Annotated in this window: 41 protein-coding genes and 1 pseudogene (1 of these 42 running past the window's edge); 34 read left to right on the forward strand and 8 right to left on the reverse strand. The window is 66.3% G+C overall.

Features of this window, described 5'->3' with window-relative positions; translation table 11 throughout:
- A protein-coding gene (locus CEY09_RS27790; RefSeq protein ID WP_088591073.1) for a LysR family transcriptional regulator crosses the window boundary here: on the reverse strand, positions 1 to 694 show its 5' portion. The gene continues 197 nt to the left of window position 1, outside the view; only the first 694 of its 891 coding nucleotides appear in the window; the start codon lies at positions 692 to 694; its stop codon lies beyond the left edge, outside the window.
- 118 nt (positions 695 to 812) lie between these two features.
- On the opposite strand from CEY09_RS27790, the gene CEY09_RS27795 reads away from it, so the two are divergent.
- Together CEY09_RS27795 and CEY09_RS27800 are read left to right on the forward strand one after the other, a co-directional pair.
- On the forward strand, positions 813 to 1,358 hold the full coding sequence (locus CEY09_RS27795; protein WP_006227179.1) for a GNAT family N-acetyltransferase: 546 nt from the start codon (positions 813 to 815) through the stop codon (positions 1,356 to 1,358).
- Positions 1,355 to 2,536 carry an MFS transporter gene (locus CEY09_RS27800; protein ID WP_088591074.1) on the forward strand — a complete coding sequence of 394 codons (1,182 nt, stop codon included), beginning with the start codon at positions 1,355 to 1,357 and terminating at the stop codon, positions 2,534 to 2,536. Before CEY09_RS27795 ends, CEY09_RS27800 begins: the two co-directional genes overlap by 4 nt.
- Here the strand turns inward: CEY09_RS27800 and CEY09_RS27805 are convergent.
- Complete coding sequence (locus CEY09_RS27805) at positions 2,514 to 4,106, reverse strand: EAL domain-containing protein (RefSeq protein ID WP_088591075.1); 1,593 nt, start codon at positions 4,104 to 4,106, stop codon at positions 2,514 to 2,516. The genes CEY09_RS27800 and CEY09_RS27805 overlap by 23 nt on opposite strands.
- A 250-nt stretch (positions 4,107 to 4,356) precedes the next feature.
- Entirely contained in the window at positions 4,357 to 5,067 is a 711-nt protein-coding gene (queC, locus tag CEY09_RS27810) for a 7-cyano-7-deazaguanine synthase QueC (RefSeq protein ID WP_088591076.1), read from the reverse strand.
- Between the two features lie 167 nt (positions 5,068 to 5,234).
- On the opposite strand from queC, the gene ppc reads away from it, so the two are divergent.
- From ppc to CEY09_RS27845, 7 genes are all read left to right on the forward strand, one after another.
- Entirely contained in the window at positions 5,235 to 8,084 is a 2,850-nt protein-coding gene (gene ppc, locus CEY09_RS27815) for a phosphoenolpyruvate carboxylase (RefSeq protein WP_088591077.1), read from the forward strand.
- Between the two features lie 99 nt (positions 8,085 to 8,183).
- Positions 8,184 to 8,705, forward strand: coding sequence for a sigma-70 family RNA polymerase sigma factor (locus CEY09_RS27820; protein WP_088591078.1), 522 nt, complete (start codon positions 8,184 to 8,186; stop codon positions 8,703 to 8,705).
- 6 nt (positions 8,706 to 8,711) lie between these two features.
- Positions 8,712 to 9,698: a FecR domain-containing protein gene (locus tag CEY09_RS27825; RefSeq protein WP_088591079.1), complete on the forward strand. Its 987-nt coding sequence runs from the start codon at positions 8,712 to 8,714 to the stop codon at positions 9,696 to 9,698.
- Between the two features lie 211 nt (positions 9,699 to 9,909).
- On the forward strand, positions 9,910 to 12,312 hold the full coding sequence (locus tag CEY09_RS27830; RefSeq protein WP_088591080.1) for a TonB-dependent siderophore receptor: 2,403 nt from the start codon (positions 9,910 to 9,912) through the stop codon (positions 12,310 to 12,312).
- 285 nt (positions 12,313 to 12,597) lie between these two features.
- Complete coding sequence (locus CEY09_RS27835; protein ID WP_088591081.1) at positions 12,598 to 13,533, forward strand: 3-hydroxyacyl-CoA dehydrogenase family protein; 936 nt, start codon at positions 12,598 to 12,600, stop codon at positions 13,531 to 13,533.
- A 174-nt stretch (positions 13,534 to 13,707) separates the two neighbouring features.
- Complete coding sequence (locus tag CEY09_RS27840) at positions 13,708 to 15,048, forward strand: short-chain fatty acid transporter (protein ID WP_088591082.1); 1,341 nt, start codon at positions 13,708 to 13,710, stop codon at positions 15,046 to 15,048.
- A 146-nt stretch (positions 15,049 to 15,194) separates the two neighbouring features.
- Positions 15,195 to 15,923 carry an SDR family NAD(P)-dependent oxidoreductase gene (locus CEY09_RS27845; protein WP_088591083.1) on the forward strand — a complete coding sequence of 243 codons (729 nt, stop codon included), beginning with the start codon at positions 15,195 to 15,197 and terminating at the stop codon, positions 15,921 to 15,923.
- Between the two features lie 53 nt (positions 15,924 to 15,976).
- Here the strand turns inward: CEY09_RS27845 and CEY09_RS27850 are convergent, their stop codons facing one another.
- Positions 15,977 to 16,759 (reverse strand): IclR family transcriptional regulator, encoded by a 783-nt coding sequence (locus tag CEY09_RS27850; protein WP_088591084.1) that lies wholly within the window; start codon positions 16,757 to 16,759, stop codon positions 15,977 to 15,979.
- A gap of 193 nt (positions 16,760 to 16,952) precedes the next feature.
- On the opposite strand from CEY09_RS27850, the gene CEY09_RS27855 reads away from it, so the two are divergent.
- From CEY09_RS27855 to CEY09_RS27880, 6 genes are read left to right on the forward strand one after another with little or no spacing between them, the layout of a single operon-like run.
- Positions 16,953 to 17,630 (forward strand): 3-oxoacid CoA-transferase subunit A, encoded by a 678-nt coding sequence (locus tag CEY09_RS27855; protein WP_006227167.1) that lies wholly within the window; start codon positions 16,953 to 16,955, stop codon positions 17,628 to 17,630.
- Positions 17,627 to 18,271 (forward strand): 3-oxoacid CoA-transferase subunit B, encoded by a 645-nt coding sequence (locus tag CEY09_RS27860; RefSeq protein ID WP_006227166.1) that lies wholly within the window; start codon positions 17,627 to 17,629, stop codon positions 18,269 to 18,271. The genes CEY09_RS27855 and CEY09_RS27860 overlap by 4 nt, the downstream gene beginning before the upstream one ends.
- 60 nt (positions 18,272 to 18,331) lie before the next feature.
- Entirely contained in the window at positions 18,332 to 18,607 is a 276-nt protein-coding gene (gene catC / locus CEY09_RS27865; protein ID WP_006227165.1) for a muconolactone Delta-isomerase, read from the forward strand.
- Between the two features lie 16 nt (positions 18,608 to 18,623).
- Positions 18,624 to 18,920, forward strand: coding sequence for a YciI family protein (locus CEY09_RS27870; protein ID WP_006227164.1), 297 nt, complete (start codon positions 18,624 to 18,626; stop codon positions 18,918 to 18,920).
- Positions 18,921 to 18,973: 53 nt separating this feature from the next.
- The gene (gene pcaD / locus CEY09_RS27875; protein WP_088591085.1) at positions 18,974 to 19,753 is read left to right on the forward strand and encodes a 3-oxoadipate enol-lactonase; all 780 of its coding nucleotides are present in this window, start codon (positions 18,974 to 18,976) and stop codon (positions 19,751 to 19,753) included.
- A 4-nt stretch (positions 19,754 to 19,757) separates the two neighbouring features.
- Positions 19,758 to 20,798: a cyclase family protein gene (locus CEY09_RS27880; RefSeq protein WP_088591086.1), complete on the forward strand. Its 1,041-nt coding sequence runs from the start codon at positions 19,758 to 19,760 to the stop codon at positions 20,796 to 20,798.
- Between the two features lie 300 nt (positions 20,799 to 21,098).
- Here CEY09_RS27880 and CEY09_RS27885 read toward each other — a convergent pair whose 3' ends face one another.
- Positions 21,099 to 21,431: a PsiF family protein gene (locus tag CEY09_RS27885; RefSeq protein ID WP_006227161.1), complete on the reverse strand. Its 333-nt coding sequence runs from the start codon at positions 21,429 to 21,431 to the stop codon at positions 21,099 to 21,101.
- Between the two features lie 396 nt (positions 21,432 to 21,827).
- Here CEY09_RS27885 and CEY09_RS27890 point away from each other — a divergent pair, with 396 nt between their 5' ends.
- Together CEY09_RS27890 and CEY09_RS27895 are read left to right on the forward strand one after the other, a co-directional pair.
- Positions 21,828 to 22,166, forward strand: coding sequence for an FxLYD domain-containing protein (locus CEY09_RS27890; protein WP_006227160.1), 339 nt, complete (start codon positions 21,828 to 21,830; stop codon positions 22,164 to 22,166).
- A gap of 374 nt (positions 22,167 to 22,540) precedes the next feature.
- Complete coding sequence (locus CEY09_RS27895) at positions 22,541 to 23,191, forward strand: carbonic anhydrase (protein WP_088591087.1); 651 nt, start codon at positions 22,541 to 22,543, stop codon at positions 23,189 to 23,191.
- 24 nt (positions 23,192 to 23,215) lie between these two features.
- On the opposite strand, the gene CEY09_RS27900 is transcribed toward CEY09_RS27895, so the two are convergent.
- Positions 23,216 to 23,893, reverse strand: a complete 678-nt coding sequence (locus CEY09_RS27900; protein WP_006227158.1) for a GntR family transcriptional regulator — start codon at positions 23,891 to 23,893, stop codon at positions 23,216 to 23,218.
- A gap of 203 nt (positions 23,894 to 24,096) precedes the next feature.
- Between CEY09_RS27900 and CEY09_RS27905 the strand changes: the two genes are divergently transcribed.
- The 11 genes from CEY09_RS27905 (at position 24,097) to CEY09_RS27955 (ending at position 34,311) form a co-directional block, all read left to right on the forward strand.
- Positions 24,097 to 24,891 (forward strand): SDR family NAD(P)-dependent oxidoreductase, encoded by a 795-nt coding sequence (locus CEY09_RS27905; protein ID WP_006227157.1) that lies wholly within the window; start codon positions 24,097 to 24,099, stop codon positions 24,889 to 24,891.
- Between the two features lie 80 nt (positions 24,892 to 24,971).
- The gene (locus CEY09_RS27910; protein ID WP_088591088.1) at positions 24,972 to 26,186 is read left to right on the forward strand and encodes an ABC transporter substrate-binding protein; all 1,215 of its coding nucleotides are present in this window, start codon (positions 24,972 to 24,974) and stop codon (positions 26,184 to 26,186) included.
- A gap of 67 nt (positions 26,187 to 26,253) precedes the next feature.
- On the forward strand, positions 26,254 to 27,156 hold the full coding sequence (locus CEY09_RS27915; RefSeq protein WP_088591089.1) for a branched-chain amino acid ABC transporter permease: 903 nt from the start codon (positions 26,254 to 26,256) through the stop codon (positions 27,154 to 27,156).
- Entirely contained in the window at positions 27,153 to 28,157 is a 1,005-nt protein-coding gene (locus tag CEY09_RS27920; protein ID WP_006227154.1) for a branched-chain amino acid ABC transporter permease, read from the forward strand. The genes CEY09_RS27915 and CEY09_RS27920 overlap by 4 nt, the downstream gene beginning before the upstream one ends.
- Positions 28,154 to 28,918 carry an ABC transporter ATP-binding protein gene (locus tag CEY09_RS27925; protein ID WP_088591090.1) on the forward strand — a complete coding sequence of 255 codons (765 nt, stop codon included), beginning with the start codon at positions 28,154 to 28,156 and terminating at the stop codon, positions 28,916 to 28,918. The genes CEY09_RS27920 and CEY09_RS27925 overlap by 4 nt, the downstream gene beginning before the upstream one ends.
- Positions 28,911 to 29,630, forward strand: a complete 720-nt coding sequence (locus CEY09_RS27930; RefSeq protein WP_088591091.1) for an ABC transporter ATP-binding protein — start codon at positions 28,911 to 28,913, stop codon at positions 29,628 to 29,630. Before CEY09_RS27925 ends, CEY09_RS27930 begins: the two co-directional genes overlap by 8 nt.
- A 20-nt stretch (positions 29,631 to 29,650) precedes the next feature.
- The gene (locus CEY09_RS27935; RefSeq protein WP_088591102.1) at positions 29,651 to 30,403 is read left to right on the forward strand and encodes an SDR family NAD(P)-dependent oxidoreductase; all 753 of its coding nucleotides are present in this window, start codon (positions 29,651 to 29,653) and stop codon (positions 30,401 to 30,403) included.
- A 9-nt stretch (positions 30,404 to 30,412) separates the two neighbouring features.
- A complete protein-coding gene (locus CEY09_RS27940) occupies positions 30,413 to 31,141 on the forward strand; it encodes an SDR family NAD(P)-dependent oxidoreductase (RefSeq protein ID WP_088591092.1) in 729 nt (242 codons plus the stop codon).
- Between the two features lie 5 nt (positions 31,142 to 31,146).
- A complete protein-coding gene (locus CEY09_RS27945; RefSeq protein ID WP_088591093.1) occupies positions 31,147 to 32,853 on the forward strand; it encodes an FAD-dependent oxidoreductase in 1,707 nt (568 codons plus the stop codon).
- Positions 32,854 to 32,877: 24 nt separating this feature from the next.
- Positions 32,878 to 33,477: a glutathione S-transferase gene (locus CEY09_RS27950; RefSeq protein ID WP_088591094.1), complete on the forward strand. Its 600-nt coding sequence runs from the start codon at positions 32,878 to 32,880 to the stop codon at positions 33,475 to 33,477.
- Positions 33,478 to 33,720: 243 nt separating this feature from the next.
- A complete protein-coding gene (locus CEY09_RS27955; RefSeq protein ID WP_088591095.1) occupies positions 33,721 to 34,311 on the forward strand; it encodes a hypothetical protein in 591 nt (196 codons plus the stop codon).
- Between the two features lie 121 nt (positions 34,312 to 34,432).
- Here CEY09_RS27955 and CEY09_RS27960 read toward each other — a convergent pair whose 3' ends face one another.
- Positions 34,433 to 35,770: a DUF3100 domain-containing protein gene (locus CEY09_RS27960; RefSeq protein WP_088591096.1), complete on the reverse strand. Its 1,338-nt coding sequence runs from the start codon at positions 35,768 to 35,770 to the stop codon at positions 34,433 to 34,435.
- A 256-nt stretch (positions 35,771 to 36,026) separates the two neighbouring features.
- Between CEY09_RS27960 and CEY09_RS27965 the strand changes: the two genes are divergently transcribed.
- The 4 genes from CEY09_RS27965 (at position 36,027) to CEY09_RS27980 (ending at position 40,181) form a co-directional block, all read left to right on the forward strand.
- Positions 36,027 to 36,962, forward strand: coding sequence for a LysR family transcriptional regulator (locus CEY09_RS27965; protein WP_006227145.1), 936 nt, complete (start codon positions 36,027 to 36,029; stop codon positions 36,960 to 36,962).
- Between the two features lie 74 nt (positions 36,963 to 37,036).
- The gene (locus CEY09_RS27970) at positions 37,037 to 37,228 is read left to right on the forward strand and encodes a DUF2970 domain-containing protein (protein ID WP_006227144.1); all 192 of its coding nucleotides are present in this window, start codon (positions 37,037 to 37,039) and stop codon (positions 37,226 to 37,228) included.
- 672 nt (positions 37,229 to 37,900) lie between these two features.
- Complete coding sequence (locus tag CEY09_RS27975) at positions 37,901 to 39,643, forward strand: nitrite/sulfite reductase (protein ID WP_088591097.1); 1,743 nt, start codon at positions 37,901 to 37,903, stop codon at positions 39,641 to 39,643.
- Entirely contained in the window at positions 39,636 to 40,181 is a 546-nt protein-coding gene (locus CEY09_RS27980; protein WP_006227142.1) for a DUF934 domain-containing protein, read from the forward strand. Before CEY09_RS27975 ends, CEY09_RS27980 begins: the two co-directional genes overlap by 8 nt.
- Here the strand turns inward: CEY09_RS27980 and CEY09_RS27985 are convergent.
- A complete protein-coding gene (locus CEY09_RS27985; protein WP_088591098.1) occupies positions 40,129 to 40,935 on the reverse strand; it encodes an IclR family transcriptional regulator in 807 nt (268 codons plus the stop codon). The two genes, CEY09_RS27980 and CEY09_RS27985, sit on opposite strands and share 53 nt — an antisense overlap.
- Positions 40,936 to 41,037: 102 nt before the next feature.
- On the opposite strand from CEY09_RS27985, the gene CEY09_RS27990 reads away from it, so the two are divergent.
- Positions 41,038 to 42,027 carry a Bug family tripartite tricarboxylate transporter substrate binding protein gene (locus CEY09_RS27990; protein WP_088591099.1) on the forward strand — a complete coding sequence of 330 codons (990 nt, stop codon included), beginning with the start codon at positions 41,038 to 41,040 and terminating at the stop codon, positions 42,025 to 42,027.
- A gap of 17 nt (positions 42,028 to 42,044) precedes the next feature.
- Positions 42,045 to 43,280: pseudogene (locus CEY09_RS27995) on the forward strand (class I adenylate-forming enzyme family protein); the annotation flags it as partial.
- Between the last annotated feature and the right edge of the window lie 116 nt (positions 43,281 to 43,396).

The raw sequence follows: 43,396 nt of genomic DNA on the forward strand, positions 1-43,396 counted from the left end.
CCTTCATGGCTTCCGTGCTGCCCAGTTCCATGACGGGTTTGGCCGCCAATCCTGCCGCTTCGAACCAGTCGTCCACCAGCCGGCGCGTGCGGGCGCCGGGTTCGAACAGCACCAGCGGCAGCCCCGCCAGCGACTGGGGCGTCACCACATCGGGAATCGCGCCTGCGTCGCGGGCAGGGAAGATCGCCACGAACTCGTCTTCCATCACCGGGTTGACCTGGAACATGCGTCCCGGCGCAGGCAGGGTGACGAGTGCCATGTCCAGCGTGTTGTTCTCCAGACCGCGCAGCATGTCCGACGTGTTGCCGGTGCTGGCCACGATATCCAGCGCGGGAAAGCGGCGGCGCAGGTCCGCCAGCACGGACGGCAGCAGATAGGTGCACGCGGTGGCGCCGGTGCCCAGCCGGATGCGCCCGGAGACTTGGGACGCATGCGCGGACATGGCCTGCTCGGCCTGCGCCAGCGCGGCATCGATAACGCGGATATGGGTCAGCAGTTCCAGCCCCGCGGCGGTCGGGCCGGCGCGGCGGCCGATGCGCTCGACCAGCTTTACGCCGAAGCGCCGCTCCAGTTGGCGGATCTGCAGGCTGACGGCGGGCTGGGTCACGCCGCCGCGCTCGGCGGCAGCGGAAAAACTGCCTAGTTCAACTACCTGGGCAAAGGTGCGCAGATGGTCCAGGTTCAGGCCACGCATCGGATCAATCCAAAGTTTTACTTATGAAAACCATAATAATCCAAAGCTTTATTAATGCATGACGTTGCGCGACACTGGCGGCTGGTTTTTCCCCGTCACCGAACCACCCCGTCCTTTCATGTCGCCCACCCTGCCCACCGTCCTGATCCGCGACAGCGCGGACGCGGATCTGCCTGCCATCAAGACCCTATACGCCCACCACGTCGAACACGGCACCGCCTCGTTCGAACTGGAACCGCCCTCCATCGCCGAGATGCGCCAACGCCGCGGCAGCGTGCTGGAAAAGGAAATGCCCTACCTGGTGGCCGAGATCAACGGTGAAGTGGTGGGCTACGCCTACGTCACGCCTTACCGCCCGCGCCCGGCGTATCGCCATACGGTCGAGGATTCCGTGTATGTGAAAGCCGGCCGCGCCGGCCTGGGCATCGGCGGCAAGCTGCTTGCCGCGCTGATCGAACGCTGCACCGCCGCCGGCTGGCGCCAGATGCTGGCAGTGGTGGGCGACAGCCGCAACGCCGCGTCCCTGGCCCTGCACGCCAGCCAGGGCTTCCATCCGGTGGGCACCCTGCGCTCCGTCGGACATAAGCATGGCGAATGGCGCGACACCGTGCTGATGCAGCGCGCCTTGGGCGAAGGCGACGCCACGCCGCCGCAGCGCCCGTGATCCCGCCGCGCGCCATCGTCTGCCTGGGCCTGACCCAGCTGGTCGGCTGGGGCGTGACGTTCTACCTGATCGGCGCCCTGGGCCCGGCCATGGCGGCCGACCTGGGCTGGAACGCCGCCACGGTCTACGGCGGCTTCTCCGCCGCCATCGTGACGATGGCGCTGGTGTCGCCACTGGCTGGCATGGCGGTGGACCGCTGGGGCGGCCACCGCGTCATGCCGGTAGGCGCGGTCGTCGCCGCAGCCGGCTGCGCCTTGCTGGCCGCCGCCCACGCCATCGCCGTGTATTTCCTGGCGTGGGTGCTGCTGGGCATCGGCATGCGCCTCTGCCTGTACGACGCCGCCTTCGCATCGCTGGCCCGCGCCGCCGGGCCCACCGCGCGCCGCCCCATGTCGCAGATCACCCTGTTCGGCGGCCTGGCCTCGACTGTGATGTGGCCCGTCGGCCATGCGCTGTCCGCCTGGCTGGGATGGCGCGGCGCCGTCCTGGTCTATGCCGCGCTGGCCCTGGCGACGCTGCCGCTGTATCTGGCGATGCCGCGTAAACGGTACGCCGCCCCCGCCACGGCCGCCAACAAGCATGCCGCCGGCCTGACACGCACCGCCGGCGAACGCCGCCTGGCCGGCACGCTGTATGCGGTCATTGCGATGCTGACCAACTTCCTGGCCGCCGGCAACGCCGCCCATCTGATCTCGTTGCTGTCCGGCCTGGGCCTGGCCGCCGCCACTGCCGTGAGCGTGGCGGCCTTGTGGGGCGTGGGCCAATTCGCCGCCCGCGTGGCCGACGTGGCCCTGGGGTCAAGGCTGCACCCGCTGACGCTTACGCTTGCGGTCAGCGGCCTGTTCCCGCTTTGCTTTCTGCTGGCCTTGCTGTCCCGGGGCAACCTCTACGCCACCGCCGCTTACGCCCTGCTCTATGGCGCTTGCAACGGCCTGATGACGATCACCCGCGGCACGCTGCCGCTGGCCCTGTTCGATTTCCGCAGCTACGGCGCGCTGGTCGGCGCCCTGCTGATCCCCAGCTTCCTGCTGACGGCCACGGCGCCCGTGGCCTATGCCTTCGTGATCGAACAGTTCAGCGCGCGGGCCGCGATGGGGATGTCTGCTGGATTGGCCGCGGCCATTCTGGCGGCGGCATTCGCGCTCCGGTGGCGCTTTATCGCCCGGGTTCGGGCATGACTGCGGCGTGGTGCGCCCGCTGCCCGGCCAATGCGCGGGCGAACTCATCGCTGGAAGCGGGTTTGAAGAACAGCAAGCCCTGCATCAGTTCACACCCGGCATCCAACGCGGCCTGACGGTGCGCATCGGTTTCGATGCCGTCAGTCACGGTCGTGATGCCCAGGTCTTTCGCCAATTGGCAGATGGAGCGCAACACCTTATGGGAATCCGGATGGCGCGCAGCATTCCAGACGATGGATCTCTCCAGCTTCAGGCCGGACAGCGGCAGCGTCGATAGCCATTCCAGGTTGTTGTAGCCCTTGCCGAAATCGTCCAGCCAGACCTGCACCCCAAGGCTTGTGAATTCTTCCAGAACGGCACGCATGTCGGCCGAGCCCACCTGGGAAGTCGTCTCTTCAGTGATTTCCAGGCGCAGATCCCGCGGTGAAAGACCGTACGAAAACACCCCAAGCAAAATAGCGTCCACGACGTCCCGGCGGGCGAAGCTCTGGGGAGAGACATTGATGTTGACGACCGTGCCAGGGCTTGCCCCGATCTGCCGCCAGTGGGCCAGGTCGGCAGAAATGGTCCGCAGCCCCCAGCCCACCAGTTCATGCGCGCCCTCCGACTTGCAGGCGTCGCGCAACAGGCCTTCGATGTCCCCGCCCATCCCGCTGGCATCCTTCCACGCGAGCGTCGCCTCCGCGCCGGCGATCTCCTGCGTGTGCGCCAAGACGATAGGCTGATAGAGAAAGTGCAGCCGCTCGTCCTGGATTGCCGTCAGCAGTGGGTATTCAGGATCTTCAGGCTTGCGCATAGGAGGCCGGATGATCGCGGGCGGGGTCGGCGGCAGCCTCGCGCCGTCAACCCGCAACTCGCCCGAAAACGAGTACCCCTTGCCCCGCATGCTGCGTATGGGAATGGATGCGCCCGCGACATTTCCCTTGCGCTTGAGCCGGCTGACGATCAGGTCCAGCGACCTGCCATTGCCCGCGACGTCCTCGCTATCGATCGCGAAGTCGCCTCGCCCCACCATTTTTTCGGGGTGCCCAAGCATGGTTTTCATGATCGCCCTTTCCATTGGCGTCAGGCTGACACCAACGCCTGCCGGGGAGGTCAGCGTCCATTCATTGTCCGCAAGCCGCCAGATCTTTTCTTCGGGCGCAGGACTGGCCACGGCCTGCCCGAGGGGGGGCTCCATCCGGCGCGCCGCATGGCCGACCGGCGCATAGGCAAGCGTGAGCTTGCGCTGCGCGGACTGGATGGCGGCCGCCACTTCGCTGTAGCTGATGTTCGTGCCGTAGCAACTATCCGCGCCGGCCAGCAGCGCATTGATCCGCACCGTTGGGCTTTCGATGTCGCGTATCGCGATGATCGTCGAGCTGAGGAAATTTGCCCGCAACTGGCCGATGGTGATGTCCAGGTCCCGCGGCAGGCACAAGTGCACCAGGATCTCGCCGGATAGGCGATTGGCAGAGGCATCCAGCAGCGAGACGGAGTTCAGAATAAAACCGATTTGCTCGAGGGAATTGGAAATGCCCCGTTTTGCAAATTCGTTGTCAAAAACGAGAATAATCCGCGACCGATTCATATTGATTAAGCCCTGATTAATAATGCCGTTCCATCGAACGGTATCGAAATGTGTGGATGCATTTCCATACCTGGAACAGAGTAGCAAAAAAAGGGGGCTCAATACGAAAAGGGCGACTTTAAGTCAATTTTTATTGAATATTATTCATATTAATATGAATAACTCTCAACATATCAAAATAAACCTCGCCACGCTGCGAAATATAGCGATACGCGTCATCGCGACAACCCGCGGCGAAGTCAGGACGGCATCAGGCCCGGGCGGCGGTCCATTTTTCCCAGCCTGCGCGACGCAGCTTGCAGGCCGGGCATGTGCCGCAACCGTAGCCCCAGCCGTGGCGCGCGCCGCGTTCGCCCAGGTAGCAGGTGTGGCTTTCCTCGACGATGGTTTCAACCAGCGCGTCGCCGCCCAGCGTCTGGGCAAGCGCCCAGGTCTCCGATTTGTCGATCCACATGAGCGGGGTCTCGATGGTGACGCGGCTGCCCAGGCCCAGGCCCAGCGCCACCTGCTGCGCCTTGATCGTGTCATCGCGGCAGTCGGGATAGCCCGAGAAGTCGGTTTCGCACATGCCGCCGACCAGCACGTCCAGTTGGCGGCGGTAGCCCAGCGCAGCGGCCAGCGTCAGGAAAAGCAGATTGCGGCCGGGCACGAACGTGTTGGGCAGGCCATTAGCCTGCATCTCGATGGCGCGGTCGCTCGTCATGGCGGTATCGCCCACCTGGCCCAGCACCTTCAGGTCCAGCAGGTGATCTTCGCCCAGCCGCGCCGCCCATTGCGGGAAGCGCGCGCGGATGTCGCGCAGCACGTTCAAGCGGGCATCCAGTTCAATGCGGTGCCGCTGGCCGTAATCGAACGCCACCGTTTCCACATGGGCATAGCGGTCCAGCGCCCAGGCCAGGCAAGTCGTGGAGTCCTGGCCGCCCGAAAAGAGGACAAGTGCGCGGCGTTGATGGTTTTGCATAAAGGGGGCTTGTGGAAAGACGAAGGGAATAGGCGAACTTTAACGCAGCCCCCAGGCCCCTCGCGTAAGCAAGCCTGCGTAAAATCGGTGGCGTTTCCCATCCGGTAGTTCTCAGCACCCCGTTTGCCTCCCCTTCCCCTTTCAGCCGCCCGACGGATCCCCGCCCGATGAATGCCATCCGCCCGCAGTCCGATTCAGCAGAACCCTTGCGTCACGATATCCGGCTGTTAGGCCGCCTGTTAGGAACGGTCATTGAAGAATGCGAAGGCAAGCGCGTCTTCGACACCATAGAAACGCTGCGCCGCACGGCCGTGAAATTCCGCCGGGAAGGCATCGACGCCGACAGCAAGCTGCTCGAGCAGCGCGTCAAGCGCCTGCAGGGCAACGACCCCAACTCGGTAGCGCGCGCCTTCAGCTACTTCCTGCACTTGGCCAACATCGCCGAAGACCGCGACCAGAACCGCCGCCAGCGGGCCCGCGCCTTGGCCGACGACTCCGCCGCGCGCGGCAGCCTGCGCGACGCCGTGCAGACGCTTGCCAAGCATGGCGTGGGCGCCGCCCGCATCCGCCGCCTGCTGGCCGAGGCCAGCGTGATGCCGGTGCTGACCGCGCATCCCACCGAAGTGCAGCGCAAGAGCACCCTGGACGTCCACCGCGAAATCGCCTCGGCGCTGACATTGCGCGACGGCCAGCTGACCCCAGAGGAACTGGCGCAATTGGACGCGGCCCTGCTTGGACGCGTCGCCACCTTGTGGCAGACCCGCATGCTGCGCTACACGCGCCTGACGGTGTCCGACGAAATCGAGAACGCGCTGTCGTACTACCGCAGCACCTTCCTGCAGGTCATCCCGCGCCTGTACGCGGACCTGTCCAAGCTGCTGAACCGCGAACCCGCCAAACCCTTCGCCGCGCCGCCGCCCCCGCTGGAACCGTTCCTGCGCATGGGCAGCTGGATCGGCGGCGACCGCGACGGCAACCCGAACGTAGATGCCGGCACCCTGGAGCGCGCGCTGCTGCGCCAGGCCACGGTGCTGTTCGAACACTATCTGCAAGAGGTCCATGCGCTGGGCGCGGAACTGTCCATCACTACCTTGCTGATCTCGGCCAACCCGGAACTGCTGGCACTCGCCGACAGCAGCGGCGACGACTCCCCGCACCGCAGCGACGAGCCCTACCGCCGCGCGCTGGTCGGCGTCTACGCCCGCCTGGCTGCCACGGCGCAAGGGCTCACGGGGCAGGACCTGGCCCGCCGCAGCACCGTGGCAGCCCCCCCGTATGGTGCGCCGGAAGAACTATCCGCCGACCTGGCCGTGATCGCCGCATCGCTGGCCGCCCACCATGGCGCGCCCATCGGCCGCCTGCGGCTAGCCGGGCTGCAACAGGCCGTGGAGGTCTTCGGCTTCCACCTGGCCACCGTCGACCTGCGCCAGAGCTCCGACGTGCATGAGCGCGCGCTGGCGGAACTGTTCGCGCGCGCCGGCACGCAGCACAACGGCCAGGCGCTGGACTATCTGGCGCTGAGCGAAGACGAGCGCGTGGCGCTGCTGCGCGCCGAACTGGCGCAGGCGCGCCCGCTCGCGTCGCCGTGGATCGCCTACAGCGAAGACACCACGCGCGAACTGGCGGTGCTGCGCGCCGCCGCCGCCGGCCGCGCCCGTTACGGCAAGCAGGCCGTACGCCAGACCATCGTGTCGCACACCGAGACCCTGAGCGACTTGCTGGAAGTGATGGTGCTGCAAAAAGAAGCCGGCCTGATCGCGCCGGCCGGCCAGGACATCGCGGCCGAAGACGGCCTGATGGTCGTGCCGCTGTTCGAGACCATCCCCGACTTGCAGCGCGGCGCCGAGATCATGGCCGCCTGGCTGGACCTGCCGGAAATCCGCCAGCGCGTGAAGCTGGCGCAAAACGGCGCGCAGGAAGTCATGCTGGGTTATTCGGACAGCAACAAGGACGGCGGCTTCCTTACGTCCAACTGGTCGCTCTACCAGGCCGAACGCGCACTCGTCGAGGTGTTCTCGGCCCGCAACGTGCGCCTGCGCCTGTTCCACGGCCGCGGCGGCTCGGTAGGACGCGGCGGCGGCTCCAGCTTCGACGCGATCCTGGCCCAGCCCCCCGGCACCGTCGCCGGCCAGATCCGCCTGACCGAACAGGGCGAAGTCATCCAAAGCAAGTACAAGGACGCGGAGGTTGGGCGCTGGCACCTGGAACTGCTGGTCGCGGCCACGCTGGAATCCAGTCTGGCGCCGCGCGCCGAAGCCACCAGCGCCGAAGACGCGCACATGGCGCACCACGGCCCGGCCATGTCGTTCATGTCGGACATGGCGCAGCGCACCTACCGCGGCCTGGTCTACGACACGCCGCGCTTTGCGGAATACTTCTTTGCCGCCACCCCCATCAGCGAGATCGCCGGCCTGAACATCGGCTCGCGCCCCGCCTCGCGCAAAAAGGGCCAGCGCATCGAAGACCTGCGCGCCATCCCGTGGGGCTTCTCCTGGGCGCAATGCCGCCTGATGCTGACGGGCTGGTACGGCATGGGCTCGGCCATCGAGGCCTACCTGGAAGCCGGCGCCCCCGACGCCCCGCGCTCGCGCCGCGGCCGCCTGGCCCAGCTGCGCGAAATGGCCCGCGACTGGCCCGCCTTCCGCACGCTGCTGTCCAACATGGAAATGGTGTTGGCCAAGTCCGACCTGGCCATCGCCGCCCGCTACGCCCAACTGGTCCCGCAGCGCGCCTTGCGCGAGCGTATCTTCGGTGCCATCAGCGCCGAACACGCCCGCACGCTGGCCATGCTGAAGCTCTTGACCCAGCGCGAACTGCTGGCCGACAACCCCACCCTGCAGGACTCGCTGCGCGAACGCTTCGCCTACATCGACCCGCTGAACTACCTGCAGATCGACCTGATCCGCCGGCATCGCGCGGCGCAGAAGCACCCCGACGCCGACATCGACGAACGCGTGCAACGCGCGATTCACCTGACCATCAACGGGATTGCAGCGGGACTGCGCAATTCTGGCTGACGCCGGCGTTGCCGACAGACCGGCAAGCGCTATAAAATGAGTATTATTCTCATTTTATAGCGCATACGCCTTCCCGGCGCCGCGCGCCCGGGGGCTTCCATGTCCATTACCGATTCCGCCGGTCCGCCAGCGGGCATCGAAAGCCTGTACACCGAGCACCACGGCTGGCTGCGTACCTGGCTGCGGCGCAGGCTGGGCAACGCCTTCGACGCGGCCGATCTGGCGCACGACACCTATCTGCGCATCCTGAATAGCGGCCGTGTCCCCGAGCCCCATCAGTCCCGCCAGCATCTGGCGCAGATCGCCAAGTGCCTGGTCATCGACCTGTACCGCCGTCGCCAGATTGAAGCGGCCTATCTGGACGCCATCGCCCACCTGCCGCCTGCGCACGCGCCTTCCGAAGAGACCCGTGCGCTGACCGTCCAGGCCCTGATCCAGATCGACCTGATCCTGAACGGCATGCCGGCCAAGGTGCGCGAAGCCTTGCTACTGTGCAAGCTGGACGGGTTGAGCTACACGGAGATCGCGGCCCGGCTGGGCGTGTCGGTATCGTCCGTGAAGAAGTACATCGCGACGGCGCTGCTGGCCTGCTATCAGGCGCAGTTGGCGGCCGGCGGCTGAACGGCCATGACGGGTACGACAAGCCTTGCACAGCCGGACCGGCCCATTGATCCCGCCATCATGCGCCAGGCCGCCGCGTGGATCGCCCAGATGTGGTCCGACGATGTCAGCGAGCAGGACCGGACCGCGTGCGCCCATTGGCGCGCCCGGCATCCCGACCATGAGCAAGCGTGGCAGCGATTGATCGCGTTCGAACACAAGCTGGGCAGCGTGCCGCGCGATGCCGCACGCCAGGCGTTGCGCGCCCCCGCTGGCGCCGGACGACGGCGCGCCCTGCGCGCATTGGGCCTGGGCGCGGTGGCCATCGGCGCCGGCTACGCGATGCGCGGCACCGATACGTGGCAAGCCGCCACGTCCGACTATCGCAGCGGCACCGGCGAAATCCTGGCGCTGACACTGCCGGACGGTTCGCACATCACCTTGTCCACAGGCTCGGCGGTCGATCTGCGGTTTACGCACGACGAGCGACTGGTGGTTCTACGCGTCGGAGAAATCCTCATTGCCACGGCCCCGGACGCAGCCGCCGTGTCCCGGCCCTTCCGGGTGCGCACCCGGCACGGCACCGTCCAGGCGCTGGGGACCCGCTTTACCGTTCGTGACGACGACACGGCTTCTCGCGTCGCCGTATTCGAAGGCGCGGTGGAAATACGGCCGGCCCGCGCACCGGATGAGGCGGTGCGCGTGGAAGCCGGCCGGGGATCAAGCTTCTCGCAATATGGTGTTGAACCGCTTGAGCCGGTGTCCGAGGCTGCGGCAGCCTGGAGCCGTGGCGTGCTGGTGGCTGACGACATGCGCCTGGACGCCTTTGTTGCAGAACTTGCCCGCTACCGGTCCGGCCTGCTGCGTTGCGACCCGGCCGTCGCGGATTTGCGCGTCAGCGGCGTCTTTTCGCTGCGCGACACCGATCGGGCCTTGGATAACCTGACGCGCGGCCTGCCGGTGACGGTGGTCTACCGCAGCCGCTATTGGGTGACGGTGCGGGCGGCAGACTGAACGCGCCCCATGCCGAAGCTGCCCGCACCTGTCGCGTTACAACTTTTTTTGGCTGGCGATTGTCCTTTGGGCCGCCTCGTTCGGGATACAGGGTGAACCCCCTCAACCTTGAACCCAAGCAGCAAGGCCCAAGACCATGTCCCGTCATCACCCGTCCCATCGCCGCGGCCGCTCGTTGGCCGCGCCGGCATCCCATTCCGCGTCCTCCCGCATGGCGTTGGGCCGCCGCACCGCCGCGGCCCGATTGGCCTGGCTGATCAGCACCGCACTAACGGCCGTCGCCGCCGCGCCAGCGGCCCAGGCGCAAGCCGTGGAGGCCAAGCGCAGCTACGTCATCGCCGGCGGCTCGCTGAGCCAGGCGCTCAACGCCTACGCCAACGCGGCGGGGGTGGAACTGACCATGGACGCGAGCTTGCTGCACGGCAAGCGTAGCAGCGGGCTGTCGGGCAACTACACCGTGCGCGAGGGATTCGCCGAACTGCTGCGCGGCCACGGCCTGCGGGCATCGCCGGAACCCAATGGCAGTTTTACGCTGAAAGCGGCGCCCGCCTCGCGAGAGGACGCCGCGCTGCTCGATCCCGTGACCGTCACGGGACAGGCAGAGACGGCCACGGGGCCTTTCCACGGCTACGCGGCCACGCTCAGCGCGACGGGCACCAAGACCGATACGCCCATCATCGAAACCCCGCAGTCGATCACCGTGGTGGGCGCGGAAGAAATCGAAACGCTCAAATCGCAGAGCCTGCAGGACGCGTTGGGGTACGTCGCGGGCGTAAGCCGCGCCGAGGGCCTGGACAGGACCACGGATAGCCTGTTCCTACGAGGATTTCGCTCGAACCAGGGCAGCTATTACCGCGACGGCTCCTTGTACACCGTCAACATCTACGACGGCAGGCAAGAGCCCTACGGTCTGGAACGGATCGAGTTCTTGAAAGGCGCCTCGTCGGTCCTCTTCGGCGCAATGCCCCCGGGCGGTATCGTCAACACCGTCAGCAAGCGTCCCACCCTCGAACCGTTGCGGGAACTGAATGTGGAGGCGGGGAGCTTCCGCCGCAAACAGGTGGCCGCCGATTTCGGCGGCGCGCTGGACCAAGACGGCACATGGTCGTACCGGCTGACCGCGCTCAAGCGCGACAGCGACACCTTCATCGACCATGTACCCGATGACCGGACCTACGTCGCGCCGGCCGTCAAATGGCAGCCGAGCGAGGCGACCTCGCTGACGCTCCTGGCCGAGTATCAGAAAGACCGCACCGCCTACGTCTACGGCCTGCCAGCACAGGGCACGGTACTGCCCAACATCAACGGCGACATCCCGCGCGATCGCTTCACGGGCGAGCCCGGCCTGGACGAGTTCAAGATGGAACGCTTTTCCGTCGGATACTTGTTCGAGCACGCCTTCAGCAGCCAATTGAAACTGCGCCACAACCTGCGCTACGTCAACGCGAAGAGCGACTACAACTCCACCGACATCTGGCAGTTGATGCCCGATCAGCGCAGGACTGCGGACCGCGGCTTCTCACCCCGCCAGGACAAATCGTCGGCGCTGTCCGTCGATACGTCGCTGCAATACCAGACCCGCACCGGTGTTGTCGACCACACGCTGCTGGCCGGGCTGGACTACTCGATGCCACGGCACGAGAGCAGGCGCTATTTCCAGACGCTGGACAGCCTTGACCTCTTCGACCCGACATACGGCAGTCCGCTGGGGCCTGCGACGCCCAACTACGGCTCGTCAACGAAGGGCGACAACAAGCGACTGGGCATATATTTCCAGGACCAGATGAAGATCGTCGACAAATGGGTTGTACTGCTGGGCGGGCGGCAAGACTGGGTGACCGGCAACGAACACAACCTGTTCACGCAAGAGCAGTACGCGGACAACGAGAAAAGCCAGGCGTTCAGCGGGCGCGCCGGGCTGGTCTACCTGGCCGACAACGGCCTGGCCCCCTTCGTGAGCTTTAGCCAGTCGTTCGAACCGACCCTCGGCCAGGACCGCCAGGGCAATCGTTTCGAACCCACCCGCGGCGAACAGTACGAGGCGGGCCTGCGGTATCAACCCGCCGGTTCGGGCATGCTGCTGTCGGCGTCGATGTACCAGCTGATCCGAAAAAACGTGACCGTGACCGACCCTTTGGACACGTCCTACCAGATCCAGGCCGGCAAGGCGCGCTCGCGGGGCCTGGAACTGGAGGCGCGCACCCGCATCGGCCGTCATGCCAACCTGATCGCGGCCTATGCCTACACCGATGCACGCACGCTCAAGGCCAGCCCTTTGCAACCCGGCGAAGAGGGCAAGCGCCTGAACTCGGTCCCCTTCAACCAATTCTCGCTCTGGGGGGACTATGGCTTCGGCGACTTCGGCCTGCCCGGACTGAGGGTGGGCGCCGGCGTCCGCTACGTAGGCAGCACCCGCGGCATGGCGCACGGCACAGCCGTCGAAGTGCCCTCTTTCACCCTGATTGACGCGATGGTCAGCTACACCACGGGGCCATGGAAATTCGCATTGAACGCCACCAATCTGACCGATAAGACTTACATCGGCAGTTGCACCTACGGCTGCTTCTACGGCGAACCACGCCGGGTGATCGGCACCGCGACTTACCGCTGGTAAAGCCGGCGCGGCAGGGGAAGACGCTCTTCCCGGCAAGCCCCTGCCCACCCTCAGGCGTCCACCAGGTGAACGCCAAAAAATCCCCATTTGTCCATCCTCGGTGACTTTTAGTACTATTCCCACCAGAAATTCTATATACGCACAAATGTTCGTATATAGAACAAAACGATTTTTCTGGCCTCGCCGCACAGAAAGGCACCCTAGGAAGAGACAGAGCTCACCCTGATTCGCCCGCGTGCCTGACTGAACCGCAGCAGCCTGCAAGACAGCACCGAGCGAACCATCATGGATACTCCCCTCAAGAATCTCGCCGTCATCGGCGCAGGCGCCATGGGCAGCGGCATCGCCGCGCTATTCGCCTCGAAGGGACTCGACATCGTCCTGATCGATCCGATGGAAGGCGCCCTTGCCCGCGCCTTGAAGACCATCGAACGCCAATTGAACGTCTACGCCCCGGACAACGTTCAAGCCGCAATCGGCCGGATCCGCTTCGACCCCAGCCTGGACGCCGCCGCCAGCTGCGACCTCGTCATCGAAGCCGTACCGGAAAACCTGGAGCTCAAGCGCGGCATCTTCGCCAAGCTTGACGCCCTGTGCCCGGCCCACACGCTGTTCGCCACCAACACCTCGGGCCTGTCCATCAACGCCATCGCCAGCGCCGTCGCGCGCCGCGACCGCTTCGTGGGCACCCACTTCTTCACCCCTGCCGACGTCATCCCGCTGGTCGAAGTCGTGCGCAACGATGACACCTCGGAGGCCACCGTCGCCCAGGTCATGGCCACGCTGCGTTTCGCCGGCAAGCGGCCCGTGCTGGTGCGCCAGGACATCCCCGGCTTTATCGCCAACCGCATCCAGCACGCGCTGGCGCGCGAAGCGATCTCGCTTTTGGAAAAGGGCGTGGCCAGCGCCGAAGACATCGACGAAGTGGTCAAGTGGAGCCTGGGGCTGCGCCTGGCCTTGTCCGGCCCGCTGGAGCAGCGCGACATGAACGGCATCGACGTGCACTACGCGATCGCCAGCTATCTCTACAAAGACCTGGAAAACCGGACTGAGCCGTCCGACCTGCTCAAGAGCAAGGTCGAAAGCGGACAGATCGGCGCCAAAAGCGGCCAGGGCTTCTACTCCTGGAGCCCCGAACGCCGCGAACGCGTGCTGCGCGAGAAAAGCGCCACGCTGGGCGAACTGGCCGCGTGGCTCAACAGCAAGGCCGGCGACGCCTGACGGCGCCCCTACGAATTCACAACGGATAAGGCGCGGGGGCAACCGCCAACCGCGCCGACGGGCCACGAGCCCACCACACAAAGAAAACCAGACGTCGCTCCCGCCCGCACCGCCACCCGGTGACGGGCGAGGCAAGACACTAGAGAACCCGCCTACGGAGTTGTTGGAGGCACCATGAATAAACTCGCTTCATTCTTTACCGAGCTGATGCGCAAGTATCTGCCCGATCCTTTCGTTTTTGCGATCGCACTGACCCTGTTGACCGTGCTGCTCGCCATGGGCATCGAAGGCCAGAGCATCGGCGACGTCACCCGCGCCTGGGGCAAGGGCTTCTGGAGCCTCTTGGCCTTCACGACCCAGATGGCCGTGATCCTGGCCATGGGCTACGTGCTGGCCACCGCGCCGCTGACCGACCGCCTGCTCAACCGCATCGTCAGCCACGTGCACCGTCCGCACACCGCCATCATCGTCGCGACGCTGGTCGGCGGCGTGGGCAGCTACCTGAACTGGGGCTTCGGTCTGGTCATCGGCGGCATCGTCGCCAAGAAGCTGGCGCTGAAGGTCAAGGGCGTTCACTACCCGCTGATCATCGCGGCGGCCTATAGCGGCTTCACGATGTACGGCCTGGGCCTGTCCGCCAGCATCCCCGTGCTGGTCGCCACTCCCGGCCATCCGACCGCCAAGCAGATGGGCACCATCCCGCTGTCGGAAACCATCTTCTCGGTGCCCATGCTGATCACCAGCCTGGTCATCATCATCACGCTGCCGCTGCTCAACGCCTGGCTGCACCCGAAGAAGGGCGAGAAGATCGTTGAAGTGGACCCGGCGATCGACCGCGACGCCAACGCCTCCACCGCCACCGAAGACATGCTGGAAAAGGGCACCATCGCCTCGAAGCTGAACAACAGCCGCATCCTCTCCATGCTGATCGGCGCGCTGGGCATCGCCTACGTGACGTTCCACTTCATGGACGGCGGTTCGCTGGACCTGAACCTGATCAACTTCATCATCCTGTTCCTGGGCATCATCCTGCTGGGCACGCCGGCCGCCTACGTGGCCAAGCTGACCGAAGGCATCAAGACGATCTCCGGGATCATCCTGCAATATCCGTTTTACGCCGGCATCATGGCCATCATGGCCGCCTCCGGCCTGGTGACGTCGATCTCGCAGGTGTTCGTTGACTTCGCCACGCCGGCAACCCTGCCGTTCTGGGGCCTGATCAGCTCGTTCTTCATCAACTTCTTCGCTCCGTCCGCCGGTGGCCACTGGGTCATCCAGGGTCCGTTCATGATCGACGCGGCCAAGGAAATCGGCAGCGCGCTGAACCAGACGACCATGGCCGTCATGCTGGGCAACGCCTGGAACGACCTGGTGCAGCCCTTCTGGATCCTGCCGGCGCTGGCCTTGTCGAAACTCAAGCTGCGCGACGTGATGGGCTATACCGTCATCATGATGCTGTGGGTCGGCGTGATCCACATCACCGCCGTGCTGGCCTGGGGCTACGCCACGCACTGATAGGCTGATAGCCCCCCCTACGCGCTCACGCGCGCCCCCAGGGGCGACACCTACGGACCGGCGGAGCCGGATCTGGCGGTGTCCCTGACGGGGGAACCGGCTTTAGTTTTTGGAGCAGTGCTTTTCTAAACCGAACGGGAAATGAAATGAGCAAACCGACTGCGTATCTCGTCACTGGCGGCAGCGCCGGGATTGGCGCCGCCATCATCCGCATGCTGCTGGATGCGGGCCACAAGGTGGTCAACATCGACTACCGCCTGCCCGAGAATCCGCCGGCCGGGTTGGTCTCGTATCAGGCCGACCTGACTGACGAAGCGCGCACCAAGGAAGTCGCCGGCGAAGTCACCGCCGCCTACAACATCGTGGGCCTGGTGAACAACGCGGGCGCGACGCGCCCCGGCACGGCCGACACGGCCACCTTGGCGGATCTGGACTATGTGGTGAACCTGCATCTGCGCACCGCGCTGATCCTGGTGCAGGCCGCGCTGCCCGCCATGCGCGAAGCCGGCTTCGGCCGCATCGTGAACATGTCGTCGCGCGCCGCATTGGGCAAGCCGGACCGCGTGGTCTATTCGGCCACCAAGGCCGGCCTGGTGGGCCTGACCCGCACGCTCGCAATGGAACTGGGCGGCGACGGCATCACCGTCAACGCCATCGGCCCCGGCCCCATCGCGACCGACCTCTTCACCAAGAGCAACCCGGCCGGCGCCCCGCAGACCGAACGCATCATCAACAGCATCGTCGTCAAGCGCCTGGGCACGCCGGAAGACGTGGCGCGCGCCGCCATGTTCTTCCTGTCGCCCGACAATGGTTTCGTGACCGGCCAGATGCTGTACGTGTGCGGCGGCACGACGCTGGGCGTCGCCCCGATCTGAGCCCGGCCGCCATGCCCGCCCAGCCCCGCCTCCTGCCGTGCCGCCCGGTTCGCCTAGCGGCGCAGCAGCGCGTGGTTGATCTGGTCGGCGGCGTGGCGCAAGGGCGGCAGGAAAGCCTCCAGCATGGCCTCGCGCGAGAAGCGGTTGGAATGCCCGCTGACGTTCATCGCGGCGATCACCCGGCCGCTGCGGTCGATGATGGGCACCGCCACCGACTGCAGTCCCGGCTCCAGTTCCTGGGCCACGCAGGCGTAGCCGTCAGCGCGCACGCCGGCCAGCACGCGCTTGAGTTCGGCGATGTCGGTCACGGTATCGGCGGTGTAGGCCCGGATCTGGCTCATGGCCAGCACCCGGTCCAACTCCGCTTCCGGCAAACCAGCCAACAGCACGCGGCCCATCGACGTCACCCAGGCCGGCAGGCGGCTGCCTACGGCCAGGTTGATGGTCATGACCTTGTGCGTGGACAGGCGCAGAATGTAGACGATGTCCGCGCCTTCCAGCACCGACACGGAGCAGGACTCGCGCGTGAGCTCGGCCACTTCTTCCATGTAGGGCAGCGCCAGGTTCCACAGCGGCGTGCCCGACAGGTACGCGTAGCCCAGCTCCAGGATGCGCGGCGTCAGCGCGAATTTGCGGTCGAAGGCGGTGACGTAGCCCAGGTGTTCCAGGGTCAGCAGGATGCGGCGCGCGCCGGCACGGGTAAGCCCCGTGACGGTTGCCACTTCGGACAAGGTCATCTGCGAACGGTTCGGGCCGAAGGCCCGGATCACCGACAGGCCACGCGCGAACGATTGCACGTAGCTGTCGCTGGGTTGCTGGGTGTCAAGCTCCGCCATCCGTCCGGTCTCACGAGAAAAAAGCTCGCCGCTGGCGAGCCGTCCGTTGCCGTAAAAGGCAACGCAAAACGATGGAGATTGCACCGCGCTGGCTCGCCTTGACGCTATGCAGTCCCCATGAAACGATGTTCTTCAGAAGAACGAAAGTTCTAATGAAGAACAAATTATGACACGCCACCTATGAGCGAACATCATGATCTCTAAGCTTGTTGCAAGCGCGGCGGCCGCCCTGGCGGACGTACCCGACGGCGCCACCGTCATGATCGGCGGCTTCGGCACTGCCGGCCAGCCCATGGAATTGATCGACGCCCTGCTCGAACAGGGCGCGAAAGACCTGGTCATCATCAACAACAACGCCGGCAACGGCACCACGGGCCTTGCCGCCTTGCTGGGCGCGAACCGCGTGCGCAAGATCATCTGCTCGTTTCCCCGCCAGGTGGACTCGCAGATCTTCGACGGCCTGTACCGCAGCGGCAAGATCGAACTGGAACTGGTGCCCCAAGGCAACCTGGCCGAGCGCATCCGCGCCGCCGGCGCCGGCATCGGCGCGTTCTTCTCGCCCACCGGCTACGGCACCCCGCTGGCCGACGGCAAGGAAGTCCGCGAAATCAACGGCCGCCACTACGTGCTGGAATACCCCCTGCACGCCGACTACGCGCTGATCAAGGCCGAACGCGGCGACCGCTGGGGCAACCTGGTCTACCGCAAGACCGCCCGCAACTTCGGCCCCATCATGGCCAGCGCCGCGCGCGTGGCCGTGGCGCAAGTGCGTGAGGTGGTCGAGCTGGGCACGCTGGACCCCGAAACCGTCGTCACCCCCGGCATCTTCGTGCAGCGCGTCGTGCAGATCGACGCCAAGGAGCAGCAATGAGCACCAAACTGACCCGCGACCAGATCGCCGCCCGCGTCGCGCAGGACATCCCTGAAGGCGCCTACGTCAACCTGGGCATCGGCCTGCCCACGCTCGTCGCCAACCACTTGCCGGCCGACCGCGAAGTCATCCTGCATACGGAAAACGGCATGCTGGGCATGGGCCCCGCTCCCGCCAAGGGCGAGGAAGACTACGACCTGATCAACGCCGGCAAGCAGCCCGTCACCGAACTGCCCGGCTGCTCGTTCTTCCATCACGCCGATTCGTTCGCCATGATGCGCGGCGGCCACCTGGACATCTGCGTGCTGGGCGCCTTCCAGGTGTCGCAGCACGGCGACCTGGCCAACTGGCACACGGGTGCGCCGGACGCCATCCCCGCCGTGGGCGGCGCGATGGACCTGGCCATCGGCGCCAAGGACGTCTTCGTGATGATGGAACTGCAGACCCGCGAAGGCCAGAGCAAGCTGGTCGAAGCCTGCACCTACCCGCTGACCGGCGTGCGCTGCGTGTCGCGCGTGTACACGGACGTGGCGGTGTTCGACATCCGCGCAGACGGCGTGACCGTCATCGACATGTTCGGCGACGTCACCGCCGACGAACTGCTGGCCCTGACCGGCCTGCCGCTGAAGTTTTCCGCCTGATTTTTTTGCCGATACGCCGCCCGTGGCTGATGCCGGGGCGGCCTCTCTGGAGAGTCCATCATGTTGTTCATGGTTCAAATGCAAGTCAATCTGCCCGTCGACATGCCGGCCGAACGCGCCGACAAGCTCAAGGCCGACGAAAAGGCCCTGGCGCAGCAACTGCAGCGCGACGGCAAGTGGAAGGAGTTGTGGCGCGTGGTCGGCCGCTATGCCAACGTCAGCATCTTCGACGTGGAAAGCAACGACGAACTGCACACGCTGCTGGCCTCCCTGCCGCTGTTCCCGTACATGGACATCAACGTCACGGCGCTGGCGCGCCACCCGTCGGCCATCTGAAACGACAGGAGTTCCCATGCCCTACATCATCGAAACGTTCGATAAGCCCAACCACCAGGAAGTGCGCCAACAGCATCGCGCGGCGCACCTGGAATACCTGGACGCCAACAAGCAGTTGCTGCTGGCGTGCGGCGCCAAGCTGCAGGACGACGGCAAGGATGCCGGCGGCGGCCTGTACATCGTTGACCTGGACACGCGCGAAGCCGCGCAGCAGTTCATCGATGCCGACCCGTTTTCGCAAGCCAAGCTCTTCGACCGCGTGACCATCACGCGCTGGCGCAAAGCCTACGTCGACGGCACCTGCTACCTGTAATCCCGAAGCGGCCGCCCTTTGCGCGGCCGCGGCTTCATCCGAGGTAATCCCACATGGCTTACGCCGAACTCAGCCAGGCACGGCTGTTCTACGTCATCGATGGCCCGGCCGACGCGCCGATGCTGGTGCTCTCCAATTCGCTGGGCACCTGCTCCGACATGTGGGCCCGCCAGATCCCCGAACTGACCAAGCACTTCCGCGTGCTGCGCTACGACACCCGCGGCCACGGCAAGTCCTCGATCCCCGACGGCGAATACACCTTCGAACAACTGGCAGGCGACGTCGCCGAACTGCTGGCGCACCTGGGCATCAAACGCGCCCACTTCTGCGGTCTGTCGATGGGCGGCCCCACCGGCATCGCGCTGGCGCTGGCGCACCCGCAGCTCGTCTCCAAGCTGATCCTGTGCAACACCGCAGCGCGCATCGGCTCGGCCGAAGGCTGGAGCACGCGCATCGGCGCAGTCGCCGAGCAGACCCTGGAGAAAATGGCCCCCACGCTCGTCGAGCGCTGGCTGACCGACGACTACCGCGCCGCCGAACCGGGCCTGACGCAAGTACTGATCGACATGCTGCGCCGCACGCCGGACGCCGGCTATTCGGCCAACTGCGCCGCCCTGCGCGACGCCGACTACCGCCCGCAGGTCTCAGCCGTCGCCGCGCCCACGCTCGTCATCAGCAGCACGCACGACCTGGCCGCCACGCCCGCCCAAGGCAAAGAGCTGGCCGCCGCCATCACGGGTGCCCGCTATGTCGAACTGAACACCTCCCACATCTCGAACTGGGAGCAACCGGAAGCCTTCACCCGCGCGGTCGTCGACTTCCTGACGGAGTAACCGCATGCAGCGCTGGAAACACCGGCCCGAAGGCTCCAACTGGGGCGACTTCGGACCCGAAGACCAACTTGGCCGCCTGAACCTCATCACCGAAGAACAGGTCTTGAAGGGCGCGCGCGAAATCCGCGCCGGCAAGACGTTCTGCCTGTCGTTGCCGCTGGACCTGCCCGGCGGCAACGTGCTCAACCCGCGCCGCCACCCGCCGCAACTCAGCCCCACCCGGCTGGCGGACACGCCCTACCTGAACTTCCCGCTGAAGAACGTCAACCCGGATGCGGTGGACGTGCTGAGCGACGACCAGGTGCTGCTGTCCATGCAGTACTCCACCCAATGGGACGCGCTGGCGCACGTGGGCGCGCTGTTTGACGCCGACGGCGACGGCAAGCCCGAACTGCGCTACTACAACGGCTTTCAGGCCGGCGTGGACGTCGTCGGCCCGGCCGACGGCGACCACACGGGTTGCGGCTGCAACAGCGGCGGCCCGTCGGCCGCGCTGAAGCTGGGCGTGGAGAATCTGGCGCAGAAAGGCATGCAAGGGCGCGGCGTGCTGGTGGACCTGTTCCGCCACTACGGCCCCGGCCGCACGCTGATCGGCCACGCCGAACTGATGCACGTACTGGAAACGGACGGCATCACGGTCGAACGCGGCGACATGCTGGTGCTGCGCACCGGCTACGCCGAGGCCGTCGTCGCCATGAACGGCACGCCGGACCCCGAGGTGCTGCACACCTACGGCGCCGCGCTGGACGGCACCGACGCCGCGCTCCTGCAATGGATCACGGATAGCGGCATCGCCGCCATCTGCGCCGACAACTACGCGGTCGAGGCCTACCCCGCCCGCGAGAAAACCGGCCCGCGCGCCATGCTGCCGCTGCACCACCATTGCCTCTTCAAGCTGGGCCTGCCGCTGGCAGAGCTGTGGTACCTGAAAGACCTGGCCGACTTCCTGCATGCGAACGGACGCCATCACTTCATGCTGACCGCCCCGCCGCTGCGCCTGCCGCACGCGATCGGTTCCCCGGTCACGCCGATCGCTACCGTCTAGGATGCGCAAAGCCCCCGAAAGGGGGCTTTTTTTTGAAGCCGTCGAAAAGGGACGGGGGCTGGGAAACCGTCGAAAAGGGACGGGGGCTAGGAAACCGTCGGTCCGTAGGATGGGTGGAGCGCGAGAGACCTTACGCAAGGACTCGATCATCCAGCGCGCGCAACCCATCAGGCAGCGGTCGCGTTGTGGCTGCAATTGCCAAGAAATCACCGCTGCTTGATGGGTTGCGCGCGCTGCATATTGGCGTTCTTGCCCCGCGTTTCTCGCGCTTCACCCATCCTACGATCCCATCAAGACTGGTCAGCCCTTCAGGCACGTGCTCATGAAAGTCTTGCGCGCGTCGCCGGTCAGCTTCTGGTCGCCCGCCTTCGCATTGCAGTCCTTCATCTTCTGCTGCTGCGGCGTCAGTTGCTTGGCGGGCGCGGGGGCCTCGCCTTTCAGGCAGCTGCTCATGTAGGTCTTGCGATCGTCGCCCGTCTTACCGGTTGCCGACTTGTTGCAGTCGGCCATGCGCTGCTGTTGCGGCGTGGGCGTCTTGGCGGGCGCGGGAGCGGCGGGGGTCTGCGCATACGCGCCGAAAAAACATGCGGACAACACGAGGGCCGAGGCCAACTGGCTAGTACGGGAAAGCATGAGTTTCTCCCTTGAGCGTTATGCGCCCGGTTGGCGCAAGGACGCGCTTGACGCTGGGCGGCACGATCTGCCGGCCACTTGCCGGCCCGGTCATCATCGAACAAAGCGACAGGCTTCGCAAGCGCGGAAAGGTTAAGAAAAGCCAGGAAACCGCGCCCGATTCGTTCAGCTTTTCGACAGCAGAAACTCCCAAGCTAGAGACATTCCGATGCATTTGTGCCATCCCCCATCGAATCTGGGAACATGCCGCGCAACCTGTTACCCATTCATCCTTTTGACCCGTTGTGCCCGGCTGCGGAAAGGTGTGAGATACAGCTGTCCGCGCGATACGCGGGCGGCGAAGACGGCGGCGCGGACAAGCAGGCGCCCCGACGCCAGCGTCCCAGGAGACCATCCATGAAACTCGCCGTTGCCTCTCTCGTCTTGCTTGCCGGCCTGTCCGGCGCCGCCGGCGCGCAAAGCCTGGCCTACGGCGTCACTCTGGGCAACGTGCAGGCGGTGCGCGATATCAACATGAACGTATCCACCATCACGGGGTCGCTGGCCAATCAATCGGGCCGGCCCATCTCCAGCGCGGTCCTGACCTTTGTGCTGTATGACGCGCAAGGGCGCGAAGTGGGCCGGGTTAACGACGACGTCATCGGTCCGATGGCGCCGGGACAGATCCGGCTGGTGAAGGCGATCACGCCGCTGCAGTTCACCCGCGTCACGGTGCTGGACATCCGGGCACAATAGTTAGCCCCCACGCTTCGCGCGCTACGCGCGCTCTCTGCCCCCCGAGGGGGCTTCCCCGCCTTGGGGCGGCCCGGCGGCGGGGGGGGTTAGCCCCCACGCTTCGCGCGCTATGCGCGCTCTCTGCCCCCCGAGGGGGCTTCCCCGCCTTGGGGCGGCCCGGCGGCGGGGGGGGTTAGCCCCCACGCTACGCGCGCTCTCTGCCTTCACGGGAAGCAAAAAACCCTTCTGTGGCCAGGGTTTAGACAGGGGGTTGTAGGGTCAAATATGGGAAAATTCCGCTTGTCGACTCGATAACAGGGGCTTCCACACGAAGCCCCTTATTGCGTCTGTCGGCGTGCCAGCAGGCCTGGCCTTGTTACTAGGAAGTGAAGATCATGTTCCCAAAAAGACTCACCGAAGGCTATCAATCGTTCCTGGAGGGCCGTTTCCATTCGGAAAGCAGCCGCTATCAGAAACTGGCCGAACTGGGCCAAAGCCCGGAAATCCTGCTTATCGGCTGCTGCGATTCCCGCGTGTCCCCCGAAGTGATCTTCGATGCCGGCCCGGGCGAGATGTTCGTGGTGCGCAACGTCGCCAACCTGGTGCCGCCCTGTGAGCCCGACTCTGAATCGTCCTATCACGGCACCAGCGCCGCGATCGAATTCGCGGTCAACGGGTTGAACGTCAAGCACATCGTCGTGCTGGGCCACGCGTCCTGCGGCGGCATCCGCTCGTTCTTCGACGACGCCAAGCCCCTGTCCAAGGGCGACTTCATCGGCAAGTGGATGTCGCAGATCGAACCCGTGGCCGAACGCCTGGGCCCCGGCTCCGGCGACCGCCAAGCCAAGCTCAAGCGCCTGGAACTGGCCGTGGTCGAGCACAGCCTGAACAACCTGATGACGTTCCCGTCCATCCGCCGCCGCGTGGAAAAGGGCGACCTGGAACTGCACGGCACCTACTTCGGCGTGGCCACCGGCGTGCTGTTCCTGCGCGACCCGAAAACCGGCGAATTCGAGCCCTGCCTGGAAACCGGCATCAACGGCTAACCGCCGCCGCGGCCGGCGCTACGCTTACACCCGGTAAGCCTGCGCCAGCCGCTCGTAGTTGTTCTTCAGGATGATCCCCGCGTAGTAGACGTGTTCGCGCATCAGGTCTTCAGCGCGCGCGCCGTCACGCGCGATGATCGCGTTGACGATCCGGTGGTGATCATCGTGCGAGCGCAGGATGATGCCGTGGTCTTCCCACAGGATGATGCGGTCCGACGCATAGGGGATGGCCTGCGCCTGCGTGGCGAAGCGCTTGACCCACGGGTTGCCCGCCGCCTCGAGGATGCCATTGTGCAAGGTGATGTTCACCTTCTGGTAGGGCAAATGGTCCTCGGCCAGCAGCACCCCTTTCGCCAGGATCCGGTCGCCCTCGTCCAGGCAGTTCTTCAATACCGCCACCGCGTCGTTGCTCAGCCCGCGCAAGGCCGCCTGCCGACAGGCCAGCCCTTCCAGCGCGGCGCGCACTTCGTACGCCGCCACGATCTCGCCGATGTCATAGGCGCGCACGGTGTAGCCGCGCTTGGGCAGATGCTCCAGCAGACCTTCATTGCCCAGCGTCGCCAGCGCGGCGCGCACCGGCGTGCGCGACACCCCCAGTTTCTCGGCCAGCGGGATTTCTTCCAGACGGGCGCCGGGGCTGAATTGGCCGTGCAGCACCCAGTCCCGCAGCGTATCGGTAACGTGTTGAGATAGCGTGTCCATGACCTCATTGTATACATGAAGGATACATGCGGCGACTTCCTCACCAGCACCCTACGCGCTTTCCCTAGTGTCTATGCCCTACATCAAACGATGCTCAGGGTAAGCACCTATACCTGCGCCCACTCCATGTATACATAATCGCAAAAAATTGAAATCAGCGGCCCCGCCTTCCCAGGCAGACGGCACGCCAATCAGGAGACAGCATGTCCAATGTATCCACGCCCCCCGCGCTTGGCGCGGCCTCCCGTCTTGCGCTCGTGACCGGCGGCGGCGGGGGCATCGGCGCCACGATCTGCCAGGAGCTGGCGCGCGCGGGATTCCGTGTCGTGGTGTCGGACGTGGACGCCGTGCGCGCCCGCCGCGTGGCCGATGAACTGGGTGCGCCGCACGCCGCCCACGCTTTCGACGTCAGCGATGAAGCCGCGGTCGAAGGCGCATTCGACGCCATTGAAGCGCAGCACGGCCCGATCGCCGTGCTGGTCAGCGCCGCCGGGCTGCTGCTGTTCCAACCCGACGGCGAGCGCCCGCTCATCAAGGACACCACGCTGGACATCTGGGAGCGCAGCTTTGCCGTCAACGCGCGCGGCGTCTTCCTCTGCGGCCGCGCCTACCTGCGCCGGCGCGAAACCGCGCCGCTGGCGCACGGCCGCATCGTCACCTTCACGTCGGTGGCCGCGCAGTTGGGCGGCTACCGTTCCAGTGCCTCATACATTGCCGCCAAATCCGCCGTGCTGGGCCTGACCAAAGCGATGGCGCGCGAATCCGCGCACCTGGGCGTCACCGTCAACGGCATCGCGCCCGGCCTGATCGACACCGACATGCTGCGCAGCACGGTCACCAGCAGCGGCGCGCTGGCCGCAGCCGCGCAGGCGATCCCGCTGGGCCGCATCGGCACCGTGGACGACGTGGCTGCCGCCGTGCGCTTCCTGGCATCCGAAGAGGCCGGCTACATCACCGGCAGCGTGATCGACGTGAACGGCGGCTACCGCATGCAGTAAGGGGTGCCGGCAGCCTGCCGGCCTATGCAGCAAAGCGCCGCACACACAGGCGCGCATTCCAAAAAGACGGGAGACAAATCATGAATCAACGTAGTCGCTTCGCGGCCGCCGCGGCGCTGTGCGCGTGGGCCTTATCGACCGGCGCGCAAGCGCAGCAAGAGCCGGGCATCACGGACAAGACCATCAAGATCGGCCTGTTCGCGCCGCTGTCCGGCAGCGGCATGGCCTATGGCTTTGACGTGTTGAACGCCGCCAAGATGTGGTACGCCAAGGTCAACAAGGAAGGCGGCGTGCACGGCCGCCAGATCGAACTCGTCATCGAAGACGACCGCTGCAACGCCAATGACCTGGTCGCCGCGGTAAAAAAGCTCAATGAGCAGGACAAGGTATTCCTCTTGAACGGCGGTTCGTGCTCGGCCGCGGTCGTGGCGTCGCGCGAATACGTCGAACGCGAGAAGGTGCCGCTCGTCATGCTGAACGCCTCGGGCGACGGCGCGCTGTACCCGCCGTCCAAGTACATCTACGGCGCCTTCTCGATCTCGCAACACGCTGTGGGCGGTTCCATGGTGCAGTTCGCGTCCGAGCACCTGAAAGCCAGGAAGATCGGCTACATAAACCACGACGACGCCTACGGCGGCTGGAACCTCGAGGCGGCGCAAGCCCAGGCCAAGCAGTTGGGCGACCTGGGCCTGCAAGTGCAGTCGGTGAATCCCAACATCACCGACGTCACCGCGCCCATGCTGAAGATCCGTGCAGGCAACCCCGACGTGCTGCTCTTGACCACCTACGCCCGCCCCGCCGCGCTCATCATCAAGAAGGCGCAGGAACTGGGCTGGAACAAGCCCATCGTGCTGGCCGTGAACGGCACCGCCGACCTGAAGCAGCTGGTGGAGAATGTAGGCAACAAGGACGCCTTCAAGAACGTCTACATCCAGGACGTGCTGTCCGACTTGCCCGGCGGCCCCAAGCTGACCTGGGTGTACGACATGTACAAGCAGTCCTACCCCGACCTGGCCGCCAAGCCCGGCCATCCGCAAACCTACATGCCCTACGGCCTGCCGCCCGCCATGGCGGTGGTGAACGCACTGAAGGCCGCCGGCCCGCAACCCACGCGCGAAAAGGTCTTGCAGGCGCTGGAGACGATGAAGTTCGACTCGGGCGTCATGGCCGGCCCCATCGAGTTTGGCCCGAACGACCGCGCCGCGCAGGAATCCGCCATCTACATCAAGTTCGACGGCACCGGCATGACGCTCATCCCCGGCGCCTTCAAGAGCGTCTGGCAATACCAGAAGTAGGCCTGCGGCCTGTCACAGACCGAGCCCGCGCCGTGGCGCAGCACCGCGCGGGCCGCCGGAGAACATCATGAGCTTTGCCGATTTCTGGTTGTTCCTGCAGCAGGGGGTGCTGTCGGGACTGGTGACGGGCAGCGTGTACGCGCTGCTGGCCGTCGCCGTCGTCATCATCTTCAAGACAACAGACGTACCCAATTTCGCCCAGGGCGAGATTTTCATGGTGGGCGGCTACATCGCCCTGTTCCTGACACTGGTGATGGGCTGGCCCTACCTGGTGGTCATCCCCGTCACGCTGGCCGCAGTAGCCCTCGTGTCGGGCCTGTTCCAGCGTGTCGTGATGGAACGCGTCATCGCCTCCAAAGGCGTGGGCGTGCAGATGGTCATCGCCACGCTGGGGCTAGCCTATGCGCTGAAGGGCCTGGTGCGGCAAACGGGCCTGGGCGACACGCCGCGCTCGCTCCCGCCGCTGGCCCCGACCGACGCCATCATCATCGGCGACGCGGTGCTGACGCAACTGGACATCGTGATCTTCGCGGTGGCGGTGGGCGTCATGCTGCTGCTGTTCGCGATGTTCACGTACACCCGCGTCGGCCGCGCCATGCGTGCCGTCGGCATGAACCCCAAGGCCGCGCGGCTGACGGGCGTGAACCTGACCCGCATCCGCATGATGGTGTGGGCGCTGTCCGGCCTGATCTCGGCCGTGGCCGCGCTGCTGATCACCCCCAAGATCCTCATCACGCCGGACATCGGCCACATCGCCATCCTGGCCTACGCCGCCGCCATCGTGGGCGGCATCACCAGCCTGCCCGGCGCGGTGGTGGGCGGTTTCGTGATCGGCATGGCCGAGAACCTGGTGGGGCTGTTCATTTCGACCAATGCCATCGTGGTTGCCCCGTTCGTGGCCATCATGGTCGTGCTGCTGCTGCGTCCGCAAGGCCTCTTGGGCGGCAAACTGCAGGTGAAGAAAGTATGAGCAACAAGATCGATCGCACCTTGCTGGCGCTGATGGCCGTGACGCTGGCGGCCCTGCCCTTCCTGGCCAGCGGCTATGTCATCTATGTCGTCAACCTGCTGATGGTCTTCGTCGTGCTGGCGCTAGGCCTGCATCTGGTCATCGGCGAAACCGGGCAGTTCGCGCTGTCGCATGCCGCGTTCTATGGCGTGGGCATCTACACCGCGGGTCTCATCAACAACCTGTGGCATCCGCCGTTCTTCATCTCGATCATCGCGGGCGGGTTGCTGGCGGCCGCGCTCGGCTACCTGATCGGCGCGCTGGCGCTGCGCATGCGCGACATCTATCTGGCGTTGTCGACCTTCGCGTTCGGCGAGGCCATGCAGTGGGTGTTTCTAAACTGGCAGTCGGTCACCAACGGGTCGAACGGCTTCCGGATATCGCCGGCCACGCTGTTCGGCTACGAACTGGTTTCCGACCTGAAGGCCTATCCCTTTGTCGTGCTGATCGCCGCACTCTTGCTGTGGGCCACCATCGCATTGTCACGCTCGCAACTGGGATCGGCGTTTCGCGCGGTACGGGAAAGCGACGTGGCGGCCCAGGCGATGGGCGTGAACGTCAACGCCATCAAGCGCACCGCCTTCACGCTATCGGCCGCCTATGCAGGGATCGCCGGGGGCATGTACACCACATTCGCGTCGTTCATCCACCCGGAAAGCCTGGGTTTCCAGACCACCATCCTGATCCTCACGATGGTGGTGGTGGGCGGCATCGGCTCGGTACGCGGCGCCATCGCGGGCGCGCTGGCATTCGGATTGATCTCTGAACTGCTGCGCCAGGCGCTGTCGTTCCAGGAAATCATCTACGGCGTCATCCTGATGGGCTTCATGATGTTTGCCCCCAAGGGCCTGTTCGCCGGCCGCGACGCGCGCCGCCGTGCGCCGCCTCCGGCCGCCCCGCTACCCGCGGCCTCACGTTCCGACGCAGGCGCCGCCAAAGCCACGCAAAGGAGCGCGGCATGAGCCACCCACCCTATCTGGACGTCCAGGGCCTGACCGTGAAGTTCGGCGGCCTGACCGCCATCAACGGTCTGTCCATGCAAGTGGAGCGCGGCCGCATCCACGCGCTGATCGGCCCCAACGGCGCCGGCAAATCCACCACCTTCAATTGCATCTCGCGCTACTACCGCCCCAGCAGCGGCAGCATCCAATTCAATGGCACGGACATTACGAAGAAGAAGCCGCATGAAATGGCGGCGCTGGGTGTGGCCCGCACGTTCCAGAACCTGGAGCTGTTCGGCGCGCTGAGCGTGCGTGAGAACGCGCTGCTGGGTACCTATGCGCACGGCGCGGACCGCGCCGGAAAGCTGCTGCGCCCGGCGGCGGCCGAAGCGCGCGAGCGCGTCGAGCATCTGCTGGAACGTGTCGGTCTGGCCGATTTCCTGGACACACCGGCGTGCAGCCTGGACTTCGGCCGCCAGAAGATGCTGGAACTGGCGCGCGCGCTGGCGATTTCGCCCAAGCTGCTGCTGCTGGACGAGCCGGCGGCAGGCCTGCGCAACCGCGAGATCGAAACGCTGGACCGTCTGCTGACCGAGCTGTGCGAACGCGATGGCATCACCGTGCTGCTGGTGGAGCACGTCATGCAACTGGTGATGTCGATTTCGGACCGCATCACCGTCATGTCCTTCGGCGAGAAGATCGCCGAAGGCACGCCCGCGGAGGTGCGCAGCAACCCCCGGGTGATTGAAGCCTATCTGGGCAAAGGAGCCGCAGGTGGCTGACATCCTTCTTGAAGTCGATGCGGTCTCGGCCGCCTACGGCAATATTCGCGCATTGCAGGACGTATCGCTGAAAGTGCCGCAAGGCGCCATCGTCGCGCTGCTGGGCGCCAACGGCGCGGGCAAGTCCACCACGCTCAACGTGGTCTCGCGCCTGGTCGCACCCACGGCGGGCAGCGTGCGTTTCGCAGGCGAGGCCATCCACCGGCTACCGGCGGACGCCGTGGTGGGCCGGGGCATCGTGCAAGTGCCGGAGGGCCGCGAAATATTCCGCGACATGAGCGTGCGCGAAAACCTGGAAATGGGCGCCTACCTGCGCCGCGACCGTGCGGCGGTGAAGCAGGACCTGGACATGGTGTGCGACACCTTCCCGCGCCTGCGCGAGCGTTTCGAACAAAAGGCCGCCACGCTATCCGGCGGCGAACAGCAGATGCTGGCGACGGGCCGCGCAATGATGGCGCGGCCACGCATGATCCTGCTGGACGAGCCGTCGATGGGGCTGTCGCCGCTGGTGGTCGAACAGATCTTCGACATCGTGCTGCGGCTGAACCGCGAACAAGGCATCACCATCCTGCTGGTGGAACAGAACGTGAAGCTGGCGCTATCGGTCTCCAGCTACGCCTACATCCTTGAGAACGGCGAAATCGCGCTGGAGGGCGAATCCGCCATGCTTGCCAGCGACGAAGGCGTGCAGCGCGCCTATCTGGGCGCATGACGCGCCGCGAAGGACAGACCATGACATCCATCAAACACAAGCGGGTCCTCGTCACCGGCGCCGGGCGCGGCCTGGGCGCCACCATCGCGCACGGCTTCGCCGGCCAAGGCGCGACGGTCATCGTGGCCGACATCGACGCCGCGCTGGCCGCCGGCACGGCGCAGGCCATCCGCGACGCGGGCGGCCACGCGGTCGACGCCCGCCTGGACGTGACGGACGCTGGCGCCGTGCGCGCTTTCGCGGCGCACTGCGCGGCGCGCCACGGCAACCTGGATATTCTGATCAACAACGCGGGCATCTCGGCGCGCGCGCCGTTCGACGACCCGCAGACGCCCGCCATCTGGGACCGCGTCATGCAGGTCAATCTGCAAGGCACGTTCAACGTCACGCACGCCTTTGTCGAACAGCTCAAAGCCACGCGCGGCGCCATCGTCAACCTGTGCTCCATCGTGGCGTACGGCTGCGGCATTTCAACGGCTGGCTACGTCGTGTCCAAGGGCGGCGTGCGCTCGTTCACGGAAGTGCTGGCGCGCGATCTCGGCCCGCATGGCGTGCGCGTGAATGCGGTGGCGCCGGGCTTGATGGAGACCGACATGACGGCGGGCCAGCGCGCACAAGCCAACGGCACCGACTGGTACATGGGACGCGCCCCGCTGGCGCGCGCCGGCCGCGCGGACGAAATCGTCGGGCCCGTCCTGTTCCTGGCCTCGGACATGGCCAGCTATGTGAACGGCGTGGTGCTGCCCGTGGACGGCGGCTACCTGGCCGTATAAGGAGACACCATGAATCTGGGTACGGCACTAGTCACCGGCGGGGCAAGCGGAATGGGCCTGGCCATCGTCGAGCGCCTGGCGCGCGATGGCTTCAGCGTCGTGATGGCGGACCGCAACGGCGCGCTGGCGGAACAGGAATCCCAGGCGCTGCGCGCACGCGGGCTGCCGGTGGCGCACTGCGTCGTCGATCTGACGGATGAGGCGGCCACGCGGGCAATGGTGTCCTCGCTGCCGCCGCTGGCCGCGCTGGTCAACAACGCCGGCCTGTTCGACGAACGCAAGTTCTTCGACGTCGGCTCGGACGACTACCGCCGCGCGTTCGACGTCAACCTGCTGGCGGTAGCCACACTGACGCAAGAAGCCGCACGCACCATGGCGGCGGGCGCCAAGATCGTCAACATCGCGTCGCGCGCCTATCTGGGCGCGAAGAACCATCCGCACTACGTGGCCTCGAAGGCGGCGCTGGTGGGTTATACGCGCGCCGCCGCCATGGAGCTGGCGTCGCGCGGAATTCTGGTCAACGCCATCGCCCCCGGCCTGATCGACACGCCGCTCTTGCGCAACCTGACGCCTGATCGCCTTGCCGCGCAACTGGCCTTGCAGCCCACCGGCCGCGCGGGCCAGCCGCAAGACATCGCCAATGCCGTGTCCTTCCTGGCCGCGCCGCACATGGATTTCATCACCGGCCAGGTCCTCTTCGTGGACGGCGGCAAATCGCTGGGCGGGTCGGGAGCATAAGCAGTATGGACAGCATCAAGTGGGACAAGGAAGTGGATGCGTTGGTGGTCGGTTCCGGCGCGGGCGGCATGGCGGCGGCGCTGACGGCGCATGAGGAAGGGCTGGACGTGCTGCTGGTCGAGAAGACCGGCCGCATCGGCGGCTCGACGGCGATTTCCGGCGGCGCGCTGTGGATACCGCTGAATGCGCAGACGGACAGCGCCGGGCACCCCGACAGCTTCGACAAGGTCTGGACGTATCTGGAACAGACCGTTGGCGCCGCGGCGTCAGACGAGATGAAGCGCGCCTATCTGGAGGCCGGTCCGCGCATGATGGATTACCTCGTGTCGCGCGGCATCCTGGACGTGGCCGCGCGCACCGCATCGCCCGACTATTACCCTGACCGGCCGGGCGCGGCGATGGGTGGCCGATCGCTGGACCCGGTGGAGTTCGACGGCAGAAAGCTTGGCCGCCACTTCCGCACGCTGCGCGATCCGTTGAAGGAATTCACGGTGCTGGGCGGCATGATGGTCAACATCACCGACGTGCGTCATCTGCTGCGCGCCACGCGCGCGTTTGGCGCCTGGCGCCACAGCATGAAGCTGGTGCTGCGCTTTGCAGCGGACCGCTTGCGAGGCTATCACCGGGGAACCCGGCTGCTGCTGGGCAACGCGCTGGCCGCGCAGCTGTTCCATGGCTTGCTGACGCGCGGCGTCGCCTATTGGCTGAACGCGCCCGTGCAGGCCCTGCACCGCGATGCCGCCGGCCGCGTGCTGGGCGCCTCGGTCGTACAGGGCGGCAAGACCGTGAACATCCGGGCGCGTCGCGGCGTGGTCATGGCGACCGGCGGCTTCCCGTGGGACCTCGAGCGCCGCGCCCGCACCTATCCGCAGCCCACCGGCGACTGGTCCATGGCGCCGCGCGACAACACCGGCGACGGCATCCGCTTGTCGGAACAGGCAGGCGCCGCCCTGGGCACGGACTACGCCAGCCCCGCGTTCTGGGCGCCGGTCTCCCTGCTGGAAACGGGCGACGGCCAGCGCCTGCATTACCCGCACCTGGTGTGGGACCGCGCCAAGCCCGGCCTGATCGCCGTGAACGGCGCGGGCGAGCGCTTCGTGAACGAATCCACGTCGTATCACGAGTTCGTGCAGGGCATGTACCGCAGCAACAAGACCGTGACCACCATCCCCGCGTTCCTGATCTGTGACCAACGCTTCATCGACACCTGGGGCCTGGGCCTGGCGCTGCCGGGCGGCCGCCCCCGCCAACACCTGATCGACGCCGGCTATCTGATCCAGGCGCCCACGTTGGCGGCGCTGGCCGCCAAGATCGGCGCGCCGGCCAGCGCGCTGGCGGCCACCGTCGCGCGCTACAACACTTACGCCGCCCAAGGCCAGGATCCGGATTTCGGCAAAGGCGGCACCGCCTACAACCGCTATCTGGGCGATCCGGAGCACCAACCCAACCCCTGCCTGGCCCCGCTTGCCGACGGCCCCTGCTACGCGGTCAAGGTTTACCCCGGCGACATCGGCACCGCCTGCGGCATCGCGGCGAACGCCAACGCCCAGGCCGTGGACACCGCGGGCGCGCCCATCCCCGGCCTGTACGTTGCCGGCAACGATATGCAGTCCGTGATGGGCGGCGCCTACCCGGCGCCCGGCATTACGCTGGGCCCGGCCCTGACCTTCGGCTGGGTGGCTGGACAACACCTGGCCCATGCACAACACTGACGCCTCTTACCGACAAGGACCCCCATGAAGATCTTCCACTCGCCCGCTTCGCCATTCGTCCGCAAATGCATGGTCGTCGCGCATGAGCTCGGCCTGGCCGACCGCATCGAAAAGCTGCCCAGCGCCGCCGGCCCCGTCGCCCGCGACCAGACCATCATCCCCAGCAACCCGCTGGGCCAGGTGCCCACCTTCATTGCCGACGATGGCCAGTCGATCTTCGACAGCCGCGTGGTGTGCGAATACCTGAACGATCTGGGAGGCGGCGCGCTGTTCCCGACCGACGGCACGCGCTGGCAGGTGCTGACCCAGCAATCGATGGCCGACGGCATGATGGGCGCCGCCTTGCTGGCCCGCTATGAAACCGCGCTGCGCCCGGAGGCGCTGCGCTGGGACGGCTGGGTCGATGGCCAGCTGGGCAAGGTCCGCGACGGTCTTGCGCTGGTTGAAAAGCATGCCGCATCGCTGGAAGGCCGCCTGGACATCGGCGTCATCACCATCGGCTGCGCGCTGGGTTACCTGGACTTCCGCTTTCCCGACCTGAACTGGCGCGACGGACACCCCGCCACCGCCGCCTGGTACGAAGCGTTCAGCCAACGCCCCTCCATGCAGGCCACCAAGCCCTGAGCGTTTTTGGGGCAGGCGGTGCGGCCGGGAAACCCCGCCGGAGTCCCGTCCCGCCGCCCGCCTGGTACGGCGCCGCCCCACGGGCGCCGCCGCTCGGCCCCTGGCTTCGGCCAGGGGCCTTTTTTTGCTTGGGGCGGCCCCAGGTAAAAAGCCCGCTCGGGGGCAGCACGCTTTCCTGTTACAGTGAACTTGTCACCCGCTGGCCAGACCAACCTTCTGGCCCACCACGACAAGGAGCCCCGCATGAACGTTGCTGCGATCTCCGCTGTTCCCCGCGTCGCCGCGCCCTACTCGGCGCGCATCCCGATGCTGGACGACACCCGCCCCACCTGGGAAGCCGACCGCCTGGCCCAAAACGCCGCCGCCCGCCAGGCGCAGCGCGCGGCGCAAACCACGACAGCCTGGGAAGCCCAGCGCGTCGCCCGCCTGCGTGACGCGGATCCTCCCTCTGCCTTTGGCGTATTCGCCCGGAACGCGCATGCCGGCGCCGATGCGCCACACGTGCCGCCTGCAGCGCCGCAGGTCAATCTGGATGCGCTGCGCGATCAGTACGCCGACTTCCGCATGCGCCGCGCCGTCGACGACTTCACGGCGCAACCAGATCCGCTGGCGCAGCGCGCCGGCAGCGCCAATGATCTGGGCACCATCGAAGGACTGACGCCGCTGCAGCCCTACCGGGTTGCGATGGGCAATCCGCAAGTCCAGGAATGGCAGGCCGCCGTAGCCGTGAAGGCGGCTGGCGTCGGCGTGCCCGCCGTGGCCAACATCGGCGCCACCGAAAACGTCACCGACAACGCGCGCTACCGTCCCGGCGTGGCACCCGACGCGCGCTGAGCGCCTTTTGCGGCCGCTTCGGCAGGTCATCCCGGTGGCCACGCCATGACGCCCGCCGCAAAAGAAAAAGCCGCCTGTCACCAGGCGGCTTTTTCGTTGACCGGTGGTCAGGCGCGATGGATCAGTGGAAGAATTCCGCGATCATCGTGGCGCCCAGGAAGGTGCCGGCGTTGGCGGCCAGGGACACCACCACGATCTTCCAGCCCAGCTTGCGGAAAGCGGGCAGGTCCTTGAGGATCGACAGGCCGGCCATGGCCAGAATCACGGTCGTGAACGGCAGGAAGTTCACCTTGCCGACGGCGGCGATGATCTGGTCCGAGTACGGCAGCACGCCGGGGCAGCCCGCGGTCATGGCGATCAGCGACAGCACGGCCACGGCGGGCAGCTTGGGCAGCACGCGCAGGATCAGGTCGGTCAGCACGACCAGCAGGATGATGATGCCCATGCCCGGCAGCGCGTCCAAGAACGGCACGTTATAGCCCAGGCGGTTGCCCACCAGTGCGAACAGGCCGCAGACCAGATAGGCGGTCAGGCGATCGCCAAAGCCCATCTTGGCGCCATGCGCCGGCACGTCTTCCGACACGCTCTCCTCGACAACGGCTTCGGACGCCTTGCTGCGCGAGAAGCGGCCCAGCACGGGTTCCAGCTTGCCGTACAGGAAGATGGTCGTGGGCAGCGAGATGAACAGCGTGAAGTACACGCCGACCACCGTCGTCAGCAGGTTGGCAGCGGCGGCCAGGGCGGCCACCTGGTGCGCCATTTCCGGCGTCTGCTGGGACGCGATGGCGCCCACGCCGGCAGCCATCATGCTGCCCGAGCCCACGCCGGCGCCCATGGCGAGCGAACGCGGATCAAAGATGTTCAGGCTGGTGATGAAGCCGGCCATCAGCGCCACGAACAGCGCGCCGATCACGGTGCCCGTGATGTACTCGGCCATCACGCCGCGGCCTTCCGGCGAATTCATGCCGTAGCGCTCGCCGATGATGGCCAGGCTGGGCTCGCGGCCCACCGAGAAGGTGGCGCCGATGGCTTCACGCTTGATGCCCAGCAGCAGCGCCAGCGGCAGGCCGATGGCCATGGTGCCGAAGAAGTGGCCGAATTCCTGGAACACCAGAGCCCAGCCGGCTTCGCGCACCTGCGGCAGCGATCCGCCCACCATCAGGCCCAGCTTGGCCAGGAACGGCAGCAGCGCGTACTGCAGATAGCCGCTGATGCGGGTCTGCATGGCCTTGTCGATGCCCGAACCCGCCGGCAGGCGTTGGCCGAAAGCGGCCACGACCGCGCCGATGAAGATGGCCCAGAGCATCGGTTGCAGAACGATCTTGCCCGGGCCTACCGCGAACGTGACACTGCCGATCGCTTCGGAAATGACGACCACCAGCAAAATGGCGGCCAGCATGCGAATGCGGGCGGATAGCGGCATGGAAGGCGCGGCCAGACTGACGCTGGCGTGAGACATCGAATTCCCCTGATGAACGTGAATAAGTTTTCGTAGCGCCACGGCGACGCATTGCGGCGGCGGCGCGGGCAGCAGGCGGGATTTTCGCCCGGGGGCCTCGCGGGCAACCATGACACCACTTGCGCATTAGCGTTGCGTAAAATGCAACGCACAGCCTTTTCCTGGGAAAATTTTGCAAGGTATCCCGCATTTTACGGGTAAACCCTAGGTTGGCACTGTGGATCTCCCGCCGCACTCCGCATTGAAGAGCCCCGCCATGGACGAAAAACTCGACGCCCGCCGCACCCACTATTTCATGCAGGTCATGAGCCGCGGCTCGGTGCGCGGCGCCGCCGAAGTGCTGGACATGGACCCCTCCGCCGTCAGCCGCGCCATCGCCGCGCTGGAGCGCGACTGCGGCATGGCCCTGTTCGAACGCCGCGGGCGCGGGGTGGTGCCCACGGACGCGGGCCATATCCTGGCCCGCTATGTGAAACGCCAGCAGAACATCCAGGAGAGCTTCTTTTCCGAGATCGACAGCCTGCGCAAGGCCGAACGCGGCCATATCGACCTGGTGCTGGGCGAAGGCTTCGTCGAACTGATGTTCGACCGCGTGCTGCCCGGCTACTGGCGCAGCCACCCCGAGGTCACGCTGGACATCGACGTGGCCCGCACCTCCGAGATCGTGCAGCGCATCGTGGACGACCGCGCCTATATAGGATTGGTGTTCCAGCCGCCCAACGACGCCCGCCTGCGCACCCACTATTCGCGCCCAGAGCCCATCCGCGCCATCGTCCGACAGGATCACCCCCTGACCCGGCTGGACCGCCCCCTGCTGCTGACCGACCTGGCGGACTATCCGGGCGCGTCCATGCAGGAAGGCTTTGGCGTGCGCCAGCACATCCAGGCGGCCGAGATCAGCGAACAAGTGCGGCTGCGCAATGTGCTGACGACCTCTTCCTTCAAGGCGTTGTGGCAGTTCGCCGCGGCCGGCATCGGCTACGCGCTGACGCCGCCCATTGCCGTCACGGCCGACATGCGGGCGCAACGGCTGGCCAGCCTGCCGCTGGCCAATCCCATCCTGAACCAGGGCAGCCTGCACGTGCTGAGCCGCGCGGGCCGCCACATCTCGCCCGCTGCGCGGGAGCTGCTGGACCACATCGTGCGCGGCATCGGCGCCCCCGGGGCGCCCGCATCTGATATGGTCGGTTGACGCGAATCTGCCTCTGTTTGGCGCGGACGGCACGGCCTACAGTGCCGTATCCCCTCATCCGCCAGGAGGCGCATATGCTTAGTTTCCTGCGCACGGTCCGCTCCGTGCTCTGGGGTTTTTTCGGCGTGCGCCGCGGCCGCGGCTACCAGGCCGACATCGCCCACAACAAACCCGGCCCCCTGATCGCCACCGGCCTGCTCCTGGCCGCCTGCCTGGTGATCATCCTGGTCTTCATCGCACGCTGGGCAGTGAACGCGGCGCTGTAACGCCAACCGCGATTCACGCGACCACCCACGACCGGCAACATACGTTCTGCGCGCTGGTGGTCTGCGCCCTGGTGCTCTGCGTGCCCGTGTTCTGCGTGCGTGTTCTGCGTGCCCGTGCTCTACGCCCCGGTGTTCTGCGCCCCCGGCTAGGACGTAGGATGGGTGGAGCGCGAGAATTCTTTAAGCAAGAACATTGCCGCCCAGCGCGCGCAACCCATCAAGCGGCGGTTGCGTTGTAGCTGAAGCCGCCAAGATATCACCGCTGCTTGATGGGTTACGCGCGCTGCAGGCCTTCTTTCTAATAGAGCCCTCCTCGCGCTCCACCCATCCTACGTCCCCTGCTGAGCTTATGCAGTGCGCGCAGCGCGAGGCCTCCTTCCCCCGCCGGGCCGCCCCAAGGGGGAAGGACGCCCCCTCGGGGGGCAGCAAGCACGCGTAGCGTGTGCAGCGTGGGGGGCCTCCTTCCCCGCCGGGCCGCCCCTAGGGGGAAGGACGCCCCCTCGGGGGGCAGCAAGCGTGCGAAGCACGCGCAGCGTGGGGGCCTTATTTCCTTATTACCAGAATGACTTAGACGCTGATATCTGCTGCCTGTTACGGTTATGAATCCCCTTTTTCCGCCGCCCTGCGCCGGACGCTGGGACTCAGACCGAGAAGACTTCAAGGGCAGTAGACATGTACGTGTATGACCCCGTCGACCAGCAGCTTGTCGAGCAGCGTGTGGCGCAATTCGCCGACCAGACGCGCCGCTTCCTCGACGGCCAGCTCACCGAAGATGAATTCCGCGTTCTGCGCCTGCAGAACGGCCTGTACATCCAACGCCACGCGCCCATGCTGCGCGTCGCCATTCCGTACGGCATGCTGGCGTCGCGCCAGCTGCGCACCCTGGCGCATATCGCGCGCAAGTGGGATCGCGGCTATGGCCACTTCAGCACCCGCCAGAACATCCAGTTCAATTGGCCGAAACTGGAAGACGTGCCGGACATCCTGGCGGAACTTGCCACCGTCCAGATGCACGCCATCCAGACCAGCGGCAACTGCATCCGCAACACCACAACCGACCATTTCGCCGGCGTCGCGCCGGACGAACTCGTGGACCCGCTCGTCTGGTGCGAGATCATCCGCCAGTGGTCCACGCTGCACCCGGAATTCGCCTTCCTCCCGCGCAAGTTCAAGATCGCCGTCAGCGGCGCCGTGCAGGACCGCGCCGCAGTCGGCGTGCACGACATCGGCCTGCAAGCCGTTGAACGCGACGGCAAGCTGGGCTTTCGCGTCTGGGTGGGCGGCGGCATGGGCCGCACGCCCATCGTCGGCAAACTGATCAACCCGTTCGTGGAATGGCAGGATCTGCTGACCTACATGCAGGCCGCGCTGCGGGTCTACAACCTGCACGGCCGCCGCGACAACAAGTACAAGGCCCGCATCAAGATCCTGGTCAAGGATCTGACGCCGGAGGTCTACGCGCAGCAGGTCGATGAACAGTGGCAGCTGATCAAGGGCGGCCCCGACACCATCACCCAGGAATTCGTCGACAGCATCAAGGCGCGCTTCGTCTGGCCGCAGTACGACACGGCCGCCGCCGACGAACCCGACAACACCGATGCGCTGGCTGCGGGCGACAAGCGCTTTGCGCGCTGGCTGCGCACCAACGTGCACGCGCACAAGGTCGCCGGCTACGCCGCCGTCAGCGTATCGCTCAAGCCCACCGGCGTGCCGCCGGGCGACATCACGGCCGACCAGATGGACGCCGTGGCCGACCTGGCCGACGCCTATGGCTTCGGCGAACTGCGCGTCTCCCACGAGCAGAACCTGATACTGGCCGACGTGCGCCGTTCGCGGCTGCACGAACTCTGGCAGAAGCTGGAAGCGCTGAACCTGGCCACGCCCAACATCGGCCTATTGACCAACATCATCGCCTGTCCCGGCGGAGACTTCTGCGCGCTGGCCAACGCGGTCTCCATCCCCGTCGCCGAAGCCATCCAGCGCCAGTTCGACGACCTGGACTACCTGTTCGAGATCGGCGAGCTGGACCTGAACATCTCGGGCTGCATCAATTCCTGTGGCCACCATCACGTGGGTCACATCGGCATCCTGGGCGTCGATAAGGCCGGTGAAGAGTGGTATCAGGTCACGCTGGGCGGCCGCCAGAACGGCGGCGCCAAGCCCCTGCCCGACCTGGAATCCACGCGCGGCGGCGGTGCCGCCGTCGGCCGCATCATCGGGCCGTCGTTCGCCCGCGACCAGGTGCCCGGTGTCGTCGACCGCCTGATCCGCACCTACCTGGGATTGCGCGACAGCGAAATCGAACGCTTCATCGACGTGGTGGACCGCGTCGGCATCGACCCCTTCAAGCAGGACGTGTACGCCGATCCCGCCTTCGCCAAACCCGCACAAAGCGCCGAGCCCGCCCATGCCTGACCTGTACGCCCACGACGCCCCCGGCCCGCACCTGATCCGCGACGGACGCCTGCAAGCCGACACGGCGCGCCCCTTCGTCCCCGAACCCGAAGTGGCCGCCGAAGGCCAGGTACCCAGCGACGAACCTGGCTGGATCGTGCCGCTGTCCGTCTGGAAAACTTCGCGCGCGACCTTGCGCCGCCATCGGCACCCCGTTGCCGTGCAGTTGGAGCCCGACGCCGACCTGCGCGAGCTGGCCGAGGCCGACGGCACGCTGGACCCGGCCGGCATCGCATTCATCGCGGTGGACTTTCCGAACTACACCGACGGCCGCGGCTATTCGCTGGCGCAGCTGCTGCGCACGCAGTACCAATGGACGGGCGAGTTGCGCGCGGTCGGCGACGTGATGATCGACACCATCCACTACCAGGCGCGCGTCGGTTTCAACAGTTTCCTGGTCAAGCCGGGGCACGACCCGCACAAGGCCCTGGACGCCTTCAAGACCTTTACCGTGCACTACCAGAAGACGTACCGGGCGCCGCCGCCGGCAGCCGCCTGACCTCGTCCTGCGCCAGCTGGCCGCGGATCAGTTCCGCGATGCTGCGCTGGCGCGGCGCCTGCATGCGGTCGATCAGGCTCGACACGCTGACCGCCAGGCGCGGATAGCCGCCCGCGTCGCACAAGGCCACGCCGACCCCCAACACGCCCGGCACCGCGGCATTGCCCACCACCGACCAGCCCCGATCCCGCGTGTTCTCCACCAGGCGGCGCATCTGCACGCCCGTCATACCGCCGTAGGCGCGCAGCACCTGTTCGTTCTGCGCCACCACTTCGTCGGCCTCTGCCGGCGGCAAGGCCGCCAGCAGCGCCAGACCTGCCGCCCCCACGCCCAAGGGTTGACGATGCCCCACCGTCACCGCCAGCACCTGCACCGGGTAGTTGCCCACTTCGCGGTGCAGGCATAGCGAATCGTTCGCGGCCCGGCAGATGAGAAACGCGGAGTCGCCCGTCACGTCGCTGATCTGGCGCAGCACCGGGCGCAGGCCGCGCACCGCCTGCGCGTGCGGATCGCCCGCCATCATCACCCCCAGTTCCGCGATGCGCCAGCGCGGCGCCTCGGACTCGCGCAGCGCATAGCCCTCTTCCACCAGCACGTCCAGATAGCGATAGGCGGTGGACCGCTGCATGCCGGCTGCGCGCGCGATGTCCACCACATGCATGCCCGCCGCTCCGGCCTGGCGCAACACCCCCAGCACGCGCAGCCCGCGACGCAGCACGACAGGCCCTGCGGTTTCGGATTCCGGTTTGTTCATATTTTGGACAGCTTGCGTTGATGACGGCCCTATCAAAGCCCAATATGAAATCGGGCAGACAAAGATCTGTCCAAATATTAGACAAACAGGACGGAGACAACCATGAAGACACTTACCAGGCGCCTGGCCGCCTTGGCGGCCGCCCTGGGCGGCGCGCTCATCGCCAGCCCCGCTGCCCTTGCGGCGAAGCCGTATCCCGAGCGGCCCGTCACCCTTGTCGTCGGCTATGCCGCCGGCGGCGCCACCGACATCGTCGCGCGCCTGATGGCCAAGTCGCTGTCGGAAGCGCTGGGCCAGACCTTCGTGGTGGAAAACAAGACGGGCGCCAACAGCAACATCGGCGCGGAAATCGTGTCGCGCGCAGCCCCCGACGGCTACACGCTGTACATGGGCTCCATCGCCAACACGATCAACCGCACGCTGTATAGCCAGCTTAACTACGACTTCATCAAGGACTTCAAGCCCGTCGGCCTGGTGGCGACCATCCCCAACATCCTGGTCGTTAACCCCAAGGTGCCGGTCAAGACGGTGCAGGAATACATTGCCTACGCCAAGCAGCATCCCGGCAAGCTGACCTGCGCGTCCTCCGGCAGCGGCTCGTCCATCCATCTGTCGTGCGAACTGTTCAAGATGGAAACGGGCACCGACATCCTGCACGTGCCGTACCGGGGCAGCGGCCCCGCCGTGGCCGACCTGCTGGGCGGCCAGGTGGATTCCATGTTCGACAACCTGCCGTCGTCACTGCCCCACGTGCAGGCCGGCAAGCTGCGCGCCATCGGCGTCACCTCGCCCCAGCGCCTGCCGTCCACGCCGGGCGTGCCCACGCTGGCCGAATCCGGGCTGCCCGGCTTCGACGTGGAATCGTGGTTCGGCCTGGTGGCGCCCGCGGGCACGCCCGCGCCCGTCATCGCGCGCCTGAACGAAGCGCTGAACCAGGCGCTGGCCAGCCCGGCGTTGCAGGCGTCCTACCAGCAGTCCGGCTTCTATGCGCCCGCCACGCCGAATACGCCCGAGACCTTCGCCAAGAAGATCGACAGTGAAATCGGCAAATGGGGCGCCGTCGTCAAACGCGCCGACATCAAGGCCAACTAGGTTTCAAGGAGCACAGGGTGTACCCGATCGATTTCTTTTTCCGCGCCGCGGAGCAGTATCCCGAACGCGTGGCGCTGGACGGCCCGGAAGGCGCCGTCACCTATGCGCAGCTGGCAGCCGACACGCGGGCGTTGGCGGCCGCGCTGCAAGGGCTGGACCCCGACCCGCAGACCCGGGTAGCCATCTGCGCCGGCAACTCGGCGCGGCACATCCTGGCGCTGCTGGCCGTGTTGGCCAGCGGCAAAGTCTGGGTGCCGCTCAATTACCGCAGCACCGCGCGCGAGATCGGGCGCATCCTGGACGCCACCGAACCGTCCATCGTCATCGTCGACGCCGCCGGGGATCCCTTGGCGCCGCCCTCGGACAGCGCGCGCATCCATCTTGAGGACGGTCAGGAAGGCGACCGGGAAAACGGATTGCGCCTGCACGCCCTGCTGCAGCAATACGCCGGATGCGAGCCGGTGCGCCACGCGCTGTCGCGCGACGCCACGCAAGCCATCAAGTTCACTGGCGGCACCACCGGCCTGCCCAAGGGCGTGATGCAGCCGTACCGCGCCTGGAACGCGGGCATCATCAACCAGATCGCCAGCTGGGCGCTGACCTGCGACGACCGATACGTGGTGTCCGCCCCCATTACACACGGCACGGGCACATACCTGTTGCCCGTGTTGGCCTGCGGCGGCGCGCACCTGCTGCTGGACGCCGTCACCCCCGCCACCATCACGGCGGCATTCCGCGAACGCGGCGGCACGCTGAGCTTCATGCCGCCCACGCTGATCTACATGATCATGGCGCAGGAAGGCGTCTCGCGCGCAGACTTCCCCAAGCTGCGCAACCTGATCTATGGCGGCGCGCCGATGCCGCCCGAAAAGATCGACCGCGCGCGCGACTTCTTCGGCTCCGTGCTGGGCACCACCTACGGGCAGACCGAGGCGCCGCAGATCGCCACCGTGCTGCGGCCCGCCGACCTGGACGCGCCGCAGAACCGCGCCTCGGTCGGGCGCGCAACGTGGCTGTCCGACGTGGCCATCATGGGCCCGGATGGCGCGCTCTTGCCGCGCGGGGAAATCGGGGAAGTCGTGGTGCAGGGTGACCTGACGATGACCGGCTACTGGCGCCTGCCTGAGAAGACCGCCGAAACGCTTGTCGACGGCTGGCTCCATACGGGCGACACCGGCCTGATCGATGCGCGCGGCTACCTGTTCCTGAAGGATCGGCTGCGCGACGTCATCATCACCGGCGGCTTCAATGTCTGACGATTTTTGCTGGATCTCGGTGGCGCTCAGTAGCGCTTGGTGGATAGGTTGGCCCATTTGAAATCAATGGGTTGCGTAAAAAATACGGTCTGCTGAGCGTTCCTATTGTTCAT

Source organism: Achromobacter marplatensis, assembly GCF_002209535.1.
Lineage (GTDB): Bacteria > Pseudomonadota > Gammaproteobacteria > Burkholderiales > Burkholderiaceae_B > Achromobacter > Achromobacter marplatensis.

Bases quoted from the DNA above. Each gene is read 5' to 3' on its own strand.
- CEY09_RS27795 (WP_006227179.1), top strand. From the start codon at position 813: ATGTCGCCCACCCTGCCCACCGTCCTGATCCGCGACAGCGCGGACGCG.
- CEY09_RS27805 (WP_088591075.1), bottom strand. From the start codon at position 4,106: ATGAATCGGTCGCGGATTATTCTCGTTTTTGACAACGAATTTGCAAAA.
- queC (WP_088591076.1), bottom strand. From the start codon at position 5,067: ATGCAAAACCATCAACGCCGCGCACTTGTCCTCTTTTCGGGCGGCCAG.
- ppc (WP_088591077.1), top strand. From the start codon at position 5,235: ATGAATGCCATCCGCCCGCAGTCCGATTCAGCAGAACCCTTGCGTCAC.
- CEY09_RS27820 (WP_088591078.1), top strand. From the start codon at position 8,184: ATGTCCATTACCGATTCCGCCGGTCCGCCAGCGGGCATCGAAAGCCTG.
- CEY09_RS27825 (WP_088591079.1), top strand. From the start codon at position 8,712: ATGACGGGTACGACAAGCCTTGCACAGCCGGACCGGCCCATTGATCCC.
- CEY09_RS27830 (WP_088591080.1), top strand. From the start codon at position 9,910: ATGGCGTTGGGCCGCCGCACCGCCGCGGCCCGATTGGCCTGGCTGATC.
- CEY09_RS27835 (WP_088591081.1), top strand. From the start codon at position 12,598: ATGGATACTCCCCTCAAGAATCTCGCCGTCATCGGCGCAGGCGCCATG.
- CEY09_RS27840 (WP_088591082.1), top strand. From the start codon at position 13,708: ATGAATAAACTCGCTTCATTCTTTACCGAGCTGATGCGCAAGTATCTG.
- CEY09_RS27845 (WP_088591083.1), top strand. From the start codon at position 15,195: ATGAGCAAACCGACTGCGTATCTCGTCACTGGCGGCAGCGCCGGGATT.
- CEY09_RS27850 (WP_088591084.1), bottom strand. From the start codon at position 16,759: ATGGCGGAGCTTGACACCCAGCAACCCAGCGACAGCTACGTGCAATCG.
- CEY09_RS27855 (WP_006227167.1), top strand. From the start codon at position 16,953: ATGATCTCTAAGCTTGTTGCAAGCGCGGCGGCCGCCCTGGCGGACGTA.
- CEY09_RS27860 (WP_006227166.1), top strand. From the start codon at position 17,627: ATGAGCACCAAACTGACCCGCGACCAGATCGCCGCCCGCGTCGCGCAG.
- catC (WP_006227165.1), top strand. From the start codon at position 18,332: ATGTTGTTCATGGTTCAAATGCAAGTCAATCTGCCCGTCGACATGCCG.
- CEY09_RS27870 (WP_006227164.1), top strand. From the start codon at position 18,624: ATGCCCTACATCATCGAAACGTTCGATAAGCCCAACCACCAGGAAGTG.
- pcaD (WP_088591085.1), top strand. From the start codon at position 18,974: ATGGCTTACGCCGAACTCAGCCAGGCACGGCTGTTCTACGTCATCGAT.
- CEY09_RS27880 (WP_088591086.1), top strand. From the start codon at position 19,758: ATGCAGCGCTGGAAACACCGGCCCGAAGGCTCCAACTGGGGCGACTTC.
- CEY09_RS27885 (WP_006227161.1), bottom strand. From the start codon at position 21,431: ATGCTTTCCCGTACTAGCCAGTTGGCCTCGGCCCTCGTGTTGTCCGCA.
- CEY09_RS27890 (WP_006227160.1), top strand. From the start codon at position 21,828: ATGAAACTCGCCGTTGCCTCTCTCGTCTTGCTTGCCGGCCTGTCCGGC.
- CEY09_RS27895 (WP_088591087.1), top strand. From the start codon at position 22,541: ATGTTCCCAAAAAGACTCACCGAAGGCTATCAATCGTTCCTGGAGGGC.
- CEY09_RS27900 (WP_006227158.1), bottom strand. From the start codon at position 23,893: ATGGACACGCTATCTCAACACGTTACCGATACGCTGCGGGACTGGGTG.
- CEY09_RS27905 (WP_006227157.1), top strand. From the start codon at position 24,097: ATGTCCAATGTATCCACGCCCCCCGCGCTTGGCGCGGCCTCCCGTCTT.
- CEY09_RS27910 (WP_088591088.1), top strand. From the start codon at position 24,972: ATGAATCAACGTAGTCGCTTCGCGGCCGCCGCGGCGCTGTGCGCGTGG.
- CEY09_RS27915 (WP_088591089.1), top strand. From the start codon at position 26,254: ATGAGCTTTGCCGATTTCTGGTTGTTCCTGCAGCAGGGGGTGCTGTCG.
- CEY09_RS27920 (WP_006227154.1), top strand. From the start codon at position 27,153: ATGAGCAACAAGATCGATCGCACCTTGCTGGCGCTGATGGCCGTGACG.
- CEY09_RS27925 (WP_088591090.1), top strand. From the start codon at position 28,154: ATGAGCCACCCACCCTATCTGGACGTCCAGGGCCTGACCGTGAAGTTC.
- CEY09_RS27935 (WP_088591102.1), top strand. From the start codon at position 29,651: ATGACATCCATCAAACACAAGCGGGTCCTCGTCACCGGCGCCGGGCGC.
- CEY09_RS27940 (WP_088591092.1), top strand. From the start codon at position 30,413: ATGAATCTGGGTACGGCACTAGTCACCGGCGGGGCAAGCGGAATGGGC.
- CEY09_RS27945 (WP_088591093.1), top strand. From the start codon at position 31,147: ATGGACAGCATCAAGTGGGACAAGGAAGTGGATGCGTTGGTGGTCGGT.
- CEY09_RS27950 (WP_088591094.1), top strand. From the start codon at position 32,878: ATGAAGATCTTCCACTCGCCCGCTTCGCCATTCGTCCGCAAATGCATG.
- CEY09_RS27955 (WP_088591095.1), top strand. From the start codon at position 33,721: ATGAACGTTGCTGCGATCTCCGCTGTTCCCCGCGTCGCCGCGCCCTAC.
- CEY09_RS27960 (WP_088591096.1), bottom strand. From the start codon at position 35,770: ATGTCTCACGCCAGCGTCAGTCTGGCCGCGCCTTCCATGCCGCTATCC.
- CEY09_RS27965 (WP_006227145.1), top strand. From the start codon at position 36,027: ATGGACGAAAAACTCGACGCCCGCCGCACCCACTATTTCATGCAGGTC.
- CEY09_RS27970 (WP_006227144.1), top strand. From the start codon at position 37,037: ATGCTTAGTTTCCTGCGCACGGTCCGCTCCGTGCTCTGGGGTTTTTTC.
- CEY09_RS27975 (WP_088591097.1), top strand. From the start codon at position 37,901: ATGTACGTGTATGACCCCGTCGACCAGCAGCTTGTCGAGCAGCGTGTG.
- CEY09_RS27980 (WP_006227142.1), top strand. From the start codon at position 39,636: ATGCCTGACCTGTACGCCCACGACGCCCCCGGCCCGCACCTGATCCGC.
- CEY09_RS27985 (WP_088591098.1), bottom strand. From the start codon at position 40,935: ATGAACAAACCGGAATCCGAAACCGCAGGGCCTGTCGTGCTGCGTCGC.
- CEY09_RS27990 (WP_088591099.1), top strand. From the start codon at position 41,038: ATGAAGACACTTACCAGGCGCCTGGCCGCCTTGGCGGCCGCCCTGGGC.